General features: G+C 73.0%; 27 protein-coding genes and 2 pseudogenes. 10 read left to right on the top strand and 19 right to left on the bottom strand.

Going from position 1 to position 44,771, the window contains the following annotated elements:
- The 10 genes from ACIRU3_RS43820 to ACIRU3_RS43775 form a co-directional block, all read right to left on the bottom strand.
- On the bottom strand, positions 1-6,026 hold a 6,026-nt coding region (locus ACIRU3_RS43820), incomplete at its 3' end, for an SDR family NAD(P)-dependent oxidoreductase (protein WP_404069417.1).
- A 108-nt stretch (positions 6,027-6,134) separates the two neighbouring features.
- Positions 6,135-16,874 (bottom strand): SDR family NAD(P)-dependent oxidoreductase, encoded by a 10,740-nt coding sequence (locus tag ACIRU3_RS43815; protein ID WP_404069415.1) that lies wholly within the window; start codon positions 16,872-16,874, stop codon positions 6,135-6,137.
- Positions 16,875-16,956: 82 nt separating this feature from the next.
- Positions 16,957-18,246, bottom strand: coding sequence for a methylaspartate mutase (locus ACIRU3_RS43810; RefSeq protein ID WP_404069413.1), 1,290 nt, complete (start codon positions 18,244-18,246; stop codon positions 16,957-16,959).
- Positions 18,243-18,695 carry a cobalamin B12-binding domain-containing protein gene (locus ACIRU3_RS43805; RefSeq protein ID WP_404069411.1) on the bottom strand — a complete coding sequence of 151 codons (453 nt, stop codon included), beginning with the start codon at positions 18,693-18,695 and terminating at the stop codon, positions 18,243-18,245. Before ACIRU3_RS43805 ends, ACIRU3_RS43810 begins: the two co-directional genes overlap by 4 nt.
- Positions 18,695-19,933 carry a type III PLP-dependent enzyme gene (locus ACIRU3_RS43800; protein WP_404069409.1) on the bottom strand — a complete coding sequence of 413 codons (1,239 nt, stop codon included), beginning with the start codon at positions 19,931-19,933 and terminating at the stop codon, positions 18,695-18,697. The genes ACIRU3_RS43805 and ACIRU3_RS43800 overlap by 1 nt, the downstream gene beginning before the upstream one ends.
- Entirely contained in the window at positions 19,930-21,456 is a 1,527-nt protein-coding gene (locus tag ACIRU3_RS43795; protein WP_404069407.1) for an AMP-binding protein, read from the bottom strand. The genes ACIRU3_RS43800 and ACIRU3_RS43795 overlap by 4 nt, the downstream gene beginning before the upstream one ends.
- Positions 21,453-23,015, bottom strand: a complete 1,563-nt coding sequence (locus ACIRU3_RS43790) for an amino acid adenylation domain-containing protein (protein ID WP_404069405.1) — start codon at positions 23,013-23,015, stop codon at positions 21,453-21,455. The genes ACIRU3_RS43795 and ACIRU3_RS43790 overlap by 4 nt, the downstream gene beginning before the upstream one ends.
- A 25-nt stretch (positions 23,016-23,040) precedes the next feature.
- Positions 23,041-23,292, bottom strand: coding sequence for a phosphopantetheine-binding protein (locus ACIRU3_RS43785; RefSeq protein WP_404069403.1), 252 nt, complete (start codon positions 23,290-23,292; stop codon positions 23,041-23,043).
- A gap of 26 nt (positions 23,293-23,318) precedes the next feature.
- Positions 23,319-24,254 (bottom strand): ACP S-malonyltransferase, encoded by a 936-nt coding sequence (locus ACIRU3_RS43780; protein ID WP_404069401.1) that lies wholly within the window; start codon positions 24,252-24,254, stop codon positions 23,319-23,321.
- A gap of 37 nt (positions 24,255-24,291) precedes the next feature.
- Complete coding sequence (locus ACIRU3_RS43775; protein ID WP_404069399.1) at positions 24,292-25,188, bottom strand: proline iminopeptidase-family hydrolase; 897 nt, start codon at positions 25,186-25,188, stop codon at positions 24,292-24,294.
- Positions 25,189-25,624: 436 nt separating this feature from the next.
- Here ACIRU3_RS43775 and ACIRU3_RS43770 point away from each other — a divergent pair, with 436 nt between their 5' ends.
- Genes ACIRU3_RS43770 through ACIRU3_RS43750 form a run of 5 tightly spaced genes read left to right on the top strand, consistent with a single transcriptional unit; the run spans position 25,625 to position 30,538 of the window.
- Complete coding sequence (locus ACIRU3_RS43770) at positions 25,625-26,857, top strand: cytochrome P450 (RefSeq protein WP_404069421.1); 1,233 nt, start codon at positions 25,625-25,627, stop codon at positions 26,855-26,857.
- A gap of 43 nt (positions 26,858-26,900) precedes the next feature.
- Positions 26,901-28,136, top strand: coding sequence for a cytochrome P450 (locus tag ACIRU3_RS43765; protein WP_404069397.1), 1,236 nt, complete (start codon positions 26,901-26,903; stop codon positions 28,134-28,136).
- Between the two features lie 26 nt (positions 28,137-28,162).
- Complete coding sequence (locus ACIRU3_RS43760) at positions 28,163-28,354, top strand: ferredoxin (RefSeq protein WP_404069395.1); 192 nt, start codon at positions 28,163-28,165, stop codon at positions 28,352-28,354.
- Positions 28,355-28,360: 6 nt separating this feature from the next.
- Positions 28,361-29,284: a methylmalonyl-CoA mutase family protein gene (locus ACIRU3_RS43755; protein WP_404069393.1), complete on the top strand. Its 924-nt coding sequence runs from the start codon at positions 28,361-28,363 to the stop codon at positions 29,282-29,284.
- A gap of 27 nt (positions 29,285-29,311) precedes the next feature.
- The gene (locus tag ACIRU3_RS43750; RefSeq protein ID WP_404069391.1) at positions 29,312-30,538 is read left to right on the top strand and encodes an NAD(P)/FAD-dependent oxidoreductase; all 1,227 of its coding nucleotides are present in this window, start codon (positions 29,312-29,314) and stop codon (positions 30,536-30,538) included.
- 34 nt (positions 30,539-30,572) lie between these two features.
- Here ACIRU3_RS43750 and ACIRU3_RS43745 read toward each other — a convergent pair whose 3' ends face one another.
- Positions 30,573-31,034, bottom strand: coding sequence for a DNA polymerase III subunit beta (locus tag ACIRU3_RS43745; RefSeq protein ID WP_404069389.1), 462 nt, complete (start codon positions 31,032-31,034; stop codon positions 30,573-30,575).
- Positions 31,035-31,105: 71 nt separating this feature from the next.
- Between ACIRU3_RS43745 and ACIRU3_RS43740 the strand changes: the two are divergent.
- Positions 31,106-31,330 (top strand): annotated as a pseudogene (locus tag ACIRU3_RS43740) (transposase); the annotation flags it as partial.
- A gap of 86 nt (positions 31,331-31,416) precedes the next feature.
- Positions 31,417-31,494 (top strand): annotated as a pseudogene (locus ACIRU3_RS43735) (NUDIX hydrolase); the annotation flags it as partial.
- A gap of 128 nt (positions 31,495-31,622) precedes the next feature.
- Here ACIRU3_RS43735 and ACIRU3_RS43730 read toward each other — a convergent pair.
- Positions 31,623-32,129, bottom strand: coding sequence for a winged helix-turn-helix transcriptional regulator (locus ACIRU3_RS43730; protein WP_404069387.1), 507 nt, complete (start codon positions 32,127-32,129; stop codon positions 31,623-31,625).
- Positions 32,130-32,237: 108 nt separating this feature from the next.
- Here ACIRU3_RS43730 and ACIRU3_RS43725 point away from each other — a divergent pair, with 108 nt between their 5' ends.
- Positions 32,238-32,936, top strand: coding sequence for an SDR family oxidoreductase (locus ACIRU3_RS43725; RefSeq protein ID WP_404069385.1), 699 nt, complete (start codon positions 32,238-32,240; stop codon positions 32,934-32,936).
- Positions 32,937-32,948: 12 nt separating this feature from the next.
- Entirely contained in the window at positions 32,949-34,538 is a 1,590-nt protein-coding gene (locus tag ACIRU3_RS43720; protein ID WP_404069383.1) for an MFS transporter, read from the top strand.
- On the opposite strand, the gene ACIRU3_RS43715 is transcribed toward ACIRU3_RS43720, so the two are convergent.
- The 6 genes from ACIRU3_RS43715 to ACIRU3_RS43690 form a co-directional block, all read right to left on the bottom strand.
- Positions 34,479-34,880 carry a hypothetical protein gene (locus ACIRU3_RS43715; RefSeq protein ID WP_404069419.1) on the bottom strand — a complete coding sequence of 134 codons (402 nt, stop codon included), beginning with the start codon at positions 34,878-34,880 and terminating at the stop codon, positions 34,479-34,481. The two genes, ACIRU3_RS43720 and ACIRU3_RS43715, sit on opposite strands and share 60 nt — an antisense overlap.
- Positions 34,881-35,212: 332 nt before the next feature.
- The gene (locus tag ACIRU3_RS43710; RefSeq protein ID WP_404069380.1) at positions 35,213-35,968 is read right to left on the bottom strand and encodes a thioesterase II family protein; all 756 of its coding nucleotides are present in this window, start codon (positions 35,966-35,968) and stop codon (positions 35,213-35,215) included.
- A 114-nt stretch (positions 35,969-36,082) separates the two neighbouring features.
- Entirely contained in the window at positions 36,083-36,727 is a 645-nt protein-coding gene (locus tag ACIRU3_RS43705) for a response regulator (protein ID WP_404069378.1), read from the bottom strand.
- Positions 36,691-37,989 (bottom strand): sensor histidine kinase, encoded by a 1,299-nt coding sequence (locus tag ACIRU3_RS43700; RefSeq protein WP_404069376.1) that lies wholly within the window; start codon positions 37,987-37,989, stop codon positions 36,691-36,693. The genes ACIRU3_RS43705 and ACIRU3_RS43700 overlap by 37 nt, the downstream gene beginning before the upstream one ends.
- Before the next feature lie 86 nt (positions 37,990-38,075).
- On the bottom strand, positions 38,076-40,583 hold the full coding sequence (locus ACIRU3_RS43695; protein ID WP_404069374.1) for an FtsX-like permease family protein: 2,508 nt from the start codon (positions 40,581-40,583) through the stop codon (positions 38,076-38,078).
- Positions 40,583-41,386 carry an ABC transporter ATP-binding protein gene (locus ACIRU3_RS43690; protein ID WP_404069372.1) on the bottom strand — a complete coding sequence of 268 codons (804 nt, stop codon included), beginning with the start codon at positions 41,384-41,386 and terminating at the stop codon, positions 40,583-40,585. The genes ACIRU3_RS43695 and ACIRU3_RS43690 overlap by 1 nt, the downstream gene beginning before the upstream one ends.
- Before the next feature lie 286 nt (positions 41,387-41,672).
- On the opposite strand from ACIRU3_RS43690, the gene ACIRU3_RS43685 reads away from it, so the two are divergent.
- A complete protein-coding gene (locus tag ACIRU3_RS43685; RefSeq protein WP_404069370.1) occupies positions 41,673-41,927 on the top strand; it encodes a hypothetical protein in 255 nt (84 codons plus the stop codon).
- 66 nt (positions 41,928-41,993) lie between these two features.
- Here ACIRU3_RS43685 and ACIRU3_RS43680 read toward each other — a convergent pair.
- Positions 41,994-44,771, bottom strand: a 2,778-nt coding sequence (locus ACIRU3_RS43680) for an alpha/beta fold hydrolase (protein ID WP_404069368.1), incomplete at its 5' end; no start/stop codon positions are given.

The following is a 44,771-nucleotide window of genomic DNA, read 5'->3' as shown; positions in this document are numbered from 1 at the left end:
GGACCGTTCGGCGCCGTCAGACCATTGGACGCACCGTCCTGATTCACCGCCGAACCCCGCACCACCGCCAGCACCGGATGCCCCAGACGCCGCGCCTCCGACAACCGCTCCAGCACGAGCATTCCGGCGCCCTCGGACAGGGCGGTGCCGTCCGCGGCGTCGGCGAAGGACTTGGCGTGGCCGTCGTCGGCGAGGTTGCGCTGCCTGCTGAAGTCCACGAACGTGTCGACGGTCGACATCATGGACACACCGCCGGCCAGCGCCAGGCTGCACTCGCCCTGCCGCAGCGACTGCGCGGCCAGGTGCAGCGCCACCAGGGACGACGAGCACGCCGTGTCGACGGTGAGCGTCGGGCCCTCCAGACCGAGGGTGTAGGCGACCCGCCCGGAGGCCACACTGCCCAGACTGCCGTTGCCGAGATAGTCGCGCACGGACTCGGGGGCGTGGGTCAGCCGGCTGCCGTAGTCGTGGTACATGACGCCCGCGAAGACACCGGTGCGGCTGCCGCGCGCGGAGTGCGGATCGATGCCGGCCCGCTCCAGCGCCTCCCAGGACGTCTCCAGCAGCAGCCGCTGCTGCGGGTCCATGGCCAGGGCTTCACGCGGGCCGATACCGAAGAAGTCGGGGTCGAAGTCGGCGGCGTCGTACAGGAATCCGCCCGCCCGGGTGCTGCAGTGGCCGGCCTTGCCCGGCTCGGGGTGGTACAGCCCGTCCAGGTCCCAGCCGCGGTCGGCGGGGAAGGCGCCGATGCCGTCACCGCCGTCGGCCAGCAACCGCCACAGATCCTCGGGCGTGGTGACGCCGCCGGGGTAGCGGCAGGCCATGGCGACGATGGCGACCGGCTCGTCCGGTCCCCGCACAGCGACCTCGGGGGCGGTCTCGGCCTGCGCTCCGAAGAGTTCCGTCCGCAGATGTCCCACGAGCGCGCCCGCGTCGGGGTAGTCGAAGACGAGGGTGGCGGGCAGGCGCAGGCCGACCGCGTTGCCCAGGCGGTTGCGCAGTTCCACCGCCGTCAGCGAGTCGAAGCCCAGCTCGCGGAAGGAGCGCCGCGGATCGAGGGTCATGTCGTTGCCGTGTCCGAGCACGGCGGCGGCGTGGGTGCGGACCAGGTCCTCCAGGGCGGCGTCGCGTTCGGCCGGGCCGAGTGCGGCCAGCCGGTCGGCGAGCGACCGCGAGCCCGCGCGGGAGGCCGCGGTACGGCGGGTGCGTGGGGGCACCAGACCGCGCAGCACGGCCGGGACGTCGCCGGCGCGGCGCAGCACGGCCAGGTCGAGGCCGACCGGAACAAGCAGCGGCTCGTCGGCGGCCAGGGCGGCGTCGAGCAGGCGCAGACCTTCCTCGGTGGACAGGGAGCGGACGCCCGCGCGGGCCATGCGGTCCACGTCGGCGTCGGTGAGGTGGGCGGTCAGTCCGGTGCGCTGCTCCCAGAAGCCCCAGGCCAGGGAGTGGGCGGGCAGACCGTGGTGCCTTCGGTGGACGGCCAGTGCGTCGAGGAAGGCGTTGGCGGCGGCGTAGCCGGACTGTCCGGAGCCGTCGACCGTGCCGGCGGCCGAGGAGAACAGGACGAACGCGGCGAGGCCGAGGTCGCGCGTCAGCTCGTGCAGATGCCAGGCGGCGTCGGCCTTGGGCCGCAGTACGGCGTCGAGACGCTCGGGAGTCTGGTCGGTCACCAGTCCGTCGTCGAGGACACCGGCGAGGTGGACGACCGCGGTCAGCGGGCGGTCGGACGGCACCTCGGCGAGGAGCCCGGCCAGTTGCTCGCGGTCGGCGGCGTCGCAGCGGGCCACGACGATCTCCGCGTCGAGTCCGGCGAAGTCGTCGACGGCGGTTCCGCTGCGCCCGGCGAGCACCAGTCGGCGCACGCCGTGCTCGGTGACCAGGTGCCGGGCGACCAGCGCGCCGAGGACACCGGTGCCGCCGGTGATCAGCACGGTGCCGTCCGGGTCGAGGGACGGCGCCTGTCCCCGCGGTGTGGCGCGGGCCAGCCGGGGCACGTGCACGGTGCCTTCGCGCAGGGCGAGTTGGGGTTCGTCGCTCGCCGCGGCGGCGGCCACCGCGGCGGCCACGTCACCGTCGGCGGAGTCCACCAGCGCGAACCGGCCGGGATGCTCGCCCTGCGCGGCCCGGACCAGGCCCCATACGGCGGCACCCGCCAGATCGGTGACGTCCTCGTCCCCCACCGCGACGGCGCCTCGGGTGCGCACCAACAGCTTCGACTCCGCGGCGCGTTCGTCCGGCAGCCAGTCCTGGACGGCGGTCAGTACCCGCTCGGTCGCGCGGCGCGTGCCGGTCACCGGGTCGTCGTCGACGGCCGGGAGCACGACCCACGCGGGAAGGGTGTCCAGGGCTGCCACGCCCCGTTCGTCCAGGACGGCGTACTCGGGTGCGGTCGGCTCGGGCACCGGCAGTGCGGGCCAGTCCAGGCGGTACAGGTCGTCGGCGCGGGCGGTCGAGGTGAGTGCGGCCGGGTCGACGGGCCGGGAGACCAGGGCCTCGACCTCGGCGACCGGGGCGCCCGTGGGGTCGGCCAGCCGGAGGGAGAGCGTCTCGCCGCCGTGCAGCCGGACGCGCAGGGCGGTGGCCCCGGCCGCGTACAGCGACACCCCGGTCCAGGCGAAGGGCAGACGGGCGCTCTGCTGGCCGTCGGTGCCGAGGCCGTCGGCGTGCAGGACGGCGTCGAAGAGGGCCGGGTGCAGCGCGAACGCTTCGGCCTCCACGGGCAGTTCGACCTCGGCGAAGGTCTCGGCGCCGCGCCGCCAGGCCGCGCGCAGTCCCTGGAAGGCGGGCCCGTAGTCGTAGCCGAGGGCGGCCAGTTGCCCGTAGGCGTCGTCGACCGGTACGGGCTCCGCGCCCGGGGGCGGCCAGGCTGTGAGATCGAAGGCGGGCTCGGCGGTCTGCGGGGTGAGCAGGCCGGTGGCGTGCGCGGTCCAGGCCGGGTCGTCGGAGCCCTCGGGGCGGGAGTGGAGGGTCAGCGCACGGTGCCCGGAGTCGTCGGCGGCGGCCACGTGCAGCTGCAGCTGGACCGCGCCCCGGTCGGACAGCACCAGCGGTGCCTGGAGGGTGAGTTCGGCGAGGTGCCCGCAGCCGAGGTCGTGGCCGGCGCCGAGCGCCAGCTCGACCAGGGCGGTGCCGGGCAGCAGGGTGGTGCCGGACACCGCGTGGTCGGCCAGCCAGGGTGCGGTGGCGGTGGAGAGCCGGCCGGTGAACAGGGTGCCGCCCTCGGCGACCGGGACGGCGGCGCCCAGCAGCGGGTGGCCGGTGGTCTGGAGCCCGGCGGCGGTGACATCGCCGGCGCCGGCGGACCGGCCGAGCCAGTACCGCTCGCGCTGGAAGGCGTACGTGGGCAGGTCGGCGGCGCGTACCGGCATGCCGCTGAACACGGCCGACCAGTCGACCGGGACGCCGGCCACGAAGGCTTCGCCCAGGGCGGCCAGGACGCGCTCGGGGCCGCCGTCGTCGCGGTGCAGCGAGCCGAGGCCGGTGACGTCGGCGCCCGCTGTGTCGGCGGTCTCCTCGATGCTGTGCAGGAGCACGGGGTGCGGGCTGCACTCGACGAACACTCCGTACCCGGCGTCGAGCAGGGTGCGTGTGGTCGGTTCGAACAGCACGCTCTGCCGCAGGTTGGTGTACCAGTAGCCGGCGTCCAGGCCGGTGGTGTCGAGCCGGGCTCCGGTCACGGTGGAGTAGAACGGCACCTCGGCGGGCCGGGCCCGAACGCCCGCCAGGTCGGCGAGCAGTTGCTCGCGGATCGACTCGACGTGCGCGGAGTGTGAGGCGTAGTCCACCGGGAGCCGCTTGGCTCGGTCACCGCCGGCCACGATCGTCTCGCGGAGTTCGTCGAGGGCGTCCGCGTCGCCGGAGAGCACCACGGAGGAGGCGCCGTTGACGGCGGCCACCGCGATGCGGCCGTCGTAGCGGGCGACGAGGTCGCGCACCCGTGTCTCCGGCAGGGCCACCGACATCATGCCGCCGCGGCCGGAGAGTTCCCGGGCGATGGCCCGGCTGCGCAGGGCCACGATGCGGGCCCCGTCGGCCAGGGAGAGCGCGCCGGCCACGCAGGCGGCGGCGATCTCGCCCTGGGAGTGGCCGATGACCGCCGCGGGCCGAACGCCGTGCGCACGCCAGAGCTCGGCGATCGACACCATGATCGCCCACAGCACGGGCTGGACGATGTCCACCCGTTCCAGCGGCTGTCGCGCCCGCACGGTCTCGATGAGGTCCCAGTCGGTGACGGGGGCGAGAGCCGCGGCGCAGTCGGCCATGGTGGCGGCGAACCCGGGTGAGGTGTCGAGCAGGTCGGCGGCCATACCGGCCCACTGGGAGCCCTGGCCGGGGAAGACGAAGGCGATGCGGGACTCCCCCGCTGGCCTGCCGCGCACCACGTTCGGCGCGAGGCCGCCCTCGGCGAGCGCGGTCAGGCCCGCGGTGAGGGCGGGCAGGTCGGCGCCGGTGACGACCGCCCGCTCGTCCAGTGCCGCGCGTCCGCGGGCGAGCGTGTGGGCGACGTCGGGAACGGGGTCGGTGGCGGCGGTGAGGTGGTCGAGGAGGCGGCGGGCCTGGGCGGCCAGGCCGCGCTCGCCGTTGCCGGACAGCACCAGCGGGAGCGGCCGGGTCCAGGAGGGGTCCTGCGTACGGGGCTCGTGCTCGGGGGCGGCCTCGACGATGACGTGGGCGTTCGTGCCGGAGATGCCGAAGGACGACACCGCTGCGCGGCGGGGCTCGCCGTCCGCGGGCCAGTCGCGGGCCTCGGCGAGCAGTTCGACGGCGCCGGCCGCCCAGTCGACCTGCGAGGTCGGCCGTTCGGCGTGCAGGGTCCTGGGCAGCCGGCCGTGCCGCATCGCCATCACCATCTTGATGACGCCGGCGACACCCGCGGCGGCCTGCGTGTGCCCGATGTTGGACTTGACCGAGCCGAGCCACAGCGGCTCGTCGCGATCCTGCCCGTAGGTGGCCAGCAGGGCCTGCGCCTCGATCGGGTCGCCGAGCGGGGTGCCGGTGCCGTGGGCCTCGACGGCGTGCACCTGGCGGGGTTCCAGGCGGGCGTTGGCGAGGGCCGCGCGGATGACGCGCTGCTGGGAAGGGCCGTTGGGGGCGGTGAGGCCGTTGGAGGCGCCGTCCTGGTTGACGGCGGTGCCGCGGACGACGGCCAGCACCGGGTGCCCGTTGCGCCGGGCGTCGCTGAGCCGTTCCAGCAGGATCAGGCCGGCGCCCTCGCCCCAGCCGGTGCCGTCCGCGCCTTCCGCGAAGGACTTGCAGCGGCCGTCCAGCGCGAGACCCCGCTGGCGGGAGAAGTCGATGAAGGTGTCGGGGGTGGACATCACCGTCACGCCGCCCGCGAGGGCCAGGCCGCACTCGCCGGTGCGCAGCGCCTGCACCGCGAGGTGCAGGGCGACGAGCGAGGAGGAGCAGGCGGTGTCGACGGTGACCGCGGGGCCTTCCAGGCCGAGGATGTAGGAGACACGTCCGGAGGCGACGCTGCCCAGGTTGCCGTTGCCGAGATAGCCCTCGACGCCGTCCGGCACCTCGGTGAGCCAGCTGCCGTAGTCGTGGTACATGACGCCCGCGTAGATGCCGGTGCGGCTGCCCTTGAGGCTGTGCGGGTCGATGCCGGCGCGTTCGAACGCCTCCCAGGCGGTCTCCAGCAGCAGCCGCTGCTGCGGGTCCATCGCGAGGGCCTCACGCGGGCTGATGCCGAAGAAGCCGGGGTCGAACCGCGGCGCGTCGTACAGGAACCCGCCTTCGCGGACGTGTGTCCTGCCGGGGACGTCGGGGTCGGGGTCGTAGATGCCCTCGACGTCCCAGCCGCGGTCCGCGGGGAAGTCGCCCACGGCGTCGGCGCCGGCGTCGACCAGCTGCCACAGCTGCTCGGGCGTGCTGACGCCGCCCGGGTAGCGGCAGCTCATGGCGACGATCGCGACGGGTTCCTGCGCCGCCTCGGTGATCTGGTCGTTCTGCCGGCGCAGCCGCTCGTTCTCGAGCAATGACTCGCGCAGCGCCTCGACGATCTGCTCGACGGATGTGTCCACGGTCGGTGTCGCTCCCTGCTGGTCGGCGGCGCTGGTGACGCGGTGGAAGGTGCGCCGGAACGGGGGCCCGGTGCCGGACGCGGCGCGTCGTCGGGCACCGGGTGGAGGTCACTGGGTGCCGCTGCGGTCGAGCGCGGCGCGCACCAGGTCGGCCACGGCCATCGACTTGATGTCCAGGGCCCGGTCGGTGGGGGCGGGGGCATGGGCCGGTTCGGACAGCTTCAGCAGGCTGTCGAGCAGGCCGGCTTCCCGGATGCGGGCGACGGGGATGCCGGAGATCAGGGCGCGCAGCTCGTCGTCGTGCGGTGGGGCGGATGGCTCGGGGTCGGCGGTGTCCGGGAAGAGCCGTTCGAGGAGGTGGCCGGCGAGCGCTGCCGGGGTGGCGTAGTCGAAGATCAGCGTGGAGGGCAGGCGCAGTCCGCTGACCGCGTTCAGCCGGTTGCGCAGCTCGACGGCGGCGAGCGAGTCGAAGCCCAGCTCGGTGAAGGCGCGGCGCGGCTCGACGGCGGCGGGTCCGGCGTGGCCGAGGACGGCGGCGACCTCGGTGCGGACCGTTTCCAGGACGGTGTGTTCGTGGTCGGCTGCGGGGAGTCCGGCCAGCTGCTCGCCAAGGGTGCGGGTCCGGCCGTCGCGGTCCGCACGGTGGGTGACGCCGCCCAGGGTCCGCAGCACGGCCGGGAGGTCGTCGCCGCGCCGGCGCAGGGCCGCGCTGTCCAGCCGTACGGGTACCAGGGCGGGGTTGCCGGAGGCGACGGCGGCATCGAACAGCTCCAGCCCTTCGTCCGGGTCGAGCGCGCCGATGCCGGAGCGTTCGATGCGCTGGACCTCGGCCGCGTCGAGGCCGGCGCCCATGCCGCCGCCGGACCACAGGCCCCAGGCGAGGGAGGTGGCGGGCAGGCCGAGGGTGGCGCGGTGGGCGGCGAGCGCGTCGAGGAAGACGTTGGCGGCGGCGTAGTTGCCCTGTCCCGAGGCGTCGATGGTGCCCGCGGCCGAGGAGAACAGCACGAAGTGGGACAGCTCCCGGTCCAGGGTCAGTTCGTGCAGGTGCCAGGCGGCGTCCGCCTTGGGGCGCAGCACGGTGTCCAGGCGTGCCGGGGTCAGCGAGGCGACCAGGCCGTCGTCGAGGACACCGGCGGTGTGGACGACGCTGTCGACGGGGTGCGCGATGAGCAGGGCGGCGAGCGCGGCGCGGTCGGAGACGTCGCAGGCGACGATCTCGGCGTCGGCGCCCGACTCCGCCAGCTCCGCGCGCAGTCGAGCGGCGCCGGGCGCCTCGGGTCCGCGGCGGCTCGTGAGCACCAGACGAGTCACGCCGTGCCGCTCGGCCAGGTGCCGGGCGACCAGGGCGCCGAGTCCGCCGGTGCCTCCGGTGACGAGGACGGTGCCCCACGGGCGGTCCGGACGCGGGGCGCCGGGCTCCTCCGCGCGCACCAGGCGCGGGGCGCGCGCCCGGCCGTTGCGCCATCGTGTCTCCGGCTCCCCGGAGTCGATGAGGGCGGCCAGCGCGGCCCGGTCCGGTACGGGGCCGTCGGGCCCGGACCGTGCCACGAGGAGGATCCGGCCGGGGTCCTCGGCCTGTGCGGCCCGCACCAGCCCGTGCACCGGGGCGTCGGCGAGTGCGCCGCAGGTGAGGACCACGAGCACCGCGTCGCTGTAGCGGTCGTCGGCCGACCAGGCACGCAGGGTCTCCAGGGTGCGGCCCAGGACGGTCCGCACGGCGTCGGGCAGGTTGCCGCCCTCGGCAGGCGGGGCGGTGACCGGCAGGATCACCACGTCGGGCACGGTGGCGCCGAGCGCGTCCAGATCGGCGTGTGCCGGGGCGCCGAGGCCGAGGTCGTCGTCGCCGAGGACCGCCCAGGTACGGCGGTCGGGGCGCCCGGCGGCCTCGGGCAGCGGTACGTCGGTGACGGCGTAGAGATGGCGCTGCTGCCGGGCGAGCCGGTCGGCGGTGACGGGGCGCGTGACGTACGACTCGACGGTGGCGAGCGGCCGGCCCTCGGTGTCCGCCAGTTCGATGCGGGTGCCGTCGGTACCGCGGGTGACGCGGACGCGGGCGGTGAGGGAGCCCCGGGTGTGCAGGGTGACCCCGGTCCAGGCGAAGGGCAGGGCGATGCCGTCGGACCGCTCGCCGGGCTCCGCTTCGCCGTCCAGCAGCGAGGTGACGTGCAGGGCGGAGTCCAGCAGCGCCGGATGCAGGGCGTGGCGTGCGGCGTCCTGCCGTGCGCCCGCGGGCAGTTCGAGTTCGGCGAGCAGGGTGTCGCCGTGCCGCCAGGCGGCCCGTACGCCGCGGAAGACGGGGCCGTAGTCGTAGCCCTCGGCGTGCAGGCGCGGGTAGAGGCCGGTGACGTCGAGCGGGGTGGCGCCGGGCGGCGGCCAGGTGGCGGGGCCGGTCGCGGGCGGCGCGGCGCGGCCGGTGAGGGTGCCGGTGGCGTGCCGGGTCCAGCTCTCGTCCACGGGGGCGCTCTCGGCACGCGAGTGGATCTCGACGGTGCCGTCGGGGCCGGTGGCGACCTGCAGGCGTACGGCGGTGTCCGCGGGCAGCACCAGCGGGGCCTGCAGGGTCAGTTCCTCCAGGACGGGGCGTCCGGTGAGGTGTCCGGCGTGCAGGGCGAGGTCGACCAGCGCGGCACCGGGCACCAGGACCGTGCCCAGCACGGCGTGCTCGGCGAGGACCGGATGGGTGGCGGTGGAGATCCGGCCGGTGAGCAGCAGACCGGCATCGCCGGGCAGGTCCAGCCGGGCGCTCACCAGCGGGTGGTCGGCGGCGGCGAGCCCGTGCCCGGCGGCGTCGCCGACGGCGACGGCGGGCGTGGGCAGCCAGTACCGGCGGTGCTCGAAGGCGTAGGTGGGCAGCTCGACACGGCTTCCCGCGTACGCCTCGTACAGCACCGCCCAGTCGACGTCCGAGCCCCGCGTGTGCACGGTGGCCAGGGCGGCTAGCAGGCCGGGCAGCTGGGCGGTGTCCTTGCGCGCGGTGGCGACGAAGGCGGTGTCCTCGGCGTCCGGCAGGCAGTCGGGGCCCATGGCGGTGAGCACCGGTGCGGCACCGAGTTCGAGGAAGGTGTCGGCGCCGTGTTCCGCCAGTGTCGTGACGGCGTCGGCGAAGCGCACGGTCTCCCGTACATGCCGTACCCAGTAGTCGGCGGAGCCGAGTTCGGCGGCGGTGGCCGGGGCGCCGGTGAGGGTGGAGACGATCGGCACGGCCGGTTCCGCCGCCTCGATGCCGGTCATGACCTCCCGGAACGCGGCCAGCATGGGCTCCATACGGGGCGAGTGGAAGGCGTGCGAGACGCGAAGCCTGCGGGTGGTCGTGAAGTGCGCGGCGACCTCGGTGACGGCGTCCTCGTCACCGGAGACGACCACGGCGCGGGGCCCGTTGACGGCGGCGATCCCGCACCGCCCGTCCAGCAGCGGGGTCACCTCGTCCTCCGACGCCTGTACGGCGATCATCGCGCCGCCCTCGGGCAGCGCCTGCATGAGCCGCCCCCGGGCGGCGACCGCGGTGACGGCGTCCTGCAGCGACCACACGCCCGCTGCGTGCGCGGCGGCGAACTCGCCGACGGAGTGGCCGGCCAGCCGGTCGGGTCGCAGCCCGAAGGACTCCAGCAGCCGGTAGAGCGCCACCTGGGTGGTGAACAGCGCGGCCTGGGTGTAGACGGTCTGCTCCAGTGCCTGGGCATCGTCGCCGAAGACGACCTCGGCCAGGGGCCGTTCCAGGTGCTTGTCGAAGAGGGCGGCGGCGCGGTCGAAGTGCTCGGCGTAGACGGGGAAGGCGTCGTACCAGTCGCGGCCCATGGCGGGGCGCTGGGCGCCCTGACCGGAGAACAGACAGGCCAGGGTGCCGTCGGTGGCGGCGCCGGTGACGAGCAGCCCCGGCGCCTCGGTGCCGCGTGCCAGGGCGTCGAGCCCGGCGGCGGCCTGGTCGTCACCGGTGGCGAGGAGCACGGCCCGGTGGGGGTGGGTGCCGCGGGTGGTGGCCAGGGCCAGACCGAGGTCGGCGGGGGCGGTGCCGGTCAGCTCCAGCAGGCGCCGGGCCTGGCCGCTCAGGGCCTCGGGCGAGCGGGCGGAGACCGGGAGGGCGAGCACCGGCGGTGCGGTGGCGGGGTCGGCCTTCGGGGGCCCGGGCTCGGTGAACTCCTCCAGGATCACATGGGCGTTGGTGCCGCTGATCCCGAACGAGGACACACCGGCGCGGCGCGGCCGGTCAGGCGCCTGCCACGGGCGCTGTTCGGTGAGCAGTTCCACGGCGCCCGCGCTCCAGTCCACCTGGTCGGAGGGCGCGTCGACGTGCAGGGTCTTCGGCAGGGTGCCGTGCCGCATCGCCATCACCATCTTGATGACACCGGCGACACCGGCGGCGGCCTGCGTGTGTCCCATGTTGGACTTGACGGAGCCCAGCCACAGCGGCTCGTCGCGGTCCTGCCCGTAGGTGGCGAGCAGGGCCTGGGCCTCGATCGGGTCGCCGAGGGTGGTGCCGGTGCCGTGCGCCTCGACGGTGTCGACGTCGGCCGGGGAGAGCCCGGCGGCGGCCAGCGCGGCGCGGATGACGCGCTGCTGGGAGGGGCCGTTGGGGGCGGTCAGGCCGTTGGAGGCACCGTCGGAGTTGACGGCGGAGCCGCGGACCAGGGCGAGCACCCGGTGGCCGTTGCGGCGGGCGTCGGAGAGGCGTTCGACGACGAGCATGCCGGCGCCCTCGCCCCAGCCGGTGCCGTCGGCAGCGGCCGCGAAGGACTTGCAGCGGCCGTCGGCGGCCAGCCCGCGCTGCCGGGCGAAGTCGACGAAGGTGTCCGGCGTCGACATCACGGTGACGCCGCCGACCAGGGCGAGATCGCACTCGCCCTGGCGGAGCGCCTGGGCGGCCAGGTGCAGGGTGACCAGCGAGGAGGAACAGGCGGTATCGACGGTGACGGCGGGCCCTTCGAGGCCGAGGGCGTAGGCGACCCGGCCGGAGACGACGCTGCCGAGGCTGCCGTTGCCGAGGTAGGCGGCGAGGTCCTCGGGCACCTCCGCCAGCCAGGTGCCGTAGTCGTGGTACATGACGCCCGCGAACACGCCGGTGCGGGAGCCGCGCAGGCGGTGCGGGTCGACGGCGGAGCGCTCCAGCGCCTCCCAGGACACCTCCAGGAGGAGCCGTTGCTGCGGGTCCATGGCGGTGGCCTCGCGGGGACTGATGCCGAAGAAGCCGGGGTCGAACTCGGCGGCGCCGTACAGGAAGGCTCCCTCGCGGGCGTAGGTGCGGCCGGGGGTGCCCGGCTCCGGGTCGTAGAGCGCCTCGGTGTCCCAGCCGCGGTCCGCGGGGAAGCCGCCGACCGCGTCGACGCCGTCGGCGACGAGCCGCCACAGGTCCTCCGGGGAGCGGACCCCGCCGGGGTAGCGGCAGCTCATGCCGACGATGACGATCGGGTCGTCGTCCGGTGCGGTGCGGGTGGCGAGGGCGGGGGTCTCCCGCGGGCCGGTGCCGAAGAGCGTCTCGCCGATGTGGCCGGCGAGTGCGCGGGAGGTGGGGTGGTCGAAGACGAGGGTGGCGGGCAGCCGCAGTCCGGTGGTGGTGCCCAGCCGGTTGCGCAGTTCCACGGCGGCCAGCGAGTCGAAGCCGAGGTCGGTGAAGGCCCGGCCGGGGTCGATGGCGTGCGGCCCGTCGTGCCGGAGCACGGCCGCCACCTCGGTGCGCACCAGCTCCAGCAGAGCGCGGTCGCGGTCGGCGACGGGCAGCGCGGCCAGGTGTCCGTCGGCGGCCGCGGCGGGGGCGGTGCTCGCCGTGACCCGGCGGGTGACCGGGCGGACGAGGCTGGCCAGCAGCGGCGGTATGCCGTCGGGGCGGCGGCGTACGGCGGCGGCGTCGATCTCCACGGGCACCAGATGGGGTGCGCGGGAGCGGAGGGCGGCGTCGAACAGCTCCAGGGAGCGTTCGGCGGACAGGCCGGGGATGCCGTAGGCCGCGATGCGCTCCAGGGCCGTGTCGTCCAGCGCGGCGCCCATGCCGCTGTCGGTGGCCCACAGGCCCCAGGCGAGCGCGGTGGCCGGCAGGCCGAGGGCGGCGCGGTGCCCGGCGAGGGCGTCGAGGTAGGCGTTGGCGGCCGCGTAGTTGCCCTGCCCGGGTCCGTCGAGGACGGCGGCGAGGGAGGAGAAGAGCACGAAGTGGGCGAGGTCGCGGTCCCGGGTCAGCTCGTGCAGGTGCCAGGCGCCGAGCGCCTTGGCATGGAAGACCTCGTCCAGTGTCTCGTCGGTGAGGGTGTCCACGATGCCGTCGCGGACGGTGCCGGCGGCGTGGACGACGGAGTCGGCAGGGTGCTCGTCGAGCAGGCGGCGCAGGGCGTCGCGGTCGCCGACGTCGCAGGCGGCGACGGTCACCTCGGCGCCCAGGGCGGTGAGTTCGGCGTGGAGTTCGGGGGCGGTGCCGCGCCGGCCGGCGAGCACCAGACGGCGGACGCCGTGCGCGCGCACCAGGTGCCGGGCGAGCAGCGCGCCGAGGCCGCCGGTGCCGCCGGTGACGAGGACGGTGCCCCAGCCGGCGGCGGGGGCGGGCTCGGCGGCGGGCTGCGCGGTCAGCCGTGGCACTGCGAACCGGCCGTCGGCCAGGGAGAGTTCGGGTTCGCCGGTGGCGAGGATCGCGCGCAGGTCGGCCTCGGAGGGCAGCGCCTCGTGCTCGACGAGCACATAGCGGCCGGGGTTCTCCGCCTGGGCGGAGCGGACCAGGCCGCGGACGGCCGCGTGGACGGGGCTGCCCGGCGGGGTGACGACGACGAGCCGGGTGCCGGCGAGCCGCTCGTCCGTCTGCCAGGTGTGCAGCAGCCGCAGTACCTGGCCGACGTGGGCGCGCGCTTCGACCGCGTCGGCGCCCGCCGGGCCGGGCACGCGGTGCACGACGGCGTCCGGGGCGGGGCCGTCGAGCAGAGCGTCGACGGCGTCCGCGAGGGGGTCGGCCGCGCCGTCCAGGACAGCGGTGCGCAGGGGCGTGGTGGTCGCCGGACGGGGGTACGGCGACCACTGCACGGCGTAGAGGACGTCGCCGTCCGGTACCGGACGGGAGGTCAGGGCCTCGATGTCGGCCACCGGGGCACCGGTGGCGTCGGCGAGGTGCAGGGCGATGGTGTCGCCGCCGCTGGTGTCGCTGCCGCGGGTGATCTTCACGCGGAGGGCCGGTGCGCCGGTGGCGTGCAGCGTGACGCCGGTCCAGGCGAACGGCACCAGCACCTCGGGGCGCGGCGGGGCGTCGAGGTCGGCGGCGTGCAGCGCGGCGTCGAGCAGCGCCGGGTGCAGGCCGAACTCCGTCGCACCGGCGGCGGCGTCCTCGGGCAGGGCGACCTCGGCGTAGACGTCGTCACCGTGCCGCCAGGCGGCACGCAGCCCCTGGAAGGCGGGCCCGTACCCGTAGCCCTGGGCGGCGAGGTCCGCGTAGACGTTCGCGGTGTCGAGCGGCCGGGCGTCCTGCGGCGGCCACACGGTCAGGTCGGCCGCGCCGGCCGGGGCGGCGGCGGTGAGGACGCCGGCGGCGTGCTGGGTCCAGGGGGCCGCCTCGTCGGCACGGGTGTGGACCGTGACATCGCGGCGTCCGGAGTCGTCGGGCTCGCCCACGGCGACCTGGACGGCGACGTCGTCGTCGGCGCTCAGGACCAGCGGTGCGCCGAGGGTCAGCTCCTCCAGGGTGCCCGTGCCGACGTGGTCGCCGGCGCGCAGGGCGAGTTCGACGAAGGCGGTACCGGGGAAGAGCACGCGGCCGGCGATGACATGGTCGGCGAGCCAGGGCTGGGTCCGGGGGGACAGCCGCCCGGTCAGCACCACGCCCTCGGCGCCGACGGCGACCACGGCCGCGAGCAGCGGGTGGCCCGCGGGGAGCTGGCCGAGGCCGGCGGCGTCGGTGGCGGTGCTCTGCGCCAGCCAGAAGCGCCGCCGCTGGAAGGGGTAGCCGGGCAGATCGACGCGGCGCCCGCCCAGGCCGGCGAAGTGCCGCTGCCAGTCGACCGGGACGCCCCGGGCATGGGCGGCGGCGAACGCGGCGAGGGCCTCGCGGGTCTCGGGCCGCTCGCGCCGCAGCACCGGCAGGAAGGCGGCGCCGGGTACGTCGGTGCAGTCCGGGCCCATGGCGGACAGCACCGCGTCGGGACCGATCTCCAGGAACGTCCGTACCCCGGTGTCGGCGAGCGTGCGGACGGCGTCGTGGAAGCGGACGCGGGCGCGGACGTGCTCCACCCAGTACTCGGGGTCGCACAGCTCGGAGCCGACGGGGCCGCCGGTGACGGTCGACACCACCGGCAGCGTCGGCCTGGCGTAGTCCAGGACGTGTGCGATCCGGCGGAACTCGGCCAGCATCGGTTCCATCAGCGGCGAGTGGAAGGCGTGGCTGACCCGCAGGCGCTTGGTGTCGTGGCCGCGCGCGGCGAGTGCGGCGGCGATGCGCTCCACGTCGGCCGCGTCGCCGGAGACCACGACGGCGGCGGGCCCGTTGACGGCGGCGATGCCGGTGCGCGGCGTGAGCAGCGGCGCCACCTCGTCCTCGGTGGCGCGTACGGCGACCATGGCGCCGCCCGCGGGGAGTTGCTGCATGAGCCGGCCGCGTGCGGCGACCAGGATCGTCGCGTCCTGGAGGGTGAGCACGCCGGCCACGTGTGCGGCGGCGATCTCGCCGACGGAGTGCCCGGCGAGCTGGTCCGGGGTCAGGCCCCAGCTCTCCAGAAGACGGTGGAGGGCGACCTCCACGGTGAACAGGGCGGGCTGCGCGTACTCGGTACGGTGCAGCAGCTCGGCCTCCGGGGTGCCGGGCTCGGCGGACAGGACGTCCTGCAGCGGCCGGCCGAGCTGGAGGTCGAAGTGGGCGCAGACGTCGTCCAGGGCGTCGGCGAACACCGGGTGGGTGGCCGCGAGTTCGCGGCCCATGCCGATGCGCTGGCTGCCCTGCCCGGTGAACAGGAAGCCGAGTTCGCCGTCGGCGCGAGCCGTGACGGGCGCGGTGCCGGAGGCCAGGTCGTGGAGCGCGGCGCGCAGTTCGGCGCGGTCGGCGGCGACGAGGACGGCCCGGTCGTGCAGGGCGGGCCGGGTGGTGGCCAGCGAGTGGGCGAGGTCGAGCGGGTCCGCCTCGTCGGCCAGGGGCAGCAGGTCGGCGGCGCGGGCCCGCAGCGCGGCCTCGCCGCGGGCGGAGAGGGCGAAGGGCAGCGGCGTCCCGGCGGGAAGGGCCGGGCGGGCGTCCGCGTCGGTGGCCTCCGGCTCGGGCTGCGGCCGTTCCAGAATGAGGTGTGCGTTGGTCCCGCTGACCCCGAACGACGAGACACCGGCCCGCCGGGCCCGGCCGGTGTCGGGCCACGCACGCCCCTCGGTGACGAGTCGCACGGCCCCGGAGGACCAGTTGACGTGCGGGGTGGGCTCGTCGACGTGCAGCGTCGCCGGTATCTGCCCGTGCCCCATGGCGAGGATCGTCTTGATGACGCCGGCGACACCGGCGGCGGCCTGGGTGTGCCCGAGGTTGGACTTGACGGAGCCGATCAGCAGCGGGGCGTCGGCGGGGCGGCCCCGGCCGTAGGTGGCGAGGAGGGCGGTGGCCTCGATGGGGTCGCCGAGCCGGGTGCCGGTGCCGTGCGCCTCGACGACGTCGACATCGGCGGCGGTGAGCCCGGCGTCGGCGAGGGCCCGGCGGATCAGCCGCTGCTGGGAGGTGCCGTTGGGCGCGGTCAGGCCGTTGGAGGCGCCGTCCTGGTTGACGGCGGAGCCGCGGACGACGGCCAGCACCTCGTGGCCGTTGCGCCGGGCGTCGCCGAGCCGTTCCAGGACGAGCACGCCGACGCCCTCGGCGAATCCGGTGCCGTCGGCAGCGGCGGCGAACGCCTTGCAGCGGCCGTCGGGCGCGAGGCCCCGCTGCCGGCTGAAGGCGGTGAACACTCCGGGACCGCCCATCACGGCCACACCGCCGGCGAGTGCGAGGGAGGACTCGCCCTGCCGCAGCGAGCGGCACGCCAGGTGGACGGCGACCAGGGAGGCGGAGCAGGCGGTGTCGACGGTGACCGCCGGCCCTTCGGCGCCCAGCACATAGGCGACCCGGCCGGAGATCACGCTGGAGGCGTTCCCGGCGAGCAGATAGGCGTCGAGTCCGTCCGGGGCGTCGTGCAGGCGCGGCCCGTACTCCTGCACCTCGGCGCCGAAGAACATGCCGGCCGGGGTGCCGCGCAGCGCCGTTGGGTCGATGCCGGCGTCTTCCAGAGCCTGCCAGGACGTCTCCAGCACGAGCCGCTGCTGCGGGTCCATGCCGAGCGCCTCGCGCGGGCTGATGCCGAAGAACTCGGCGTCGAACTCGGTGGCGGTGTCGAGGAATCCGCCGCTGCGGACGTAGGCGCTGCCGGGCACCTCGGGGTCCTCGTCGAAGAGGGCGTCCAGGTCCCAGCCGCGGTCCTGCGGGAAGCCCGACAGCACCTCGCCGCTCTCGGTCAGCAGCCGCCACAGGTCGGCGGGCGAGGAGATGCCGCCGGGGAAGCGGCAGCCGATGCCGACGACGGCGATCGGTTCGTCGGGGGCGCCGTCATCGGCCGGCTCGGTGTGCTCGTCCGCCCGGCCGTCCACCTCGGCGAGCAGCCGGGCGGCCAGATCGTGGACGGTCGGGCAGTCGTACGCGAGGCCGACCGGCAGCTCGAGACCGGTCCGCTCGGTCAGCCGTCGGTGCAGGTCGACCGCGGCGAGCGAGTCGAGTCCCTGCGCGGAGAACGGAACGGCCGGGTCGAGCACGTCCACCGTGCCCGGCCGGGCCGCCTCGATGGCCTCGGTCGCGGCCCCACGCACCAGTTCGGTCACCAGCCTGCGGTGCTGGGACGGTACGGCCGTGGCGAGCCAACGTGCCAGAGCTGAATCGGATCCGGGCCCGTTCATCCACGCATCTCCACTTTCGGCCGACACCGGTTTTCCTCACCTTTTTCCACACCGTAGTGACGGCCTCCGAAAGGCCACACCCTTAAGCACCCCTAGGGGCGGGCACCTGGGAAGGCCACGCGTCCTCGGGGTCGTGCCGGTCGTACGAACGGCGTACGTAGGACAGGGAGTCGAGCAGGTCCGCGGAGGTGATGGCCTGTGCCGGGCGGACGTCGGCGATACCGTTCAGCGGCATCTTCCCGATGTCGGACCAGTACAGCCGGCCGTCCGCGCCGATATAACTCCGGCTGAATCCGGCGTTGTCGGGATGCAGACAGTAGGGAACGTCGAGAAGTCCCCTGGAGAATGCCGTCAACAGTCCCGCGCCGAGGTCGTCGTCCAGCTCCAGCACCGCGTTCACCAGGGCCGAGGCCTCGGCGTACGTCTGGGTGCCGGTGCCGTCCAGCGGAGCCCGTCGCGTGTGTGCGGCGACCGCCGCCGCGTATTCGAGGGCGGCGACGTTCTCGGCGACCGACGGAATGCGGCGGGATTCCGCCACGGTTTTCACGATGAGCCGTTCGGAACCGCTGGCGACGGTGAGTTCGGCCGCTTTCCCGAGCAGCCGGTAGACGCCTTCCTCGGTTTCCGGAAACAGGCCCATGTAGGCGTAGACGACGACATGCCAATCGGTGTTCGGCAGGTACTGCGCGCACAGGCTGCGCAACGCGGCCACCGCTTCGGCGTCCTGGCGCGGATCGGTCTGCTGGGCGTAACTCAGCGAAATGCTCCGGATGCCGTGGCGGCGGAAGAAGATCGCCTCCAGGACGCTCACGGCGACGAGCAGGCTGGGAGGGCAGAGCTGGCCGAGGACGCAGCCGCCGAAGGTCTCCAGGTGCGGATCGGCGCCCGACGCGCCGAGGGTGGCCAGCAGTTCGCAGGAGGCGGCCCAGTGCGCGACGGACTCGCGCAGCGGGACCCGGCCGTAGGGCAGGCAGTAGGAGACCGGCCCGCCCTCGGAGGCGTCGAGTCCGACGGCCGTCAGCGCCCGGAAGATGTCCTGCGGGGCGGCCGAGCCGTGCCGGACCTGGACCGGGAAGCCGGGGTCGTGGATGCCGGCGAGCACCTGCAGGGTGGTGGCAGTCTCGTGGCTCACGATCGGGTAGCCGTTGAGGGCGACGCCCTCCAGGACGGCCAGTTTGGCCGACTCCAGGTCGCCGACCCGGGTGTAGCTGTCCAGGGTGATCGTGCCGACGGTGGTCGCCGTGGTGTCCCGGGTGGCGAGCAGCCCGGCCCGCATCAGGTCCGGGCTGCTCATCCCCATCCGGGGCTGGACCACCAGCTGTCCGGCGTCGTGAGCCCGGCGCACGAACGCGCCGAACCCGACGCCGGTCACACCAGGGCCCGCTGCGGCAGCGTGTCGAGCATCCGCCGGAAGGCGGCGACGCCTTCGGCGCTGTCGTCGAACACCTCGTCGTAACCGGCGGCGCGCAGCGCGGTCACCTCCTCGCTGCCGCAGGGGCCGGCGATGCCGAGCTTGCCGCCGATGACGGCGGGCACACCGGCGAGTTCGGGGTGCTCGCGCAGCCGGGTGACGGTCCGCATTCCGTCGTGGTAGCCGTGCCCGTTGACGCTGCTGACCACGATGAGGGCCGGGCGGTGGGCCAGGGCCTCGGCGATGAGGAGGTCCTCGGGGACGCAGGGGCCGAGGTTGACCACGCGGTGCCCGTGCTCCTCCAGGAGGAGCTGGAGGTAGACGAGGTTCCAGGTGTGGGAGTCGGAGATGCCGCCGGCCACCAGGACGGGCTGGTCGCCGGGGGTGGGGGGTGTCGGGTAGGGGCTCATCACAGGGCCTGTCCGTGTTCGTAGGTTCGGGTGTGCTGGATGCGGGAGACGGAGACGAGGTCGTCACCGCGGACGACGATCTCTGCGGGTGCGGGCCTGCCGAGGAACATCAGCAGGCTGGCCGTGGGGCCGTAGGCGCCGGCGTTGGGGACGGTGAGCAGGTCGCCCGGTGCCGGTTCGGGCAGCGGCACGTTCCGGCCGAGCAGGTCGCCCGGGGTGCACAGCGGCCCGGCGAGGCTCGCGGGTGTGCCGTCCGCGCCGACGGACTCGTGCGGCTCGACGGACACGGGCAGGATGCGGCCGAGGCCGGACATGCCGCCGAACGTGTTGATGCCGGCGTCGAGGACGACATAGCGGTGGTCGCGGCTGTCCTTGACGTTGACGACCGAGGTGAGCAGGGTGCCGCTGTCGGCGACCAGGTAGCGGCCCGACTCGCAGGCGATCCGCGGACTGCTCTGGCGCCAGCCGGGGAAGTGCTCGTCCAGCGCCTCGGCCAGGGCGTCGCGCAGCTCGCCGTACACCGGCCGCTCACCCTGCACCGCGTACGGCGCGGCGAAGCCGCCGCCGATGTCGACGAAGCGGAAGGTGACGCCGAGGGTGTCCTGGAGGGCGGCGGCGGTCTCGATGGTGTGGCGGAACTCGGCGATGAGGCTCGCCTCGTCCTTGGCGTTGCTCAGCGGGAAGAAGTGCAGCCCGGCGATGCTGGTGCCGGGCACGTCGCGCAGTTCGGCGGCGAGGCCGGGCAGGGTCTCGCTGTCGAAGCCGAACTGCGAGGGCACCCCCGTCATACGGATGCTGGTGGCCGCCGCGCCGGTGGCGTTGTTGACCCGGATCAGGCAGTCGGCGGTGAGGCCGAGCCGGAGTGCCGTCGCGCCGACGCGGCGGAGGTCGCCGGGCGACTCCGTGGAGAAGAGGCGTACGCCGCGCGCCATCGCCTCGGTCAGTTCCCCGGTGGTCTTGCCGGGTCCGGTGTAGAGGATCCGGTCGCCGGGGAAGCCGGCCTGCAGGGCGGCGTCGAGTTCGCCGACGGAGCTGATCTCGGCGCGGCAGCCGCGGGCCCCGCCCGAGCGCAGCTCGCGCAGCAGCTCCGGGTGCGGGTTGGCCTTGGCGGCGTAGAACACCTCGACCTCGGCGGGCAGCGCGGCGAACAGGTCGTCGCGGGCCGTGGCCACCCGGTCCAGGTCGTAGACGTAGGACGGGGTACCGAAGCGCTCGGCGAGCTCGGTGCGGCCGGTCACGGGGTGGTTCCTTCCAGGAGACGGGCGAGCTGCTTGCGGTCGTGCTTGCCGTGCGGGGTCAGCGGCAGCTCGTCGACGACGCGGCTCACGCCGGGCACCTTGGCGGGCTCCAGCCGCAGTGACAGCTCCTTCAGCAGGGTGTGCGGGTCGATGGAGCCCTCGGCGAACACCGCGAGGTCGCGGCCGGGGGCGGGCGGCAGGACGGCGGCGGCGCGGACGCCGGGGACGTCCGTGGCAGCGCTCTCGATCTCCGTGGTGCTCATGCGCACGCCCTTGTGCTTGAACATGTCGTCGCGGCGGCCCTCGTAATACAAGAAGCCGTCCTCGTCGACGTGTCCGAAGTCGCCGGTGTGCAGCCTGAGTCCGCCGTCCGGGGCGGGGCGGAAGGCGCGTGCGGTCTGTTCCGGTGCGCGCCAGTAGCCGGGCATGACATGCGGGCCCTCGACCACGATCTCGCCGGTCTCCCAGGGCGGCAGCCGGTTGCCCTGGTCGTCCACGACGAAGGCGCGGGTGCCGGGCAGCGGGCGGCCGACCGAGTCCGGTCTGGCGTCCTGGTGGGCGGGCGGCAGCACGGAGACCCGCTTGCACTCCGTCTGCCCGAACTGGATGATCACCTCCGCGCCCGGGAACGCCGTGCGCAGCCCGTCGGCGGTGGCCTTCGGCAGCGCGGCACCGGTGTTGGTGAACATGCGCACCCGGGACTGCCGGCTCGGTTCGCGTTCGGCGAGGGCGCAGATCATGGTGGCCAGGGAGGGCACGATCGGGACGACGGTGGCGCCGGTCTCCCGGATACGGCGCAGCAGCACCAGGTCCGACTCGCCGTCGGCCAGCACGAGTTCGCTGCGTCCTGCCGCGGTGAGCAGCACCTTGTAGAGGCCGTAGTCCCAGGAGACGGGGAAGCGGCAGAACACCACGTCGTCGGGGCGGTAGCCGAGTTCCAGGTTGATGGCCTCGGTGGCGAAGACCATGGAGCCGTGCGGGCAGATCACCGCCTTGGGGGCGGCGGTCGAGCCGGAGGTGTAGACGAGGACGGCTATGTCCTCGGGGCCGACCCCGGCTCCGCCGGACCGTGCCCCCTGGACGCGCAGCGCGGTGATCTCCTGCGACGCCTCGCCGAGGCCGAGCACCGGGACGCCGTCGGCGAGGGCGGCGATCCGGTCGACGGCGGGATCGGTGACGACGATCAGCGAGGGCTCGGCGTTGGCGACGACCGCCCGCAGGTGGTAGTCCTTCATGCCCGTGTTGACGGGGACCAGGACGGCGCCGCGGCGGGCCGCGCCGTACAGCAGCGCGACCAGTTCGCGGGTGCTGGGCAGTTGGACGAGGACCCGGTCGCCGTGTCCGATGCCGCGCCCTTCCAGCCAGGCGTCGACGGCGTGGCTGTGGGCGGCCAGTTCCCGGTAGGTCCAGCGGCCGGCGGCGTCGGCGACCGCGGGGGCCTCGGGGCGCTCGGCGGTGGCCTCGTCGAGCAGGTCGTGCACCCGTGCGTCGGTACGGGCCTGCACTGTCGGTTGACCGTTCACTGCGACTCCTGCCGCCTTTCGTGTGTGCGTCCTGCCCCGGCGGACTGCCCCATGGCCGTGGCCCGGGAGGCGAGCTTCCTGCGATCGGTCTTGCGGTTGGAGTTGAGCGGGAGCGCGTCCAGGTGGTGGTAGGCGCGCGGGACGACCGCGGCCGGCAGCAGCTCCCGCAGATGGCGGGCGAGCCGGGCGGGTGGCACGGGTTCGCCGGTGTGGAAGACGGCCAGCTCCACCGTGCCGTCCACGGGCACCGCCACGGTCACGGCGTCCTCGACGCCCGGGCAGGTGCGTGCGGCGGCGTCCACCTCGGCCAGTTCCACGCGCACCCCGTGCACCTGGACCTGCGCGTCCTGGCGGCCCAGGTAGAGCCAGCCACCGTCGTCGGCACGCCTGACACGGTCGCCGGTGCGGTAGAAGCGACGACCGTCCCGCTCGAGGAACCGTCCGGTGTCGTCGGCCGGGTCGAGGTAGCCGGGGGTCAACTGGGGCCCGGCGATGCACAGTTCGCCCTCGCCGTCGGTGCTGGGCGCGCCGGAGGTGTCCAGCAGCAGCGTCTCGTGGCCCGGGTGGACGGCGCCGATGGGCACCATGTCGTTCAGGTACCGTCCCGGCGACCAGCGCTGTGCGGTGACGGTGATGGTGAGCTCGGTCGGACCGTACAGGTTCTCCAGCGTCGCGCCCGGCGCCGCGGCGGCCCAGTCCTCGGCGTCCTTGCAGCTGAGCGCCTCCCCCGCGAAGAAGCTCCACCGCAGCGACGGCAGCACGCCCGGCACCAGCCCGCCGGTGCGGCGCACCAGGGTGATCGCGCTGGGCGTGGAGAACCACACGGTCATGCGCTGCTCGTCCACGAACTCCGGCAGGTGCGCGTACGCCTGTGCCGGGACCGGTACGACGGTGGCGCCGGCGCCCCAGGCACAGAACAGGTCGAACATCGCGCAGTCGAAGTTGAGGTCGAAGGTCTGCGAGAAGACGTCGTGCGGACCGAAGTCGTAGCGCTGGTCGAGCAGACGGAAGTAGTGCGCGGTGTTGGCGTGGGTGACCGGCACTCCCTTGGGCCGGCCGGTGGAGCCGGAGGTGAACAGCACATAGGCGGTGTCGGAGGGCCGGGCGGGCATGGGGGACTTCAGGGCGCTGTCCGCGTCGACGGCGAGCGCCGGCATCGGCTGCCCGCCGGGCGCGAAGAGCGTCGGCAGGGTGACACCGGAGGCGTGCAAGGCGGTCAGGGCGGGCAGGGCGTCGTCGTCGGCGAGCAGCGCGCCGACCCCGGCGGCCTCGATCATCTGCCGGGTGCGGGCGGCGGGGAAGGCCGGCTGCAGCGGCACGACGGTGACGCCGCTGTACAGGCCGGCCAGCAGGGCCGCGTACGCCGTGGGTCCCTTGCCGGCCGGCACACCGACGGCGGGCGGCTGTTCGGGGAGCCCGGCGAGCAGGGAGCCGGCCAGGACCAGGGCGCGTTCGTGCAGTTCGCGGTAGGTGGTGTCGACGCCGTCGGCGCGCAGCGCCGGCCGGTCCGGGGCGAGGGCCAGGCCGCGCAGGAACCGGCCGGACAGCGTGCCGTCCATGGTGGGGTCCACGGTGGCCGCCCGGTCAGCTCGCGGCGCTGTGCAGCATGCTCTGCATGGTGTCCCACAGCACGCCGGCGGTGCGGAAGGTGTCCATGGTGAGCGCGCTGTCGCGGAAGCGGAGCTGGTAGGCCTCCTCCAGTGTGCCGAGGAGCTGGACCGTGCCGAGCGAGTCCAGGCCGAGGTCCTTCAGCTCGGATTCCGGCGTCAGGTCCTCCTGCGGCGGAAGGAACGGCAGGAAGGGGCGGAGTATCTGTTCGAACTGGTCGTCCCACATGGTGGCCTCCAACGAGTCGGGCGGGATCAGGCGGCGCGCGAGCGGCGCCGGGGGGTCATCGCCAGCCGCGGCTGCGCGGCGACGACGTCGAACTGACGAACGGTGCAGGGAACCCGGCCGAAGAGGCTGTCCGGCCCGGCGACGCACAGGCGGCGGACGCCGGCGTCCTTGAGGGCCGTGGTGACGCTCGGCCAGTTCATCGGGTGGTCGAAGCCGTCGAGCAGCATGGTGCGCACGTCCTCGCCGGTGTGCAGCAGCCTGCCGTCCTGGTCGGCGACGACTGGCAGCCCGGGGTCGGCGAAGGAGTAGCGGGACACCACGTCGCGTGCGGCCTTGTCGCGCAGCGACCGGAACGCCGAGGCATGCATGGGGGGCCGCATGGTGTACAGCGGGAGGCTGCCGATGGCACGCAACCGCTCCTGCGTCCACTCCACGCGGCGTTCGGGCAGGGAGATCATGTAGAAGCCGTCGTCGATGTGGCAGGAGATCTCGTGCCACTCCCCCGCCTCGTCGAGTTCGGCGAGGATCTCGTCGAGCCCGTCGCGCGGGGCCCGGACGAAGGACAGGGTGACGATGTCCCGGTGCTCCTCGGCGAAGTACTCCTCCAGGCAGCGGGCGATGTCGGCGGTCAGGCGGATCGCGTCGGGCAGCTCCAGGACGCCGGTGTAGGCGATGGCCGCCTTCTCGCCGAAGCTGGGCCCGGCGACGATGTCGGGTTCCACGCCGAGGTGGTCCCGGGCCCAGTGGGCACAGGCCAGGCAGTTGACGAAGAAGGCGACCTGGGCGGCCTCCGAGTAGTCGCCCGGGGAGAGCCGGAAGGCGTCCACGAGGGAGTAGCCGAGCGCTTCGTCGGCGACGGCGACCAGGTCCCGGGCGAAGGGGTTGGCCACCATGAACCTGCCGACCTCGGCGAACGGGACGGGTCCCATGCCGGGGAAGACGAGCGCGGTGTCGTGTGCCATGGCGGGATCCCCGCCCCCTTTCACAGGATCTCGAGCGTCACAGGCTCTTGAGGAAGTCGGTCATCACCTCGAAGAACCGCTCCGGTTCCTCCAGGTGCGGAAGGTGACTGGACTCCTCGAAGATCTCCCAGCGCGCTCCGGGGATCCTGTCGTGGTACGGCTGGACGACGGCCGGCGTGGCCTCGTCGTGGCGACCGCTGATCAGGAGGGTCGGAGTGCGGATCCGGTGCAGTTCGTCGACGATCGACCAGTCCTTCAGCGAGCCGATGACATGGAACTCGTTGGGCCCGTTCATCGCGTAGTAGACGGTCGGGTCGTTGTAGATCTCCATGAAGGAGGACAGGAAGTCCCGGGGCCAGGGCGTCAGACGGCACACATGACGGTCGTAGAAGACCCGCATTGCGGCCAGGTACTCCTGGCTGTCGTAGGTGCCGGCCGCCTCGTGCCGCCGCAGGGTCTCCTCCACCTCCGGCGGCAGTTCGGCGCGCAGTCGTGCCATCTCCTGCAGCCAGATCGGGTACGAGGCGGGCGCGTCTGCGACGACCAGTCCGCGCAGACCGGGCGGGCCGGTCATGGCGTGCCGGGCGCACAGGGGGCCGCCCCAGGACTGGCCGAACAGCACGTAGTCGCCGGCGATCCCCAACCGCTCGACGAGGTTGGCCAGTTCGTCGAGGAACAGCTCGACCGTCCAGAACTCGGTGCCCTTGCCGGGTAGATGGGTCGATCCGCCGTTGCCCAGCTGGTCGTAGTGGACGACGGGCCAGCCTTCTTCGGCGAGCCGGGCCAGCGGCAGCAGGTAGTCGTGGGTGCTGCCGGGCCCGCCGTGGACGGCGACGACCGCCGGGCGTCCCGCGCCGAGCTCACCGGTCACCCGGTACCAGGTCCGGTACTCCCCGAAGGGGACGGTGCCCTTCGCGCTGGGTTCCGGGGACACGCTGATCACCTCTGCTCGGCTGCGGGACGCGGCGGCCGGGGCACGGACGCCGGCCGGGACCAGGAGAGCGGGGGTGTCGACCGGTGCCTCTTCCGTGGTTCCGCAGCCGACGCTAATCGCCGCTGCGCGCCCGCCAGACCCCTAGCCGCCCCTAGCGCTGTCCGGCCGGCCGAACACCCGTGCCGCGCCCGCGGCCCGGATCGTCCGTGCCGCACCGGCGGAGCCCGGAACCCGTAGGGGCCCGCGGGACAGGGGTCGGGGTTCCGGCCGGGGGGCCGGCGTACGTCTGCCAAGCCCTTAGGGGCGCCTAGGGGTTGGGGCCTTGGGCCGTGGCTGCCTAGCGTCCGAGGGACGGCCGACAGCGCCGCACCGGCGCCGAGCCCGGACCTGCTCCGATGTCGGCGCGGCCCGTTCCCTCCCGTGCGAAGAGGACATGATGACTGCAGCTGCCGAACCGGCCGCCGAGGCCGCTCTGCCGGAGTTCCCGATGCGGCGGGCCTGTCCCTTCAGCCCGCCGGCCGCCTACGCCGACCTGCGCGAGACCGAGCCGGTCTCGCGGGCGCAGCTGAAGGTCAACGGCAAGCCCACCTGGCTGATCACCCGGCACGACCTGTACAAGAAGCTGCTGGGCGACTCGCGGGTCAGCGCGAACCTGAAGCTGCCCGGGTATCCGCTTCAGGTGCCGGTGCCCGAGGAGACGCTCCAGTCGGTGCCGCTGACCTTCCTCTCCATGGACCCGCCGGACCATACGGTGCAACGTCGCATGCTGGCCCCGGAGTTCAGCGTCCGGCGGATGCGCGAGCTGCGCGAGCGGGTGCAGCAGATCGTGGACCAGCAGATCGACCAGATGCTCGCCAAGGGAGCCGACGCCCCGGTGGACCTGGTCACCGCCCTCGCGCTGCCGGTGCCCTCCCTCGTCATCTGTGAACTGCTCGGAGTCCCGTACGAGGACCACGGCCGGTTCGAGGAGTGGGCGTGGGCCATCATGAACCACGACATCAGCGACGAGGACCGGGGCCTCGCGCACTACGAGCTGGACCGGTACGTGGACGGGCTGGTCACCGCCAAGGAGAGCGAGCCGGGCGACGACATGATCAGCCGGCTGATCGAATTCAACCGGAACGCGCCCGCGGTGGAGCACTCCGACATCGTCAGCATGGCCAAGCTGATGCTGGTCACCGGCCACGAGACCACCGCCAACATGATCGCGCTGGGGGTGCTGGCCCTGCTGGAGCACCCCGAGCAGCTCGACGCCGTACGCGAGGAGCCGGAGCTGATGCCGAAGGCGGTGGAGGAGCTGCTGCGCTTCTTCTCCATCTCCGACGCGGGCACCGCGCGGGTCGCCCTGGAGGACATCGAGCTGGACGGGGCGACCATCCGGGCCGGAGAGGGCATCCTGCCGCTGAACAACGCGGCCAACCACGACGAGCGTGTCTTCCCCGACCCCGACCGGCTGGACGTGCGGCGCGAGGCCCGCAGCCACCTGGCGTTCGGCTACGGCGTCCACCAGTGCATCGGCCAGAACCTGGCGCGCATGGAGCTGGACGTCGTCTACACGACACTGCTGCGGCGCATCCCGGCGCTGCGCCTGGCCACCCCGGTCGAGGAGCTGCGGTTCAAGGACGACGCCATCGTCTACGGCCTGTACGAGCTGCCCGTCACCTGGTGACGGACCTCCCCCACACCAACCGTTCCGTCACCGAAAGGCAGCCATGACCCAGTCCGCCGACACCGCACCCGAGACGGGGTCGCCGCTCGCGCAGTTCCCGATGCGGCGCACCTGCCCGTTCAGCGAGCCGCGCGAGTATGCCGAGATGCGCACGGACAACCCCGTCTCACGCGCCGCGCTGAAGGTGAACGGCAAGACGACCTGGCTGGTCACCCGGCACGAGCACGTCCGGCAGGTGCTGGGCGACAGCCGGGTGAGCTCCAACCTGAAACTGCCGGGCTACCCGCACCAGTTCCCCATTCCCGAGGAAATGCTGGCGCAGGTCCGGCTGATGCTGCTGAACATGGACCCGCCGGAGCACACCGCGCAACGGCGCATGCTCATACCGGAGTTCACGGCACGGCGGGTGAAGGAGATGCGCCCGCGCATCCAGGAGATCGTCGACGAGCACGTCGACGCGATGCTGGCCGCGGGCGGCCCCGTGGACCTGGTCACCGCCCTCGCGCTGCCGGTGCCCTCGCTGGTGATCTGCGAGCTGCTCGGCGTGCCCTACGAGGACCACGCCCAGTTCGAGGAGTGGTCGGCGGCGATGATGAACCACGATCTGAGCCCGGCGGAGTACGGGGCCGCGGTGCAGGCCCTGGACATGTACCTGGACAAGCTCGTCACCCTCAAGGAGAACGAGCCGGGGGACGACCTCATCAGCCGTTTCCTGGAGAAGAACCACGCCGAGCAGGTCGCCGACCACGTCGACGTGGTGACGATGGCGCGGCTGATGCTGGTCGGCGGCCATGAGACGACTGCCAACATGATCGCCCTCGGCGTGCTGGCCCTGCTGCGGCACCCCGACCAGATGGCCGAGCTGCAGGCCGACCCCGCGCTCCTCCCCAACGCCATCGAGGAGCTGCTCCGTGTCTTCTCCATCTCCGACTCCGGCACGGCGCGGGTGGCGGTGGCGGACATCGAGGTCGGAGACGTCACCATCCGCGCCGGTGAGGGCATCCTCGCGCTGAACAACGCGGCCGACCACGACGAGTCCGTCTTCCCGGACCCGGGCACCCTCGACATCCACCGCAAGGAGGCCCGCAGCCACCTCGCCTTCGGCTACGGAATCCACCAGTGCATCGGCGCCAACCTCGCCCGGGTGGAACTGGAGGCCGTCTACGGCACGCTGCTGCGCCGCATCCCCGGCCTCCGGCTGGCCGCCACACCGGACGAGCTGCGGTTCAAGGACGACGCCATGGTCTACGGCGTCTACGAACTCCCCGTCACCTGGTGACGGCCGACCCGATCGGAGTCCCCCTCATGCGTGTCACCGCCGAACGCGACCGGTGCGTGGGCTCCGGACAGTGCGTGCTGCTCAGCCCCGAGGTGTTCGACCAGGACGACGACGGTCTGGTCGTCGTCCTGCGGGAGGAGCCGTCCGGGGAGTTCCGCGAGGAGATCCACCAGGCCGCCGACCTGTGCCCGTCGCGCTCCATCCGCCTGCACGGCTGAAGAGCCGTGCCGGACGGACTTCGCTCCCCCGCGACGTCATACACCGGCCGCGGCCCCCGGCCCCGGCGCCCGTACGCCGGCTTCGGCACGGCGGAGGAGTCCAACGCCCGGTACCGCCGGCTGATCGCGCACGGCGCCACCGGCCTGTCCTTCGCCTTCGACCTGCCCACCCGGCTGGGCCACGACTCCGACGCGCCCGTCGCGCGTGGCGCGGTCGGCCGGGACGGCGTGGCCATCGACTCCCTGGACGACATGCGGGTGCTGTTGAGCGGCATACCGCTGGACAGGGTGTCCACGTCGATGGCGGTCGACGCACCGGCCGCGCTCCTCCTGCTGCTGTACCAGCTGGTTGCGGAGGAGCACGGCGTCCCGGCCGACAGGCTCACCGGCGCGATCCAGAACGACGTGCGCACGCGGTGCGTCTCCCACGGGACGTGCATTTTCCCGCCCGGGCCCGCGCTACGGCTGACCACGGACATCCTCACGTACTGCAAGGCCGAGATCCCGGGGTGGCGGACGCTCTCGGTCTCCGGCCGCTCCCTGGCCGGGGCAGGGGCCTCCCCGGCGCGGGAGATCGCGTTCGGCGTGGCCGACGGCGCCGGGTACGGCCCTGCGGCGGTGGCGGCGGGCCCGGACGCGGACGACTCCGTCCTCGGCCCCGCAGCCGAGGCCCGGCAGGCCGAACGCCTGGCCAAACATCGCGCCTGGCGCGACCAGGACCGTGTGGGCCTCCGCGTCGACGAGCTGCGAAGGGCGGCGTCGGGGCAGGACAACGTCCTGTATCCCATGAAGGAGGCGCTCGCCGCCGGCGCGACGGTGGGCGAGATCTGCGACGCGCTGCGGGAGACCTGGGGCAGCTGCGCACCTGGCGGCACCGGTCTCACGAACGGCCCGCGCCGTGCCCGCCGTGCACAAGTCGAGTACCCGTAGCCACCCCCGAGCGCCGGAGGAACCCTGATGAAGGCAGTCTTGAACCGGGTCGTCGTGGTCGGCGCTTCGGCAGGCGGCCTGGGCGCCGCCGAGGCACTGCGCCGGGCGGGATACGAGGGTGCGATCACGCTCGTCGGTGACGAGGCCGAGCCGCCCTACGACCGCCCGCCGCTGTCCAAGCAACTGCTGTGCGGCCACTGGGAGCCGGAGCGGCTCGCGCTGCGCCCGACCGCCGATCTGAACGCTCTGGCACTGGAGTTGCGCCTCGGTGTGCCGGCGGCGCGGCTGGATCCCGGCGCACGGTCGGTCACGCTGGCCGACGGTACCGGGCTGGAGTACGACGCCCTGGTCGTCGCGACCGGTGTCCGGGCCCGGCGCCTGCCCGGCACCGACGGCGTCGCCGGAGTGCACACGCTGCGCACGCTCCGGGACGCGCTGGCGCTGCGGGCGCGGCTGCGCCGGGGCCGCCGGCTGGTCGTCGTCGGCGCCGGGTTCCTCGGCACGGAGGTGGCGGCCGCGGCCCGTGGTCTCGGCGTCGGGGTGACGCTGGTGGAGTCGGCCCCGGTGCCGCTGGCACCGGCCGTCGGTGAGCAGGCCGGACGGTTCCTGGCCCGCCTCCACCAGGACCACGGAGTCGCGGTGTGCGCAGCTGCCTCCGTCACCGAAGTCCTGAGCGCCGAGGGCAGGGTGACCGGCGTGCGGCTGACCGATGCGTCCCCCGGGACGACCGTGGTGCCGGCCGACGATGTGCTCGTGGCCATCGGCTCCGCGCCCAACACCGAGTGGCTCGCGGACAGCGGGCTCACCGTCCAGGACGGACTGCTGTGCGACGAGTACTGCCGCGCCGGGCCCGGCGTGTACGGGGTCGGCGACGTGGCCCGCTGGTACAACCCGCTGTTCGGTACGGCGATGCGCGTCGAGCACCGCACCAACGCGACCGAGCAGGCCATGGCCGTCGCCCGTGGTCTCGTCGGTCCCGGGGAGCGGCGGCCGTTCGCCCCGGTGCCGTACTTCTGGTCCGACCAGTACGGCACCAGGTTCCAGGCGCACGGCCGGCTGCGCGGCCACGACGAAGCACGTGTCCTCGACAGTGACTTCGCCGGGCGGCGGCTGCTCGTCGCCTACCGGACCGGAGACCGGATCGCCGGCGTGCTCGCCGCGGGAGTGTCACCGACGACGGTGCGCGCGTGGCGCTCCCTCGTGGCGGCCCGCTCTCCGTGGGAGGCCGCGCTCACCGGCTCGATCACCGCCTAGACGATCTACTCCAAGCGGTCGCTCCGGGTGCTCGTCAGCTCAGTTGCCGTACGGATATGAGTAGATGGCGGTGGTCTTCACGTGCCGCGTCATCCGCGTCCGGTACGCCACTGAGCAGTGCCCGCCGGCCGGGGCCCAGAAGTTCAAAGCGCACTTGGGAGGCGTTGAAGGAGTTGAGGGCTTCCAGCAAGTACGCGGGGTTGAAGGCGACCGCCAGCTCATCGGCGTCGGCCAACGTGGCCGCGAGCGCCTGCGAAGCGATGTCGTCTTCGTAGCCCGCTTGCAGGAGGACGGTTCCCTGGGCGGAGAAGTCGAGCCGGATCGGGCTGTCCGGCTCCGCTACGACCGCGACTCGGCGGACCGCGTCGGCGAGCGCCTCCCGCTGCGTGACCGCGACTGCCGGGCTGTCCAGCGTGAACAACTTGTCGTAGCGCGGCAGCCGCCCTTCCAGCAACCGCAGTGTCGTACGCATCCCGGTTCCCTCGAAGGCGATCAAGGCACCACCCGAGCCACCCGTGTCGGTGAGCCCGATGCGGATCAGCCCCGAGTCCGCACAGGCGCCCCGACGCGCTTCTGGGCGATAAGGGCTACGACAACAACCCCAACCGGCGCGAACTGCGCAGGCGCCGCATCCTGCCGGTGATCTCCCGCAAGGGCGCTCCGAACATCAAGGACCTGAGAAAGCTCCGTTACGTCGTCGAGCAGACCTTCTCGCTCCTGCACCATTTCAAGCGTCTGGCTGTCCGCTGGGAACGACGCCTCGACCTGCACGACGCCCTCGTCTCCCTGGCCTGCAGCCTCATCTGCTGGAGACGCCTCAAGAAAGCCCGGCCCCAGGGCAAAGGCCCCGGACCGATACGGTCCGGAGCCTTTGACGTACCACCGGTGACGAGACCGGCGCTCTGCGCCGGGTCACCCGCCAGGAGGTCACCGAGCTCGCCGACGAGGCGGGGGCGTGCGTGTCGATGTCGCGTGCCGGGCGGCGACGACGTGGGCGGGCCACTCCTGCTGGATCGTGCCTCGCCGGCAGGGAGGAGCGGTCAGCCGGTGATCATTGCTCGGTGGAATCGTCCTGCCCGGTGTTTCAGCCGCCGCCAGGTTCAGGGCTCTCCGGGCTGACGCGAATGAGACCCGGGCCGGCGTGGACAAACGAGTCCCCGAGTTGCACGTCGTGGCCGTCGTCGCAGCGGAGTACCGCGTGCACCGCGCTACCGCATTCCTTGTGGCCTAGCACCACGGGGGGCCCCTGTTCGTCCGTGGCCCAGGTGTCACCCCACTGCCGCAGCGCCACGAGGACGGGCAGGAAGTCCCGGCCCTTCTGGGTCGGCTGATAGGCGTAGCGGGTCCGCTGCCCGGGCTCCTGGTAGGGGACGCGCTCCAAGAGTCCGGCGGCGGTCAGTTCCTTCAGGCGCGCCGAGGCGGCGGGTTCGCCGATGCCCACGCGCTTGGCGAAGTCGTCGAAGCGACGCGTGCCGAAGAACGCCTCGCGCATGATCAGCAGCGCTGTCCTGGTGCCAACGATCTCCAGAGTCCTGGCGATGGAGCAGTTGGCCATGGACCAGGCGTCCCGTTCCGTCAACAGATCTTTCATCTCTCAACCCTTCACCTGACTTGCCTCATGCATAGCCAGGCTATAACGTCACGGCTAACTTCTGCAATCGTAAGTCAGCTGGGGTGCGCGCACCCCGAGGGAAGAATGATGGACATCAACACAGCAACCGTCCTGGTCACCGGGGCCAACCGCGGGCTCGGAAGGGCACTCGCTCAGGAACTGGTCGCGCGCGGCGCCACGGTGTACGGGGCGAGCCGCCGACCGGACCAGATCGATCTACCCGGCGTGAAAGCGATCCGGATCGACGTCACCGACCCCGCCTCCGTGGCCGCGGCTGCCGAGGAGGCCCGTGGCATCTCCGTGCTGATCAACAATGCGGGCAGTTCCACGGGTGCCGATCTACTGACCGGCGGTTGGGACGCCGTCCGCCTGGAGATGGAGACCCACTACCTGGGCACCCTCAGCATGATCCGGGCTTTCGCCCCGGTGATCGAGGCCCAGGGCGGAGGCGCCGTCCTCAACATCCTGTCCGCGCTGTCGTGGATCAGTCTTCCCACCGTCGGTGCCTACTCCGCAGCCAAGGCCGCGCAATGGAGCCTGACCAACGCGATGCGTCAGCAGCTTGCACCCCGGGGCATCACCGTGGCCGGACTCCACGTCGGCTACATGGACACCGACATGGCCCGCCATGTCGCCGGGCCCAAGAGCGACCCGGCGGACGTCGCCCGCGCGGCCGTTGACGGCATCGCCTCCGGCGCTGCCGAGATCGTCGTCGACGACGTCAGCCGCCAGGTACAGGCCGACCTCTCCGGTGGCGTCGCCGCCCTCTACCCGCAGCTCGGCTGAGACGAGGACACCATGGCTTCCACCCCTTCCCCCGCCGCGGGCCGACTCGAGCCGGCCGACGAGCAACCCGGCAACCAGCTCTCCTCACACCAGCCCTCCCGCTTCGCCGCGGCCGTCGCGCTCGTCGCGATGTGCCTGGGTTGCATGACGACCTTTCTGCTGATCACCGCATCGGTGTCGGCACTGTCGGCCATCCAGGACGACCTGCACGTCTCCCCAACCGGCCTCGTCTGGATCCCCTCCGCGTACACCCTGCTCGTGGCCAGTCTGGTGATGTCCGCGGGCACCGTCGGCAACCTCTACGGCCGCAAGCGCGCCTTCCTAGCCGGCACCGCGATCATGATCATTGGGTCGCTCACCGTCTACGCCGCGGGTTCAGCAGGCGGCGTCATCGCCGGTCAGCTTGTCTCCGGTCTCGGCGCCGCTCTCATCCTGCCCAACAGCCTGGCCATCCTGGGAGCTACTTTCCCCGACCCACACCGGCGCACCGAAGTCGTCACCGCCTGGGCAGCCTCCTCCGGCATCGGGCTGGCCCTGGGCCCTCTGATCGCGGGCACATTGCTGGACCACTTCCACTGGAACACGGTCTTCTTGTCGACCGCGGTCCTTGCCGTGGTCACCATGGCCGCCGCTGTCTTCGTCGCCGAGTCGCGCGGCCCGGGCGGCAAGCTCGACATCCCGGGCCAGCTCCTGGCCGTCCTGGGTATCGCCGCCCTCGTCTACGCCCTCATCGAAGGCGGACACGACGGCTACACCAGTCCCCGGATCCTCATCACCTGGTTCATAGCGGCGGCGGCCCTGACCGGTTTCGTTCTTGTCGAGCGTACGGGCCGCACGCCCATGCTGGACATCACCCTGTTCCGGTCGGCGTCGTTCAGCGCTGTCATGTTCGTCGCGGCCGTTTCCCTGTTCGGCTTCACCGGCATGGCCATCCTGTCGGTGCTCTTCTACGAGCGCGTCCAGCATCTGTCCGCCCTGGACGTGGGATGGCGACTGCTGGCCTTCTTCGGCGTCTACGTCATCGTCGCCTACGCGACCGGACGCGTGATCCGCCGCACCGGCTTCAAGCTCCCGCTGACCCTGGGCTTCCTCATCGGAGCCGCTGCCACGACCGGATTCACCACGCTGGAGCCGACCACCCCCTATGCCCGGGTGTGGTGGCTGTACGTGCTCTTCGGAGTCGCATGCGGGATGGTGGCCGCGCCGAGCACCGCCGCCGCCCTGGTCAGCGTCTCCCATGAACGCGCCGGCATGGCCTCCGGAGCCGTCAACGCCTTCCGCCAGATCGGATCCGTCACTGGCTCCTCCCTCCTCGGCGCACTCCTCGCCAGCCGGCTTCAGTCCCAACTGCCGACCCGGCTCGGCGCTCACCACGTGCCCCGAGCAGCCTGGCCCGCCGTCGAGCACGCCGTTTCCACCGGCAACGGCGGCCACCCAGCGGCCCCGCCGAATGTGACCGCGGCGGTCGGCGACGCCTTCACCTCGGGCGTCCATGCCGGCATGACCGTCATCGCCGCCGTATTCCTGTGCGCGGCCCTCGCCTCAGCGCTTCTGGTGCACAACCGACCGCACCACACCACCGGCACGACGACTGACGCGTAGCTTCCAGGAGCGGCACCGAGAACCGTGGATTTGCCTGCGCAGCGATGCCGACCGGGCCGGGGCCTGCGGTGAAGGACCTACACCAGTCGCAGAATCGGCCGGGAGCACGCTGGTGCCGGCCCTGGGACCGGCCGACCATGCCATCGGCCGGTCCCGCCTGCTGTACAGCAGGCGGGTACAGCAACCACCCCCACCCCGTACGGCATGGCAAAGCGCCAGGACCGGCACATGGTCAGGCACTTCGCGCGTGGTCCGGAGGACCCTGGGCATGCCCGGGTCGGACAGGGCCGCTTCGGTGTACCGCGGCCCACGTCCGTTGGAGGTACCCGAGCCCCAGATCATGACAGCCACGAACACGTCACGCAGGCCGTCGGCTCTCCCGGAAGAACTCGAGATACCACCCGCCGACGAACCAATCCGGTATCCGCTCGAAACAGCCGCGCCAAGTACGCGTCTCGTCAAACCGCGTCAGCGGCTCCATCACCTCGTCCTCGTACCGTGCAAGGACTAGGACCTGCGCCATTCTGCTCATGAGGGCATGCCATCCCGTAGAGCTGACAAGTGGCAAGTTCGTTCCGTCGCACGGCTTGCGACTCGCGCGTCCAGCACCAGCGCGGACCTTACGGGACAGCTCCAGTGAGGCGGTGGCGGGGGTTTGCTCCCCTACGCCCCCCCTAGCGCGGCCCGGCATGGGCGGCCAGCAGGGCGAGGACCTCCCGCTGATGGGACGTCAGGTAGAAGTGACCGCCCTTGAACGCGTGGAACTCGGCCGACGCGTCCGTGTGGCGCGACCAGGCGCGTGCCTCGTCCACGGTGACCTTGGGGTCGTCGTCGCCGACCAGGCTGACTACGGGACACCGAAGGTTCGGGCCGGGCTCGTAGACGTAGGTCTCGGCGGCGCGGTAGTCGGCGCGGATCGCGGGCAGGGCCATGCGGATGAGTTCGGCGTCGTCGAGGATGGCCGAGTCCGTTCCGCTCAGCTGCCGCATCTCCTCGACGAGCCCGTCGTCGTCACGCAGATGGACGGTTTCGTGGCGCGGGCAGGAGGGGGCCCGGCGGGCGGAGACGAACAGTGCGCGCAGGACGACGCCGTGGTCGCGTTCCAGCCGGCGGGCGACCTCGAAGCCGAGGGTCGCGCCCATGCTGTGGCCGAAGAAGAGCAGGGGCCGGTCCGTCCACGGCAGCAGTACGGAGGTGACGTGGTCGGCGAGTTGGTCAAGGCTCGTGGCGCACGGCTCGTTGCGGCGGTCCTGGCGCCCCGGGTACTGCACGGCGAGCACATCCACGGAGGCCGGCATGCTCGCCGACACCGGGCGGTAGAAGGCCGCGGAGCCGCCCGCGTGGGGCAGGCACACCAGCCTGGCCGCCGCGTCCGGACGGGGGTGGTAGCGGCGGATCCAGAGGCGGTCCTGCTCGGCGAGCGTGGTCATGGGGCGGGCGTTCCCTTCCTGGCGGTGGCCGCGGCGCAGGCCGCGCGGCGTTGCCCCAGCAGTCTCACGAGCACGGAGGCGACCGGACACCCCTATCCGCCCCAACCGGTGTGCTCAGGCGTTGAGGTAGGCCAGCACCGCGAGCACGCGGCGGTTGCTGTCGCTCGACGGGGGCAGCAACAGCTTGGTGAAGATGTTCGAGATGTGCTTCGCGGCCGCGCCCTCGGTGACGGTGAGCCGCTGGGCGATCGCCGTGTTCGAGCAGCCCTCGGCCATGAGCTCCAGCACCTCGCGCTCACGCGCGCTGAGCGCGGCCAGCGGCTCGTCGCGGGAGTGACTGGTCATCAACTGGGCGACCACGGCCGGGTCCATGGCCGTTCCGCCGGCCGCGACCCGGCGTACGGCGTCGATGAACTGCTCGTCGTCCAGCACGCTGTCCTTCAGCAGATAGCCGATGCCGCCCGTGCCGTCGGCCAGCAGCTCGCGGGCGTACATCTGCTCGACGTGCTGGGAGAGGACGAGGATCGGCAGACCGGGCTGCTCGCGGCGGGCACGCAGTGCGGCCTGGAGGCCCTCGGTGGTGAAGGTGGGCGGCAGCCGTACGTCGACGATGGCGAGGTCGGGCCGGTGCTCGGCGATCGCGGCGGCGAGGTCCGTGCCGTTGTCGACGGCGGCGGCCACCTCGAATCCGTACGCCTCCAGCAGTTGGATGATCCCCTGCCTCAGGAGGAAGAGGTCTTCGGCGAGGACAACGCGCACGGTAGCTCCATCTTCATCACGGTCGGACCGCCCGGGGGACTGTCGATCTCCAGGACCCCGTCAAAGGATGCCAGCCGCCGCCGGATGCCCTCCAGACCACTCCCGGCCGAGGCGTCGGCGCCACCGCGGCCGTCGTCGGTGACGCGCGCGTGCAGAGTGCCGTCGTCGCACCAGGCGACGACCTCCACCCGCTGGGCGTCGGCATGCTTGAGAACGTTGGTGAGCAGCTCCGACACCGCGAAGTACACGGCGGACTCGACCGGGTCGGGCAGCCTGTCGGTCAGATCCGCGACCACGGTGACGTGCAGCGGGCTGGCCAGGCCCAGAGCGCGCAGGGCGTCGGCCAGGCCCCGCTCCGCGAGGACCGGCGGGTGGATGCCGCGGACCAGGTCGCGCAGTTCGCGCAGGGCCTGCACGGACGAGGAGCGCGCCTGCCGCAGCATCCGGCGCGCCTCCTCGGGGTCCTGGCTCATCTTCCGGTCCACGGCGCCGAGTTGGAGACCCAGGCCGACGAGCCGGGCCTGTGCGCCGTCGTGCAGGTCGCGTTCGATGCGGCGCAGTTCGGCGGCCTGGATGTCGAGGGCGCCGGAGCGGGTCTCCGACAGGTGCTGGACCCGGGTGGCCAGTTGGGACCGCCGGGTCGGGCCGAGCAGGAACCGGACGAAGTAGGCGTACCCCTTGAGGACCAGCGGGCCGAGGACCAGCCAGCCGGTGAACACGACGAGTGCCAGCAGGGCGGCGGCCAGCGCGGCCGGCCAGCTGTCGACCGTGACGAAGGCGTACCAGCGGCCCGGTCCGCTCTCCGCGATGGGCTGCCACAGGCCGCAGGCCAGGAACAGCCCCTCCCCCGCGTAGTAGAGCAGGGCGGCCGGTACGAAACCGGCCAGGCCGACCACGCAGTTGAGCAGCAGCCACAGCAGATCCCGCCAGGTCGCGGGGTCGGCGAGGATCCACTTGCAGCGCCGCATCCAGCCGACGATGTCCTTCTCGATCTCCTCCGGCTCGGGCCGGTAGGGCCGCTCCACCGGGACGCCGGAGCGCGTGGCCGCGCGCCGGTTGAGGTCGCACAGCCGGCGCACCGCGCGGGTCAGGTAGGGCAGCGCGAGAAAGCCGATGCCGATCAGGCACAGGATGATGAAGTAGCTGGTGGTGACGAAGAGGACGACCGACAGCAGGGCTCCGGTGGCGACGGCCACACCGACCAGGGTGTCCAGGGTGGCGCGGCGGAGGCGGCCGCGCCACGCGACCGGCACAGTCTTCATGCCCTCATGTTCCCATCCCGGGCCACCGGTCACGGAAGGGCCGCCCCCGCCCGGGGGAAGCGGGGACGGCCCGGCCAAGGGGTGGCTCACGCGGCCTTCACCGTGTCCACTGCTGGGCTGCGCATACCGCGCCACGAGGGCAGCAGCGTGGCACCGAACACCAGCAGCAACGACCCGCCGACGATGGCGAGATAGATGCCGATGGATCCGGAGGGCAGGTACGAGTCGCTCTTGACGAGGCTGTAGGGAACGATGGTCGTCGCGGAGGCGATCGTGCCGAGCACGGTGGCGATGACGCCGATCAGCACGCCCTCGACGGTCAGCATGCGGAGCACCTGGGCGCGGGTCGCGCCGGTGAGCCGCTGGAGGCCGAACTCCGCGCGCCGCTTCCGGGTGACCGCCACCAGGGTGTTGACGACGGTGATCGCGGCGTACCCCACGATCATGGCGACGATGGTGTAGTTGGCGGACACCAGGATCTGCTGGATCTGATTGTTCCGGCCGGCCAGCGAGGAGCTGTCGTCCAGTTCGGTGCCGGGTACCCGGGCGGCCAGCGCGGCGAGGCGGTCATGGACTTCGGTGCCGCTCCCGGGTGCGGCGCGGACCAGGATCTGCGGCGGCAGCCCGTCGCCGGTGTGCGGGGCGAGGGTCGCCGCGGGCAGGGTCAGGTACTCCTGCTTTGGGTTGTCGGCGTACAGGGCCACTACGGTGGGACGTACGGCTGTGCCGTCGCCGAGGTGCATGGGCAGCCGGTCGCCGACCTTCAACCCGTACTCGCGGGCCTTCTTGTCGGACAGGGCCACGGTGTCGCCGCGCAGGCCGGTGAGGGAGCCGGCTACGACGGGCAGGTCGAGGCTCTGCCGGACGCCGTCGGCGGAGACGCCGCGCAGGTCGGCGTCGGCCGGGCCGTCCGGGCGGTCCACGAAGCCGCGGCTGGTGACGAATTCGGAGGCCGCGGCCACACCGGGTGTGGTGCGCACCCGGTCGACGACGCCGGGTGCGAATCCGCCCGTCGTGGAGTCGAGGACGTACTGGGCGAGGATGTTCTGGTCGTAGGAGCGCTTGGAGACGTGGTCCTCGGTGGACTGCATGTACAGGGTGCCGGTGGCGATGCCGATGAGCAGGACGATCGGGGCGACGGCGCCGGCCATGCGGACGTTGGCGGTGGCGGCGTTGCGCAGCGCGAGGTGGCCGGAGAGTCCGGAGAGGGCGCGCACCGGCAGCCGCAGCAGCGCCACCATGGCCTTGGTGATGCCGGGGGCGAGCAGGGCGAGGCCGATGCAGAACAGCACGGAGGCGGGTCCGGCGGTGCTGGCGAGGGTGGGGCTGTCCTCCATCGTGGTGGTGGCGATCGCCAGTCCAATGCCGTTGGCGAGGAAGAACAGCGCGAGCAGCAGCCGGGTCACGCTGAACCAACTGGTGCCGGCGGTGGCTTCGGCCAGGGCCGCGACCGGCTCGGTGCGGGCGGCCCTGCGTCCGGCGAAGCGGGTGGCGCCGGCCGCGGCGAGGACGGTGACGATCGCTCCGACAGCCATCGGGATCCAGCCGCAGTGGTAGACGATCTCCGGCGACACCACGCCGCTGGAGGTGAGCACCCCGTAGAGCATCCGGCCGATGGCCCATCCGGGAAGCAGGGCGAGCAGCACGGAGCCCACCGACAGCACGGCCGTCTCGGTGAGGATCATCCGGCGCAGTTGCTGCGGAGTGGAGCCGACGGCGCGCAGCAGGGCCATCTCACGGGCGCGCTGCTGGAGCGAGAGGCCGAGGGTGGAGGCGACGCCGAACATCACGATCAGCACGACCGAGGAGCCGAAGACGGCCGCGAGGATGACGACGGTGCGCTTGCTGGGGAGGGTGCCGGGCAGTTCGGCGAGTCCACGCTGCTCGCCGGTGAGCACCTCGGCGTGGTCTCCGACGGCCGAGCGCACGGCGTCGGCGACGGTGGTGACGCTCTTGCCGGCGGCGGGCAGGACGCCGATGGAGTCGATGCGGCCGCCGGCGAGGGTGCGTGCCTCGTCGTCCGTGAAGAACACGGCGGCGTCGGGATTGCGGTCGCCGCGATGTTCGGCGATGCCGCTCACCCGGAACCGCCGGGTGGTGCCCTGGACGACGATGTCGACCGAAGAGCCGGGACGGGCGTCGGCGCGGTCCGCGAGTCCCGAGTCGAGGACCACCTCGCCGCCGGCGGCGGGGGATCCACCGACGGCGAGGGTATAGGGGGTGAGCCGGGCGCTTGCCCAGCCGTGGCCGTACGAGGCGGACTCGCCGGTCACCGGCTTGCCGTCCTTGAGGACGGTGGCCGGGAGCGACACGTCGCCGACGGCCGTGCGCACGCCGTCGGCCCGGGCCACCTTGCCGACCAGACCGGGGTCGATGCGGTGACGCTCCGTCAGAGCGGTGGAGTCGTAGGTCTGTTCGCCGGTGACGACGACCGGGGCGCCCTGCAGACGCTGCGGGTCGGCCGCCATGCGGACGCCCGTCTCCATCAGGCCGCCGCAGCCGATGACGATGGCGGCGCCGAGGAACATGGCGAGGAAGGTCGCGACGAAGCTCGTCCTGCGGAACTTCAGGGTGCGCAGTGCCAGGCGCCACATCAGTAACGCCCTCCCGAGGACAGCGGCGAGCCCTGCTGGTGGGTGTCGTCCTCCCAGGCGCCGAGCCTGGTCATCCGGGCGGCGACGGCGTCGGCCGTCGGCCGGTGCAGTTCGCCGGCGAAGGCGCCGTCGGCGAGGAAGACCACGCGGTCGGCGTACGAGGCGGCCACCGGGTCGTGGGTGACCATGACCAGCGTCTGGCGGGCGGTGTCGACGGACTCGCGCAGGAGGGTGAGCACGGAGGCGGCGGTGCGGGTGTCGAGCGCGCCGGTGGGCTCGTCGGCGAAGACCACCGCGGGGCGGGTCACCAGGGCGCGGGCGATGGCGACACGCTGCTGCTGGCCGCCGGACAGCTGGGACGGCAGGTGACCGAGGCGGTCGGCCAGGCCCACGCGCTGCACGACCTCGCGGATCAGCCCCTTGTCGGGCCGCTGTCCGGCCAGTTGCAGCGGCAGCGTGATGTTCTGCATGACCGTCAGGGCGGGCAGCAGGTTGAAGGACTGGAAGATGAAGCCGATCCGGTCGCGGCGCAGCTTGGTCAGCCGGGTGTCGTCCAGGCCCGCGAGGTCGGTGCCGCCCACGGTGACCGTGCCGGAACTGGGCTGTACCAGTCCGGCGGCGCAGTGCAGAAAGGTGCTCTTTCCCGAGCCGGACGGTCCCATCACGGCGGTGAAGGTGCCGTCGGCGAAGCTCATGGTGAGCCCGCGGAGCGCGGCCACCTGGCTGTCTCCTCGGCCATAGGTCTTCGACACGGCATCCAGCCGTACCGCCTCCGCCCGGCGGAGGTCGTGTGAAGTGTGCACTCGGGCTCCCCTATGAGATAACGCGCTTCTCGCGCGGTGTCTGCGGACCAGATTAGGAAGACTGCGGCTGCGGCACATTGGCATTGTCCGGCCAGTTCGAGGTAGAGGTTTCTCTACCTCGGCACACCAGGTTTCGGCGGCCGCCCGCGAAGTTCGTGAAGCGGTGTCACCACCTTGTCCTCATATTTGGCTCCCTCCGAAAGGGCCGGTTGACACCCGTGTCTCACAGCGCATCTGCGGGTACCGTCAAAGCCGTCAGAAGAATCTACGAAAGATGGGAAGTCCCATGGCCAGGAGGCCTGACCACGAGCTGGCCGCGCAGGTCCGGCCCGACGGATATCTGGAGCTGTTCTCCCGGCGTACGGGAAAGCGGCACCGGTGCGGCCCACGTGGCACGACGATGTGGCTGGCGCTCCAGCGCAGCAACTGGCAGCCGGAATCGGCAGCGGACGAAATCGCCTGTCAATTAGGTGTCGATCCGGACAGTATCCGCTGCGATATCCAAGCGTGGTTGGCGCATTTCCGTGAGGCCGGCGAGTGAGGAAATAGCGGGGCGCGGGCAGCCTTTCGGCCGCCCTCGCCCGTCCCGTTCGGCCTCCGCCCTGTGTCAGGAGGTGCCGGCGGCTCGCGTTGCCGTCAGCCACGCCTCGACCGCTTCGGCGGTGGTCTCCGCGAAATCCTCCAGAATCGTGAAGTGCGTGCCGGGTACGTCGACCGGTTCGTGCTCGGCGGGCCAGGTGGCCCGCCAGTCGTCGGTACCGGTGCCGGTGGCGAAGGACTCCTTGGGCCGCACGAACAGCACGGGTGCCGCCAGGGCGCCCGGCACGCAGTGCTGGATCAGTTCGCTGTAGCGGCTCATCGCGGCGAGGCGGGCGGCCCCGAAGCCGCCGAGGGACGACTCGCGGTCCAGCATGCCGTCGAACATCTGCCGCCACAGTTCGTCCTTGCCGTCGTCCCCGGGCAGATAGGTGTCCAGCAGCACCAGGCCCGAGGCCGGCTGTCCGGCCTTCTCCATGATCTCGGCCGCCGCGTGGGCGAACTGGCCGCCGGAGGAGTAGCCGAGAAGCACGTACGGCTGTTCGTCCGGGCAGGCCCGGCGGATGCCTTCGACGACCGCCTGCACGACCGCGTCGACGGATCGCGGCAGCGCCTCGCCGGGGCCGAAGCCGGGCATCGCGGGCACCAGGACGTCACGGCGGCCGTGGAAGTGCCGCGCGAATCGGGCGAACTGATGGGCGCCGCCGAGTGCCATCGGGGAGGGCAGGCAGACGAGCCGCGGGGAGGCGTCGCCGGTGGCCGGCCGCACCGGGTCGGCGAGGTCCGCGAGTTCGGCCAGGGAGGAGAAGCCGGGGAGGATGTCGGCGACGGTGCGCAGGAGGTCGATGGCCTGTGCCATCCGCCCGTCTGCCGCCGCGCGCCGCACCAGCCCGGTGACCGATTCGAGGTCCGTGACGCCGTCGGCCGGGTCCGGCCCGCCGCCGGTCAGGTGTCCGCGCAGGGCGGCCGCGAGGGCGGCCGGGGTGCGGTGGTCGAAGACGGCTCCGGCCGGCAGTGTGCCGCCCAGGGCGTTGCCGAGGGCGTTGCGCAGTTCGGCCGCGGAGACGGAGTCCATGCCGATCTCCAGGAAGACGGCGTCGGGCTCGACATCCTCCGGTCCCGCATGGCCGAGGACCGCGGCGGTCCGGGCCCGGACCAGGTCGGTCAGCAGCGCCTCCTGTTCGGCCGGCGGCGCACCGGTGAGCCGCTGCCGCCACGGCTCGGCGTCCGCGGTCGCGTCGGCCGCGGCGGGCCGGGGCTCGGCGAGGTGGGCGGCGGTGAGTGCCACGTCCGCGTTCAGCCAGTACCGCTCGTGCCGGAAGGCGTAGGTGGGCAGTTCGGCGTGGGCCGTACCGGGAAAGAGCGCTGCCCAGTCGGGGGCGAGGCCGTCGGTGTACAGGCGGGCGAGGCCGGACACGAGGGCCGCGGGCTCGCTGCCGTGACGGCGGCCAAGGGCGACGAAGACGGCGCCGTCGGCTTCCGGGCACTCCCGGGCGAGGCCGGTCAGGACGGCATCGGGACCGAGTTCGACGAAGCGGCCGACGCCCGTGGCGGTGAGCGCGGCGACGGCGTCGGCGAACCGGACCGTCTCCCGCACGTGCCGCACCCAGTAGCCGGGGTCGCGCAGCTGCTCGTCGTCGGCGGGGCGGCCGGTGAGGGTGGACACCAGCGGGATGCGCTGCTGGTGGAAGGTCAGCTTCTCGGCCACGGCCCGGAATTCGTCGAGCATGCCGTCCATCAGGGGTGAGTGGAAGGCGTGGGAGACGGCGAGCCGCTTGGTCTTCGCGAATCCCTCGGCGGCGGCGAGCACCGCATCCTCCTCGCCCGAAAGGACCACGGACGACGGGCCGTTGACCGCGGCGAGCCCGACGCGGCCGTCCAGCAGCGGCCGCACCTCGTCCTCGGTGGCCTGTACGGCGACCATCGCGCCGCCTTCGGGCAGTGCCTGCATGAGACGGCCGCGGGCCGCGACCAGGGTGCAGGCGTCGTCCAGGTCGAGGACGCCTGCCACATGGGCGGCGGCGAGTTCGCCGACCGAGTGCCCGGCCAGGATGTCGGGCCTCACGCCGAAGGACTCCAGCAGCCGGAACAGGGCCACCTCGAAGGCGAACAGTGCCGTCTGCGCGTACTGGGTGCGGTGGACGGCGTCGGCGTCGGCGCCCGCCGGCAGTCCGGCCAGGTCCATTCCGAGCCTGGCGTCGATCTCGTCGAAGGCTTCGGCGAACGCCTGGTATCGGGACCGCAGTTCGAGGCCCATGCCGAGGCGCTGGGCGCCCTGGCCGGTGAACAGGAACGCCGTGCGGACTCCCGTCCGGGCCTTTCCGGCGACCGCCGAGGGTGCGAGCGTCCCGGTGGCGAGGGCGTGCAGAGCCGCCAGGAGCTGGTCCCGGTCGGTCCCGGTGACGGCCGCGCGGTGGTCGAGGACGGCCCGCCGGGTGCCGAGGGCCCGGGCGACCGCCGCCGGGTGCAGCTGTGGGCGGTCCGCCAGGAAGGCATGCAGCCGCTCGGCCTGCGCGGGGAGGGCCCGTGCGGACCGGCCGGACAGGGGCCATACGACGGCCGGGGCGTCGGCGTCGGCGTCGGCATCGGTGACGGGCCGGTCCTCGGCGGACGGCTCCTCGATGATCGTGTGGGCGTTGGTGCCGCTGATCCCGAAGGAGGAGATGCCGGCCCGGCGCGGTCGGTCCGTCGCCGGCCATGCCTGCTCCTCGGTGAGGAGGCGTACCTTGCCGGCGTCCCAGTCGACCTTTGTCGACGGCTGATCCACGTGCAGAGTCTTCGGCAGCATCCCGTTGCGCATGGCCATCACCATCTTGATGACACCCGCGACACCGGCAGCCGCCTGCGT

This window comes from Streptomyces sp. NPDC101151 (assembly GCF_044768335.1).
In the GTDB taxonomy this organism is placed as follows: domain Bacteria; phylum Actinomycetota; class Actinomycetes; order Streptomycetales; family Streptomycetaceae; genus Streptomyces.
The sequence above is the reverse complement of the archived record's forward strand: the minus strand, read 5'-3'. Positions and strand labels throughout refer to the sequence as shown.

Excerpts from the sequence above, each read along its gene's own strand:
- ACIRU3_RS43815 (WP_404069415.1), bottom strand. The coding sequence starts at position 16,874 with ATGAACGGGCCCGGATCCGATTCAGCTCTGGCACGTTGGCTCGCCACG.
- ACIRU3_RS43805 (WP_404069411.1), bottom strand. The coding sequence starts at position 18,695 with ATGAGCCCCTACCCGACACCCCCCACCCCCGGCGACCAGCCCGTCCTG.
- ACIRU3_RS43790 (WP_404069405.1), bottom strand. The coding sequence starts at position 23,015 with ATGGACGGCACGCTGTCCGGCCGGTTCCTGCGCGGCCTGGCCCTCGCC.
- ACIRU3_RS43785 (WP_404069403.1), bottom strand. The coding sequence starts at position 23,292 with ATGTGGGACGACCAGTTCGAACAGATACTCCGCCCCTTCCTGCCGTTC.
- ACIRU3_RS43780 (WP_404069401.1), bottom strand. The coding sequence starts at position 24,254 with ATGGCACACGACACCGCGCTCGTCTTCCCCGGCATGGGACCCGTCCCG.
- ACIRU3_RS43770 (WP_404069421.1), top strand. The coding sequence starts at position 25,625 with ATGACTGCAGCTGCCGAACCGGCCGCCGAGGCCGCTCTGCCGGAGTTC.
- ACIRU3_RS43765 (WP_404069397.1), top strand. The coding sequence starts at position 26,901 with ATGACCCAGTCCGCCGACACCGCACCCGAGACGGGGTCGCCGCTCGCG.
- ACIRU3_RS43760 (WP_404069395.1), top strand. The coding sequence starts at position 28,163 with ATGCGTGTCACCGCCGAACGCGACCGGTGCGTGGGCTCCGGACAGTGC.
- ACIRU3_RS43750 (WP_404069391.1), top strand. The coding sequence starts at position 29,312 with ATGAAGGCAGTCTTGAACCGGGTCGTCGTGGTCGGCGCTTCGGCAGGC.
- ACIRU3_RS43730 (WP_404069387.1), bottom strand. The coding sequence starts at position 32,129 with ATGAAAGATCTGTTGACGGAACGGGACGCCTGGTCCATGGCCAACTGC.
- ACIRU3_RS43725 (WP_404069385.1), top strand. The coding sequence starts at position 32,238 with ATGGACATCAACACAGCAACCGTCCTGGTCACCGGGGCCAACCGCGGG.
- ACIRU3_RS43720 (WP_404069383.1), top strand. The coding sequence starts at position 32,949 with ATGGCTTCCACCCCTTCCCCCGCCGCGGGCCGACTCGAGCCGGCCGAC.
- ACIRU3_RS43715 (WP_404069419.1), bottom strand. The coding sequence starts at position 34,880 with ATGATCTGGGGCTCGGGTACCTCCAACGGACGTGGGCCGCGGTACACC.
- ACIRU3_RS43710 (WP_404069380.1), bottom strand. The coding sequence starts at position 35,968 with ATGACCACGCTCGCCGAGCAGGACCGCCTCTGGATCCGCCGCTACCAC.
- ACIRU3_RS43700 (WP_404069376.1), bottom strand. The coding sequence starts at position 37,989 with ATGAAGACTGTGCCGGTCGCGTGGCGCGGCCGCCTCCGCCGCGCCACC.
- ACIRU3_RS43695 (WP_404069374.1), bottom strand. The coding sequence starts at position 40,583 with ATGTGGCGCCTGGCACTGCGCACCCTGAAGTTCCGCAGGACGAGCTTC.
- ACIRU3_RS43685 (WP_404069370.1), top strand. The coding sequence starts at position 41,673 with ATGGCCAGGAGGCCTGACCACGAGCTGGCCGCGCAGGTCCGGCCCGAC.